53 protein-coding genes (1 of these 53 running past the window's edge) are annotated in these 57,671 nt (G+C 55.9%); 29 read left to right on the top strand and 24 right to left on the bottom strand.

Going from position 1 to position 57,671, the window contains the following annotated elements; genetic code table 11:
* On the bottom strand, nt 1–493 hold the 5' portion of the coding sequence (rhaS, locus tag IM271_RS15835; RefSeq protein WP_193052850.1) for an HTH-type transcriptional activator RhaS. Its footprint begins 344 nt before the window's first position; the window shows 493 of its 837 coding nt (coding positions 1–493); its start codon is at nt 491–493; its stop codon lies off the left edge, out of view.
* A gap of 301 nt (nt 494–794) precedes the next feature.
* Between rhaS and rhaB the strand changes: the two genes are divergently transcribed.
* The 5 genes from rhaB to rhaM all read left to right on the top strand — a co-directional run bounded on the left by rhaB (nt 795) and on the right by rhaM (nt 5,937).
* A complete protein-coding gene (gene rhaB / locus IM271_RS15830; RefSeq protein WP_193052849.1) occupies nt 795–2,264 on the top strand; it encodes a rhamnulokinase in 1,470 nt (489 codons plus the stop codon).
* The gene (rhaA, locus tag IM271_RS15825; protein WP_193052848.1) at nt 2,261–3,520 is read left to right on the top strand and encodes an L-rhamnose isomerase; all 1,260 of its coding nucleotides are present in this window, start codon (nt 2,261–2,263) and stop codon (nt 3,518–3,520) included. Before rhaB ends, rhaA begins: the two co-directional genes overlap by 4 nt.
* Nucleotides 3,521–3,616: 96 nt before the next feature.
* On the top strand, nt 3,617–4,447 hold the full coding sequence (gene rhaD, locus IM271_RS15820) for a rhamnulose-1-phosphate aldolase (protein ID WP_045260243.1): 831 nt from the start codon (nt 3,617–3,619) through the stop codon (nt 4,445–4,447).
* A gap of 30 nt (nt 4,448–4,477) precedes the next feature.
* Complete coding sequence (gene fucO, locus IM271_RS15815) at nt 4,478–5,626, top strand: lactaldehyde reductase (RefSeq protein ID WP_193052847.1); 1,149 nt, start codon at nt 4,478–4,480, stop codon at nt 5,624–5,626.
* Nucleotides 5,623–5,937 carry an L-rhamnose mutarotase gene (gene rhaM, locus IM271_RS15810; RefSeq protein WP_193052846.1) on the top strand — a complete coding sequence of 105 codons (315 nt, stop codon included), beginning with the start codon at nt 5,623–5,625 and terminating at the stop codon, nt 5,935–5,937. The genes fucO and rhaM overlap by 4 nt, the downstream gene beginning before the upstream one ends.
* Here the strand turns inward: rhaM and IM271_RS15805 are convergent.
* The 4 genes from IM271_RS15805 to IM271_RS15790 form a co-directional block, all read right to left on the bottom strand.
* Complete coding sequence (locus IM271_RS15805; RefSeq protein WP_126327350.1) at nt 5,925–7,202, bottom strand: MFS transporter; 1,278 nt, start codon at nt 7,200–7,202, stop codon at nt 5,925–5,927. The genes rhaM and IM271_RS15805 overlap by 13 nt on opposite strands.
* Before the next feature lie 44 nt (nt 7,203–7,246).
* On the bottom strand, nt 7,247–9,370 hold the full coding sequence (locus tag IM271_RS15800; RefSeq protein ID WP_193052845.1) for an alpha-galactosidase: 2,124 nt from the start codon (nt 9,368–9,370) through the stop codon (nt 7,247–7,249).
* Between the two features lie 104 nt (nt 9,371–9,474).
* Nucleotides 9,475–10,470 (bottom strand): LacI family DNA-binding transcriptional regulator, encoded by a 996-nt coding sequence (locus IM271_RS15795; protein WP_028014866.1) that lies wholly within the window; start codon nt 10,468–10,470, stop codon nt 9,475–9,477.
* 17 nt (nt 10,471–10,487) lie between these two features.
* Nucleotides 10,488–11,036, bottom strand: a complete 549-nt coding sequence (locus tag IM271_RS15790; RefSeq protein ID WP_063437458.1) for a helix-turn-helix domain-containing protein — start codon at nt 11,034–11,036, stop codon at nt 10,488–10,490.
* Nucleotides 11,037–11,139: 103 nt separating this feature from the next.
* Here IM271_RS15790 and IM271_RS15785 point away from each other — a divergent pair, with 103 nt between their 5' ends.
* Nucleotides 11,140–11,799 (top strand): AzlC family ABC transporter permease, encoded by a 660-nt coding sequence (locus IM271_RS15785; RefSeq protein ID WP_028014867.1) that lies wholly within the window; start codon nt 11,140–11,142, stop codon nt 11,797–11,799.
* Nucleotides 11,799–12,122 (top strand): AzlD domain-containing protein, encoded by a 324-nt coding sequence (locus IM271_RS15780; protein ID WP_028014868.1) that lies wholly within the window; start codon nt 11,799–11,801, stop codon nt 12,120–12,122. The genes IM271_RS15785 and IM271_RS15780 overlap by 1 nt, the downstream gene beginning before the upstream one ends.
* A gap of 40 nt (nt 12,123–12,162) precedes the next feature.
* Here IM271_RS15780 and IM271_RS15775 read toward each other — a convergent pair whose 3' ends face one another.
* Nucleotides 12,163–12,375: a DUF1471 domain-containing protein gene (locus tag IM271_RS15775; RefSeq protein ID WP_193052844.1), complete on the bottom strand. Its 213-nt coding sequence runs from the start codon at nt 12,373–12,375 to the stop codon at nt 12,163–12,165.
* 114 nt (nt 12,376–12,489) lie between these two features.
* Nucleotides 12,490–13,326: a formate dehydrogenase accessory sulfurtransferase FdhD gene (gene fdhD, locus IM271_RS15770; protein WP_193052843.1), complete on the bottom strand. Its 837-nt coding sequence runs from the start codon at nt 13,324–13,326 to the stop codon at nt 12,490–12,492.
* A gap of 371 nt (nt 13,327–13,697) precedes the next feature.
* Here fdhD and fdnG point away from each other — a divergent pair, with 371 nt between their 5' ends.
* From fdnG to fdhE, 4 genes are read left to right on the top strand one after another with little or no spacing between them, the layout of a single operon-like run.
* The gene (gene fdnG, locus IM271_RS15765; protein WP_120266897.1) at nt 13,698–16,748 is read left to right on the top strand and encodes a formate dehydrogenase-N subunit alpha; all 3,051 of its coding nucleotides are present in this window, start codon (nt 13,698–13,700) and stop codon (nt 16,746–16,748) included.
* Nucleotides 16,749–16,760: 12 nt separating this feature from the next.
* Nucleotides 16,761–17,663, top strand: coding sequence for a formate dehydrogenase subunit beta (gene fdxH / locus IM271_RS15760; RefSeq protein WP_003861960.1), 903 nt, complete (start codon nt 16,761–16,763; stop codon nt 17,661–17,663).
* On the top strand, nt 17,660–18,295 hold the full coding sequence (fdoI, locus tag IM271_RS15755; protein ID WP_015569914.1) for a formate dehydrogenase cytochrome b556 subunit: 636 nt from the start codon (nt 17,660–17,662) through the stop codon (nt 18,293–18,295). The genes fdxH and fdoI overlap by 4 nt, the downstream gene beginning before the upstream one ends.
* Nucleotides 18,292–19,221 carry a formate dehydrogenase accessory protein FdhE gene (gene fdhE, locus IM271_RS15750; RefSeq protein ID WP_028014872.1) on the top strand — a complete coding sequence of 310 codons (930 nt, stop codon included), beginning with the start codon at nt 18,292–18,294 and terminating at the stop codon, nt 19,219–19,221. The genes fdoI and fdhE overlap by 4 nt, the downstream gene beginning before the upstream one ends.
* Nucleotides 19,222–19,260: 39 nt before the next feature.
* On the opposite strand, the gene IM271_RS15745 is transcribed toward fdhE, so the two are convergent.
* Together IM271_RS15745 and IM271_RS15740 are read right to left on the bottom strand one after the other, a co-directional pair.
* Nucleotides 19,261–19,632, bottom strand: coding sequence for a type II toxin-antitoxin system VapC family toxin (locus IM271_RS15745; RefSeq protein ID WP_082697289.1), 372 nt, complete (start codon nt 19,630–19,632; stop codon nt 19,261–19,263).
* 2 nt (nt 19,633–19,634) lie between these two features.
* Nucleotides 19,635–19,877: a ribbon-helix-helix domain-containing protein gene (locus IM271_RS15740; protein WP_015569912.1), complete on the bottom strand. Its 243-nt coding sequence runs from the start codon at nt 19,875–19,877 to the stop codon at nt 19,635–19,637.
* Between the two features lie 198 nt (nt 19,878–20,075).
* Here IM271_RS15740 and IM271_RS15735 point away from each other — a divergent pair, with 198 nt between their 5' ends.
* Entirely contained in the window at nt 20,076–20,996 is a 921-nt protein-coding gene (locus IM271_RS15735) for an alpha/beta hydrolase (RefSeq protein WP_028014874.1), read from the top strand.
* 8 nt (nt 20,997–21,004) lie between these two features.
* On the opposite strand, the gene fabY is transcribed toward IM271_RS15735, so the two are convergent.
* The 6 genes from fabY to IM271_RS15705 all read right to left on the bottom strand — a co-directional run bounded on the left by fabY (nt 21,005) and on the right by IM271_RS15705 (nt 25,197).
* Complete coding sequence (gene fabY / locus IM271_RS15730; RefSeq protein WP_028014875.1) at nt 21,005–21,946, bottom strand: fatty acid biosynthesis protein FabY; 942 nt, start codon at nt 21,944–21,946, stop codon at nt 21,005–21,007.
* Between the two features lie 44 nt (nt 21,947–21,990).
* The gene (dtd, locus tag IM271_RS15725) at nt 21,991–22,428 is read right to left on the bottom strand and encodes a D-aminoacyl-tRNA deacylase (protein WP_008501836.1); all 438 of its coding nucleotides are present in this window, start codon (nt 22,426–22,428) and stop codon (nt 21,991–21,993) included.
* Nucleotides 22,425–23,306: a virulence factor BrkB family protein gene (locus tag IM271_RS15720; RefSeq protein WP_045260235.1), complete on the bottom strand. Its 882-nt coding sequence runs from the start codon at nt 23,304–23,306 to the stop codon at nt 22,425–22,427. The genes dtd and IM271_RS15720 overlap by 4 nt, the downstream gene beginning before the upstream one ends.
* Nucleotides 23,300–23,899, bottom strand: coding sequence for a glucose-1-phosphatase (gene yihX, locus IM271_RS15715; protein ID WP_045260234.1), 600 nt, complete (start codon nt 23,897–23,899; stop codon nt 23,300–23,302). The genes IM271_RS15720 and yihX overlap by 7 nt, the downstream gene beginning before the upstream one ends.
* 87 nt (nt 23,900–23,986) lie before the next feature.
* Nucleotides 23,987–24,457, bottom strand: a complete 471-nt coding sequence (locus IM271_RS15710) for a hypothetical protein (RefSeq protein WP_028014878.1) — start codon at nt 24,455–24,457, stop codon at nt 23,987–23,989.
* Nucleotides 24,454–25,197, bottom strand: coding sequence for a winged helix-turn-helix domain-containing protein (locus IM271_RS15705; RefSeq protein WP_049001390.1), 744 nt, complete (start codon nt 25,195–25,197; stop codon nt 24,454–24,456). Before IM271_RS15705 ends, IM271_RS15710 begins: the two co-directional genes overlap by 4 nt.
* A 547-nt stretch (nt 25,198–25,744) precedes the next feature.
* Between IM271_RS15705 and IM271_RS15700 the strand changes: the two genes are divergently transcribed.
* On the top strand, nt 25,745–26,362 hold the full coding sequence (locus IM271_RS15700; RefSeq protein ID WP_193052842.1) for a helix-turn-helix transcriptional regulator: 618 nt from the start codon (nt 25,745–25,747) through the stop codon (nt 26,360–26,362).
* Between the two features lie 72 nt (nt 26,363–26,434).
* Entirely contained in the window at nt 26,435–29,365 is a 2,931-nt protein-coding gene (locus tag IM271_RS15695; protein WP_193052841.1) for an autotransporter outer membrane beta-barrel domain-containing protein, read from the top strand.
* 35 nt (nt 29,366–29,400) lie between these two features.
* On the opposite strand, the gene IM271_RS15690 is transcribed toward IM271_RS15695, so the two are convergent.
* Together IM271_RS15690 and IM271_RS15685 are read right to left on the bottom strand one after the other, a co-directional pair.
* Nucleotides 29,401–30,195: a DeoR/GlpR family DNA-binding transcription regulator gene (locus tag IM271_RS15690; RefSeq protein ID WP_032644939.1), complete on the bottom strand. Its 795-nt coding sequence runs from the start codon at nt 30,193–30,195 to the stop codon at nt 29,401–29,403.
* Nucleotides 30,196–30,229: 34 nt separating this feature from the next.
* Nucleotides 30,230–31,126: a sugar kinase gene (locus IM271_RS15685; RefSeq protein WP_193052840.1), complete on the bottom strand. Its 897-nt coding sequence runs from the start codon at nt 31,124–31,126 to the stop codon at nt 30,230–30,232.
* Between the two features lie 155 nt (nt 31,127–31,281).
* Here IM271_RS15685 and yihU point away from each other — a divergent pair, with 155 nt between their 5' ends.
* The 7 genes from yihU (at nt 31,282) to ompL (ending at nt 40,019) form a co-directional block, all read left to right on the top strand.
* Complete coding sequence (yihU, locus tag IM271_RS15680) at nt 31,282–32,172, top strand: sulfolactaldehyde 3-reductase (protein ID WP_193052839.1); 891 nt, start codon at nt 31,282–31,284, stop codon at nt 32,170–32,172.
* A gap of 17 nt (nt 32,173–32,189) precedes the next feature.
* Nucleotides 32,190–33,065, top strand: a complete 876-nt coding sequence (gene yihT / locus IM271_RS15675) for a sulfofructosephosphate aldolase (RefSeq protein WP_045260226.1) — start codon at nt 32,190–32,192, stop codon at nt 33,063–33,065.
* Nucleotides 33,066–33,079: 14 nt separating this feature from the next.
* On the top strand, nt 33,080–34,321 hold the full coding sequence (yihS, locus tag IM271_RS15670) for a sulfoquinovose isomerase (RefSeq protein WP_063437450.1): 1,242 nt from the start codon (nt 33,080–33,082) through the stop codon (nt 34,319–34,321).
* 16 nt (nt 34,322–34,337) lie between these two features.
* The gene (locus IM271_RS15665) at nt 34,338–36,362 is read left to right on the top strand and encodes an alpha-glucosidase (protein WP_193052838.1); all 2,025 of its coding nucleotides are present in this window, start codon (nt 34,338–34,340) and stop codon (nt 36,360–36,362) included.
* A gap of 45 nt (nt 36,363–36,407) precedes the next feature.
* Nucleotides 36,408–37,790, top strand: coding sequence for an MFS transporter (locus IM271_RS15660; protein ID WP_193052837.1), 1,383 nt, complete (start codon nt 36,408–36,410; stop codon nt 37,788–37,790).
* Between the two features lie 43 nt (nt 37,791–37,833).
* The gene (locus tag IM271_RS15655; RefSeq protein ID WP_193052836.1) at nt 37,834–39,258 is read left to right on the top strand and encodes an MFS transporter; all 1,425 of its coding nucleotides are present in this window, start codon (nt 37,834–37,836) and stop codon (nt 39,256–39,258) included.
* 74 nt (nt 39,259–39,332) lie between these two features.
* Entirely contained in the window at nt 39,333–40,019 is a 687-nt protein-coding gene (gene ompL / locus IM271_RS15650; protein ID WP_045260222.1) for a porin OmpL, read from the top strand.
* A gap of 51 nt (nt 40,020–40,070) precedes the next feature.
* Here the strand turns inward: ompL and typA are convergent, their stop codons facing one another.
* Nucleotides 40,071–41,894 carry a ribosome-dependent GTPase TypA gene (typA, locus tag IM271_RS15645; protein WP_049001363.1) on the bottom strand — a complete coding sequence of 608 codons (1,824 nt, stop codon included), beginning with the start codon at nt 41,892–41,894 and terminating at the stop codon, nt 40,071–40,073.
* 378 nt (nt 41,895–42,272) lie between these two features.
* Here typA and glnA point away from each other — a divergent pair, with 378 nt between their 5' ends.
* The 4 genes from glnA (at nt 42,273) to IM271_RS15625 (ending at nt 46,546) form a co-directional block, all read left to right on the top strand.
* On the top strand, nt 42,273–43,682 hold the full coding sequence (gene glnA, locus IM271_RS15640) for a glutamate--ammonia ligase (protein WP_008501856.1): 1,410 nt from the start codon (nt 42,273–42,275) through the stop codon (nt 43,680–43,682).
* Between the two features lie 169 nt (nt 43,683–43,851).
* Nucleotides 43,852–44,901, top strand: coding sequence for a nitrogen regulation protein NR(II) (gene glnL / locus IM271_RS15635; RefSeq protein ID WP_014172250.1), 1,050 nt, complete (start codon nt 43,852–43,854; stop codon nt 44,899–44,901).
* 11 nt (nt 44,902–44,912) lie between these two features.
* Complete coding sequence (glnG, locus tag IM271_RS15630) at nt 44,913–46,325, top strand: nitrogen regulation protein NR(I) (RefSeq protein ID WP_028014893.1); 1,413 nt, start codon at nt 44,913–44,915, stop codon at nt 46,323–46,325.
* A 110-nt stretch (nt 46,326–46,435) separates the two neighbouring features.
* Nucleotides 46,436–46,546, top strand: a complete 111-nt coding sequence (locus IM271_RS15625; RefSeq protein WP_017382667.1) for a YshB family small membrane protein — start codon at nt 46,436–46,438, stop codon at nt 46,544–46,546.
* A gap of 53 nt (nt 46,547–46,599) precedes the next feature.
* Here the strand turns inward: IM271_RS15625 and hemN are convergent, their stop codons facing one another.
* Complete coding sequence (gene hemN, locus IM271_RS15620) at nt 46,600–47,973, bottom strand: oxygen-independent coproporphyrinogen III oxidase (RefSeq protein ID WP_192972055.1); 1,374 nt, start codon at nt 47,971–47,973, stop codon at nt 46,600–46,602.
* A 188-nt stretch (nt 47,974–48,161) separates the two neighbouring features.
* Nucleotides 48,162–48,677, bottom strand: coding sequence for a Der GTPase-activating protein YihI (gene yihI / locus IM271_RS15615; protein ID WP_049001354.1), 516 nt, complete (start codon nt 48,675–48,677; stop codon nt 48,162–48,164).
* A 577-nt stretch (nt 48,678–49,254) separates the two neighbouring features.
* On the opposite strand from yihI, the gene yihA reads away from it, so the two are divergent.
* A complete protein-coding gene (gene yihA / locus IM271_RS15610) occupies nt 49,255–49,884 on the top strand; it encodes a ribosome biogenesis GTP-binding protein YihA/YsxC (RefSeq protein ID WP_045630625.1) in 630 nt (209 codons plus the stop codon).
* A gap of 312 nt (nt 49,885–50,196) precedes the next feature.
* Here the strand turns inward: yihA and polA are convergent, their stop codons facing one another.
* Nucleotides 50,197–52,989, bottom strand: coding sequence for a DNA polymerase I (gene polA / locus IM271_RS15605; RefSeq protein WP_163333554.1), 2,793 nt, complete (start codon nt 52,987–52,989; stop codon nt 50,197–50,199).
* A gap of 440 nt (nt 52,990–53,429) precedes the next feature.
* Between polA and IM271_RS15600 the strand changes: the two genes are divergently transcribed.
* On the top strand, nt 53,430–54,338 hold the full coding sequence (locus IM271_RS15600; RefSeq protein ID WP_192972054.1) for an acyltransferase: 909 nt from the start codon (nt 53,430–53,432) through the stop codon (nt 54,336–54,338).
* Nucleotides 54,339–54,361: 23 nt separating this feature from the next.
* On the opposite strand, the gene dsbA is transcribed toward IM271_RS15600, so the two are convergent.
* The 3 genes from dsbA to IM271_RS15585 form a co-directional block, all read right to left on the bottom strand.
* Nucleotides 54,362–54,985 carry a thiol:disulfide interchange protein DsbA gene (gene dsbA, locus IM271_RS15595; RefSeq protein ID WP_028014899.1) on the bottom strand — a complete coding sequence of 208 codons (624 nt, stop codon included), beginning with the start codon at nt 54,983–54,985 and terminating at the stop codon, nt 54,362–54,364.
* Nucleotides 54,986–55,012: 27 nt separating this feature from the next.
* On the bottom strand, nt 55,013–55,999 hold the full coding sequence (locus IM271_RS15590; protein WP_047366771.1) for a serine/threonine protein kinase: 987 nt from the start codon (nt 55,997–55,999) through the stop codon (nt 55,013–55,015).
* 74 nt (nt 56,000–56,073) lie between these two features.
* Complete coding sequence (locus IM271_RS15585; RefSeq protein ID WP_008501866.1) at nt 56,074–56,343, bottom strand: YihD family protein; 270 nt, start codon at nt 56,341–56,343, stop codon at nt 56,074–56,076.
* A 68-nt stretch (nt 56,344–56,411) separates the two neighbouring features.
* On the opposite strand from IM271_RS15585, the gene mobA reads away from it, so the two are divergent.
* Both mobA and mobB read left to right on the top strand, forming a co-directional pair.
* Complete coding sequence (gene mobA / locus IM271_RS15580) at nt 56,412–56,996, top strand: molybdenum cofactor guanylyltransferase MobA (RefSeq protein WP_192972053.1); 585 nt, start codon at nt 56,412–56,414, stop codon at nt 56,994–56,996.
* On the top strand, nt 56,993–57,496 hold the full coding sequence (mobB, locus tag IM271_RS15575; RefSeq protein WP_182034732.1) for a molybdopterin-guanine dinucleotide biosynthesis protein MobB: 504 nt from the start codon (nt 56,993–56,995) through the stop codon (nt 57,494–57,496). Before mobA ends, mobB begins: the two co-directional genes overlap by 4 nt.
* The last annotated feature ends 175 nt before the right edge of the window (nt 57,497–57,671 follow it).

Genomic DNA, 57,671 nt, shown 5'->3' with positions numbered 1-57,671 from the left:
CTTCCACCAGGTTGCTGCGGCGCAGCAGCACCAGCAGCTGCATAAACAGCAGCTCGCGGGTGGCAATCGCGTACGTCTCCTGCCCGTCCTCGCTCTGCTCCATCTGGCTCACCAGCTGACGCACCTGCTGTAACGTGGATTGATTCACCCGCCAGTGCGACGGGTAGTGGCCGTCCTTCTCCTGCGGCAACAGCTGATTCAACCCGGAGAGAAACTGGAACGCGTCCGGGGAACGATAGAGTACGTTGGTCAGACACAGGTTGTCGGTATGTTCATACAGGTGCCTGTCGTGGTCACGCACGAAGCACACCGTACCGCCGCTGATGGTATACGGCTGACCGTTGAATACGTGGATGCCCGTTCCGTGCTCAACAATCACAATCTCATGAAAATCATGATGATGCTCCGGGAACGCAGCCTGAGGAAGCCGTGGCTCAATCGCGACGGGAGAAGCCCCCGAAGGAAAAAAATCGACGCTGTGCAGTACGGTCATAACGGCCCCCACCAATGAGAAAAGTTCTCAAAATAGTAATTAAGGCCCTCCACGCTCACCTTAAATTTTTGACAGTAAACCGCGCAAAAGCTGCCGATTTTTCAAGAAACAGGCGGAAAGATCGGGAAATGCGGTCAGCGTCACACTGCCAGCAAACCCCGCCATTACTGGAAACTGTGAACTCCCTCACGTTCACCTTTGCTTTCTTGCCAGCGCGAGATTTGGGCTGTCAGTGGCGAGAAGGTGGCTATTTCTTCCCTTTCTTACACTCATCGCTAATGACTTAAGAAAGGACCCGACCATGACTTTTCGCCATTGTGTGGCTGTCGATTTAGGCGCATCCAGCGGCCGTGTAATGCTCGCCACCTGGGACTGTGACCAGCACACCCTTACGCTTCGCGAAATGCACCGTTTCGCCAATTGTCTGCAAAAACAGGACGGTTTTGTGACCTGGGATATCGATGCGCTGGAGGCGGAGATCCGCACCGGACTTCACAACGTCTGCGAAGACGGTATCCGCATCGACAGTATCGGCATTGATACCTGGGGCGTGGATTACGTGCTGCTGGACAGTCACGGCGAACGCGTTGGCCTGCCCGTCTCCTACCGCGACAGCCGCACCGATGGGCTGATGGCGCACGCCATCGCGCAGCTTGGCAAGGAGAACATCTATGGTCGCAGCGGCATTCAGTTTCTGCCGTTTAACACGCTGTACCAGCTGCGCGCGCTGGTGGAGCAACAGCCAGAGCTGGTTGAAAAGGTGGCGCATGCGCTGCTGATCCCGGATTACTTAAGCTATCGTCTGACCGGCAACATGAACTGGGAATACACCAACGCCACCACCACGCAGCTGGTCAATATCAACACCGATAACTGGGATGAACACCTGCTGGCATGGACGGGCGCCTCGCCGTCCTGGTTCGGCGCGCCAACCCATCCGGGCAATGTGATCGGCCAGTGGATTTGCCCGCAGGGGAATGAAATTCCCGTTGTCGCCGTCGCCAGTCACGACACCGCAAGCGCGGTCATTGCCTCGCCGCTCGCCAGCAAAGACGCGGCCTATCTCTCCTCCGGCACCTGGTCGCTGATGGGTTTTGAGAGCAAAACGCCTTACACCAGCGACGCCGCGCTGGCCGCCAATATCACCAACGAAGGCGGTGCCGAAGGACGCTACCGCGTGCTGAAGAACATCATGGGCCTGTGGCTGCTCCAGCGGGTGCTGAAAGAGCAGAACGTCACCGACCTGCCCGCACTTATTGCGGAAACCGAAAAGCTGAAGGCCTGCACCTTCCTGATTAACCCGAACGACGACCGCTTTATTAACCCGGTGCACATGAGCGCTGAGATCCAGGCCGCCTGTTTTGACGCGGGGCAGCCAGTACCTTCCCGCCCCGCCGAGCTGGCGCGCTGTATTTTTGACAGCCTCGCCCTGCTCTATGCCGACATCCTGAGCGAGCTGGCGAGCCTTCGCGGTAAACCGTTCACCCAGCTGCACATCGTGGGCGGCGGCTGCCAGAACCAGCTGCTGAACCAGCTCTGCGCCGATGCCTGCGGCATTACCGTGGTGGCAGGTCCCGTAGAGGCTTCCACGCTCGGCAACATTGGCATTCAGTTGATGACGCTGGACGAACTATCAAACGTCGACGATTTCCGTTCGGTGGTGACGGCGAATAACAGCCTGACCACCTTCACCCCCAATCCCTGCCATGACATTGCCCGCTACCGGGCGCAGTTTCAGCAAAAACGACTGACTAAGGAGCTTTGCGCATGACCACTCAACTTGAACAAGCCTGGGACCTGGCTAAACAGCGTTTCGCCGCCGTCGGCGTGGATGTCGAAGAGGCGCTGCGCCAGCTCGACCGTCTGCCCGTCTCCATGCACTGCTGGCAGGGTGATGACGTCGCCGGTTTCGAGAATCCGGGCGGTTCCCTGACGGGTGGCATTCAGGCAACGGGTAACTACCCGGGCAAAGCGCGCAACGCCACCGAACTGCGTGCGGATCTTGAAATGGCGTTGAGCCTGATCCCAGGGCCAAAACGGCTGAACCTGCACGCGATTTATCTCGAATCCGACGCGCCGGTCGCGCGTAACGAAATCAAACCAGAACACTTTAAGAACTGGGTGGAGTGGGCAAAGGCCAACCGGCTGGGACTGGATTTTAACCCGTCCTGCTTCTCGCACCCGCTGAGCGCGGACGGGTTTACCCTTGCACATGCAAACGACGAAGTCCGGCAGTTCTGGATCGACCACGTCAAAGCCAGCCGACGCGTCTCGGCGTATTTCGGCGAGCAGCTCGGCACGCCGTCGGTGATGAATATCTGGATCCCGGACGGCATGAAGGACATCACCGTTGACCGTCTGGCGCCACGCCAGCGCCTGCTGGCCGCTCTGGATGAAGCCATCAGCGAGAAGCTTGATCCGGCGCACCATATCGACGCGGTGGAGAGCAAGCTGTTCGGCATTGGCGCAGAAAGCTACACCGTCGGCTCTAACGAGTTCTACATGGGTTACGCCACCAGCCGCCAGACCGCGCTGTGCCTGGATGCTGGCCACTTCCACCCAACGGAAGTCATCTCCGACAAAATTTCCGCCGCCATGCTCTACGTGCCGCGCCTGCTGCTGCACGTCAGCCGTCCGGTGCGCTGGGACAGCGACCACGTGGTCCTGCTGGACGACGAAACCCAGGCGATTGCCAGCGAAATCATCCGCCACGATCTGTTTGACCGCGTGCACATCGGGCTCGACTTCTTTGACGCCTCCATCAACCGCATCGCGGCGTGGGTAATCGGCACCCGCAACATGAAGAAAGCGCTGCTGCGCGCCCTGCTGGAGCCAACCGCCGCGCTGAAACAGCTGGAAGAGAGCGGCGATTACACCGCGCGCCTGGCGCTGCTGGAGGAGCAGAAATCCCTGCCGTGGCAGGCGGTGTGGGAGATGTACTGCCAGCGTCACGACGCCCCGGCGGGCAGCCAGTGGCTGGACAACGTGCGGGCGTATGAGAAAGACGTGCTCGCCGCTCGTCAGTAAAAAATATCGCCCGGCAGCGCATTGCATGCCGGTCCTACAGGTAAAAGCAGGCCGGGTAAGCGTAACGCCACCCGGCATTTTCAAAGGAAACACTGTATGCAGACCATCACCACCTCCTGGTTCGTCCAGGGCATGATCAAAGCCACCTCCGACGCCTGGCTGAAGGGCTGGGACGAGCGCAACGGCGGCAACCTCACGCTGCGCCTGGACGATGCGGACATCGAGCCGTACGCCGCCGATTTTCACCAGAAGCCACGCTATATTGCCCTGAGTCAGCCGATGCCGCTGCTCGCCAACACGCCGTTTATCGTTACCGGTTCCGGCAAGTTCTTCCGTAACGTTCAGCTGGACCCGGAAGCCAATCTCGGCGTCGTGAGGGTAGACAGCGACGGCGCGGGATACCACATTCTGTGGGGGCTAACGGACGACGCGGTGCCGACCTCTGAACTGCCGGCGCACTTCCTCTCCCACTGCGAGCGCATCAAGGCGACTGACGGCAAAGACCGCGTCATCATGCACTGCCACGCCACTAACCTGATCGCCCTGACCTACGTGCTGGAAAATAATTCTGATTTCTTTACCCGCAAGCTGTGGGAAGGCAGTACCGAATGCCTGGTGGTCTTCCCGGACGGTGTCGGCATTCTGCCGTGGATGGTGCCGGGTACCGACGAAATCGGTCAGGCGACCGCGACGGATATGCAAAAGCACGCCCTGGTGCTGTGGCCGTTCCACGGCGTCTTCGGCAGCGGCCCGACGCTGGATGAAACCTTCGGCCTGATCGACACCGCCGAGAAATCCGCGGAGGTGCTGGTGAAGGTCTACTCCATGGGCGGCATGAAGCAGACCATCACCCGGGAAGAGCTGATCGCGCTGGGCAAACGTTTTGGCGTTACCCCGATGCAGTCGGCCCTGGATTTATACGCATAACGCCACAGGCGATAGTTAAGGAGAATTATCATGAGCTTTATGTTGGCACTTCCCAAAATTAGCCTGCATGGCGCGGGTGCAATCGGCGATATGGTCAACCTGGTAGCGACCAGGCAGTGGGGCAAAGCGCTGGTTGTCACCGACGGCCAACTGGTGAAACTGGGCCTGCTCGACAGCCTGTTTACCGCGCTGGACGCCCATCAAATGTCATATCACCTGTTCGATGAGGTGTTTCCGAACCCGACGGAAGCGCTGGTGCAAAAAGGATTTGCGGCTTACCGGGACGCGGAGTGTGATTACGTGATTGCCTTTGGCGGCGGCAGCCCGATTGATACCGCCAAGGCGATTAAAATCCTCACCGCTAATCCAGGCCCGTCTACCGATTACTCCGGCGTCGGCAAGGTGAAAAACGCAGGCGTGCCGCTGGTGGCGATCAACACTACCGCAGGCACCGCGGCAGAGATGACCAGCAACGCGGTGATCATCGACTCCGCGCGTCAGGTGAAAGAGGTGATTATCGACCCGAACATCATCCCGGATATTGCCGTGGACGATGCCAGCGTGATGCTTGATATTCCGGCCTCCGTGACCGCCGCAACCGGCATGGATGCGTTAACGCACGCCATTGAAGCCTACGTGTCCGTTGGCGCGCACCCGCTGACCGATGCCAATGCGCTGGAGGCGATTCGCCTGATCAACCTCTGGCTGCCGAAAGCGGTTGACGACGGTCATAACCTGGAAGCGCGCGAGCAGATGGCCTTCGGTCAGTACCTGGCGGGTATGGCGTTTAACAGCGCCGGGCTGGGGCTGGTACACGCTCTGGCGCACCAGCCGGGCGCAACGCACAACCTGCCTCATGGCGTATGTAATGCCATCCTGCTGCCGATCATCGAAAACTTTAACCGCCCGAACGCGGTCGCGCGTTTTGCCCGCGTGGCGCAGGCAATGGGCGTCGATATCCGCGGGATGAGCGATGAAGCCGCCAGCATGTCCGCCATTCAGGCGATTCGCGACCTGAGCGCCCGCGTCGGCATTCCGTCAGGCTTCAGCCAGCTCGGCGTCACCAAAGCCGATATCGAAGGCTGGCTGGATAAAGCCCTCGCCGATCCGTGCGCGCCGTGCAACCCACGCACCGCCAGCCGCGACGAGGTCCGCGAGCTGTACCTGGAGGCATTATGATCCGCAAAGCGTTTGTGATGCAGATAAACCCGGACGCGTACGAGGAGTACGCGCGTCGACACAATCCGATCTGGCCCGAACTGGAAGCGGTGCTGAAAGCCCACGGCGCGCACCACTACACCATTTATCTCGACAGAGAACGCAACCTGCTGTTTGCGACGGTGGAGATTGAGTCGGAGGAGCGCTGGAACGCGGTGGCGAATACCGACGTGTGCCAGCGCTGGTGGAAATATATGGCTGACGTCATGCCGTCGAACCCGGATAACAGCCCGGTGAGCGCCGGGCTGAAAGAGGTGTTTTACCTGGAGTGATGCGTTAACGCTGCCGCCCCTGTGGTGGCAGCAATCTCCCGCCTGCTGCTCAGCGTAAACGCCGACACCGCCGTAATCGCCAGCACGAAACAGCCCAGCATCAGGTACGTCTCCTGGAAGCCGATCCGGTCATACATATTCCCGGCAAAGGCGGAGAGGAAAATCGCTGCCGACTGTTTGGCAAACTGAAAACCAATCAGATAGATGGTGGCCGACAGGCGCGTATCAAACACTCCGGTAATGTATTTGAATGCCCCCACCAGCAGGAACGGGACCTCCAGCGCGTGCAGCATCTTCAGGGCGATCACCTCCACGGCGGTGGTGGCAAACGACGAGCCGATAATGCGCGTCGCCATAATCACCCCGGCGATCAGCAGCGTGTTCTTCGCGCCGATGCGGTTAATGATCCACGGCGAGCAGAACATGATGATGGCGTTACAAATCTCCCCCGCCGTGGTGGCAAAACCAAAGGCGCGGGTCCCTTCCTGCGGCGTGGCGAAGAAGGTTTTAAAGAAGGTGGCAAACTGCTGGTCGAAAACGTCATATACGCAGGCCACGCCAATTACGTACAGAATGAACATCCACATTCTGCGCTGGCGGAACAGGTTGAACACGGTTTTAGCGGTGATCTGCGGCTGGTTCGCGCCCAGGGCGTTCATCACCTGCGCCGTCTGGTTGGGCTTCGGTTTCGCGACCACCAGCAGCAGCATCAGCAAAAGCGCCGCCGCCGATCCCATCCAGAAAACATACGACGGATCGATGCCGAACAGGATGCCGCCCGTTGAGGCGCACAGCCCCCAGCCGAGGCAGCCAAACATGCGCGCCTTGCCGTACTCAAAGAAGCTGTTGCGGCTCACGCGTTCAATGTAGGCCTCAATGGCCCCGGATCCGGCTGAAAAAACAAAGCCGATATACAACCCGCCGCTCAGCGCGCCCAGCCAGATATTGGTTTTCAACAGTGGCGCGAAGACGTACAGGAAAAACGGCGCGAACAGAAACAGCAGCACCGAGATGATCCACAGCAGGTGTTTTTTCAGCCCCAGCTTGTCCGAAATGACGCCCAGCACCGGCTGGAAGGCAATGGCCGACAGCGAGATGCAGGAGAAGACAATCCCGGTATGGGTTTTGTTCAGACCGATGATGTCCGACAGCCAGATTGGCAGGAACGGAAAGCAGGTGGCCATGATGAAGAAGTAGAGAAAGAAGAACAGCCCGAAGATCCAGAAATTGGGGTTGTCTTTGTGGGTACAGGTTGTTGTGTTCATTATTTTTATCCTCAACGGAGGGCCGGTTGCCCGGCCCGTCACCTTTACACGCGTTCTACGCCAATCAGAATGGCGGTTTCCGGATCCAGAATCGGCAGCGCAATACCCGCCCGCATCAGCCATTCGCCGCTTGCCGTTTGAGGGGCTTCCATCCACGCCGGCAGCTTGCGCATGGTGTGTCCGCCCTCGCCCGTGATCTGAATGTTCGGGTGATCCTGCAGCGTGATGCGGTACTGTGCGCTGGCGTCTAGCCCCGGCATGCGCAGCGGCATCATCAGGGTGTAATCCGGCATCGCGAGCTGGCTGACCATAAACAGCCCCTGCGCTTTGTCTTCACTCACTATACCCTGCGCCAGCGTGGTGGCATCCGGCATGTCCACGCGCCACTGGGTACCGTGATGAATCACCTCGCGCCACCGCTTATACAGCGCGGCGTAATGGCGATAGCCCTCACGCTCCTGCGCATCGACGGTGAGCGGATCCAGCTCCAGCCCCATATGCCCAAACAGCGCCGTCAGCCCACGGAAAGCGATGCTGTGCTGGCGGAAGGTGGCGTGACATTTATGATGACCGATATGCGCCCCCATCACCTCCGGCGGGAAGAAGTAGCTCATGCCGCGCTGGATCGTGTTGCGCTCCAGCGCGTCGTTGTTATCGGACGCCCAGAAGCGGTGGCTGCGGGTCAGCACTTCATAATCGATTCGCCCGCCTCCGGAGGAACAGGATTCAAACTCAATGTGCGGGAAGCGCTCGCCCAGCACATCCAGCAGGTGGTAAAACTGGCGGGTCTGCGCGTCGGCGGCGGCTTTACCGTTGTGCCCGGGCTGCACCAGCTCGCGGTTCATGTCCCATTTCACATAGTCAACCGCATGCTCGCCCAGCAGCCAGCTCATGCGCTCCACGAGATAATCAAAGGCCTGCGGGATGTTGAGATTGAGCACCAGCTGGTGCCGCCCGGTCGCCTGCGTGTAGCCCGGCAGCGCCAGCACCCAGTCAGGATGCGCGCGATACAGATCGGAATCCGGGTTAATCATCTCCGGCTCGATCCAGATGCCAAACTCCATGCCGAGCCGTTTAACGTGACTGATTACCGGCGTCAGGCCGTTCGGGTATTTTTTCTCATCCAGGTACCAGTCGCCCAGCGCGGCATGGTCGTCGTTGCGGCCTTTGAACCAGCCGTCGTCAATGATAAAGCGCTCCACGCCCAGCGCGGCGGCCTCGTCGGCCATGCGCATGATGTACTCCGGATCGTGGCTGAAGTAGATCCCCTCCCAGGTATTGAGGTGTACCGGGCGCGGTTTGTTTTCCGGGAAGCGGATGATGCTGTCGCGCAGATAGCGGTGGAACTGCTGGCTCATGCCGTTCAGCCCGTGCGGGGAATAACTGGCATACAGGCGCGGCGTCCAGAGCGTTTCGCCCTCTTCAATCGCCATTTCACCCGGCAGGTAGAGCGCTTCGGCCTGTATATAACGGCGACCATCGGTTTTCGCTTCGGCGCGCAGGCGGTGGTTGCCGCTCCAGCCCAGATGCACGCCCCAGACGTCGCCCTGCATTTCGCTGAACGATGGCGTACCGGCGATCAGCGCCGGGAAATGTTCGTGGGACGTTTTACCCCGACGGTTTTCAATGATAAAGCTGTCGTGTTCAAGCGTGACGCGGTGCGGCTGAAATTCTCTGATCCAGCGTCCGTGAAAGGCCATTACCTCCTGCGCGCGCTCGGCCACCGGCAGCGTGACGGCGAATCGGTCCACCTGCCACGCCAGCGCTTTCAGGTTGGTTAACCCATGGCGCACCACCAGCACGCCGCTAGCCTCCAGCGTCAGCTCGCTGGTCAGACGCAGCCCCGCGCATTCATCTTCGGCGGTTATCGTCAGGGTGTTTACGTCCTGCTGCACCTGCGTGGTTTTAAACACCGGGGAACCGTCCAGCCCCTGGCGATGCCCCTCAATACCGGGCGAGCCAAACAGCCCGTGCCCCAGCTCGGCCATCAGCGTCACCGGGGAGTCCACATCCAGCCTGCCGTTTGCCACCGGCCGCGCCAGCGTAGCGACATTCTGCGGCGAAAAGTGCTGAAGGTGCGGCCCCCAGTAGAGAATTTCGGCGAACGGTTGGGTTTTTATCACCACGTCAACCGTGGTGCTTTCGAGTCGTAAAATGGCATCTTGCATCAGACATCTCCTGTCGTCGGGATGCCTTGAGTGTTGATCCGAAACGTTTCGGATACAAACCAAAACGTTTCGGATCTGTGATCGGGTTTGGAAATTTACGCGGTTTAGGCCGTCTGGCCCGGGAAGAATTCGGGCTGCCAGAGCACCTGGAGCCGTTCGACGTCGTCGCCGTTAATCAGCTGGCGCACCATATCGGCAATCTGTTTCCCGACGCCCTGACGAGTGGACTGGATCACTGCCGCCACGTCAGCATCAACGATGCTGTCCTGCGGAAGTCCGTCATAAACCACCAGCGCAACGGCGTTCTCGCCTGTCAGGCGGCCCAGTTCCGCCAGCGCCATCGCCGCGCCGTCGCCGTGGGTGTTGCAGTCGGTAATGATGGCCGTGGGGGGCTGCGGCAGGGAGAGAAGTTCTTTCGTGGTGGCATACCCCACGCGGCGCGAAGGGGGCATAGCGCGCAGCCATTCGCTGGAGAGCCCGGCTTCCCGCAGCGCGTCCAGGTAGCCCTGTCGCCGCTGGGTGATAAATGCCTGATTATTGCTTTCGCCCAGCAGGGCGATGCGCTGATGGCCTTTCTCAATCAGCCAGCGGGTGGCCTGGTACGTGCCAGCATAGTTGTCGAAGTCGAACCACGCGTACGGCTGCGGCAGCTGACTGCGGCCAAGCGCCAGAAAAGGGAATCCGACGGCCTGCAGCTGTTCAAGTCGCGGATCGTGATCCAGCGTGTGGGCCACAATCAGCGCATCCACGCGGCGGCTTTGCACCATGCGCATATAGCTGTGCTTATCCGCCAGATCATCGTCGGCGATGAGCAGCAGGTCGATCTCATGTCGCGCCAGTTCGTGGCTAATTTCGCCGACCATGTCCATAAAAACGCTGTTATTGAGCGGAACAGGATGCACGGGAAAAACGAGGCCGACGGCATCAATTTTGCCCATCTTCAGGCGGCGCGCAAACGTATTAGGTCGGTAACCACGGCGCTGGGCCTCCGCCTCCACGCGGGCGCGCGTCTCAGCAGAAACATCGTCATACCCGTTGAGGGCGCGGCTGACGGTAGTGACGGACAGCCCCAGTTCTTTAGCAATGGCTTTGAGCGACATGATTTTCCGTATCTTCGTTAATTTTGTTCCGCCACCAGAAGGGCGTGGGTGTCTGGCTCCAGCGCCTTAAAGATATGCGGCTGGTCGGCAGGGTAGCAAATGTAATCGCCCGGGCCGAGTTCTTCCGCCGCGTCGATCAGGCCGACCATCGCCCGCCCCTGGGTCACGATAATATGCTCAACCGACCCCGGCGGATGCGGCTGGGAAATACGGTCTGCGCCCGGCTGCGTCAGCAGCAGATAGATATCACGACGCGCCCCCGGCGGACACGCCGCCAGCAAAATCGCCTCGTAATTGGCCTGCCCGGCAACCACCTTGGTGCCCTCGCCGCGGCGGATCACCTGCGTGATGGGCTGCTGCGGCTCCAGTAACCGGGCAAACGGGATATCCAGCGCCACGCAAAGCGACCAGAGCGTTTCCAGGCTAGGATTGCCGTTGCCAGACTCCAGCTGAGAAAGCGTAGATTTGGCGATCCCGGCACGGCGGGCAATTTCCGCCAGTGACAGCCCGGTTCGCAGGCGTTCCCGCACCAGGCTTTTGGCGATCACGCTGATTGGCTGCGTCATAAAAACGGCCTCTTTCTCTCTATAACGAACGATTCGTTCATCTTGTAAAACGATTTTGATGCGTTCATTATAATGGAAATACGTTCGATATGGCTAAAATGATATGAAGAATCCCCTCTCTTGCCTGAAAGGCGACACGATAAAAGCGATAATTTTGGTCTGCCTCGCGGTAGGCGTGGTCGGCATGTCTTACGGCTCCCTGGCGATGGCCTACGGTTTTCCGCTGTGGGTGCCGTTTGTGCTTTCCCTCACGGTGCTGGCGGGCGCATCCGAGTTTATGTTTATCGGTATTGTGGCAAGCGGAGGTAACCCGCTGGCGGCAGCGGCCGCCGGTTTGCTGGTCAACGCGCGCCATGTGCCGTTTGGCGTGACGGTGCGTGAACTGGTGGGCAAACGGGGTTTGAGCTATCTCGGCTGTCACATCATGAACGATGAAAGCGTGGTGTTTGGCCTGTCGCAAAAAACGCCCGAGCAGCGTAAAGCGGCCTACTGGCTGTGCGGTTTAGGCGTGGCGATTATCTGGCCGGTGGGGGCGCTGCTGGGTGCCATGGTCGGTAAACTGCTGCCGGACCCGGAGACCATCGGGCTGGACGCGGTGTTTCCGGCGATCCTGCTGGCGTTAGTGGTGCCCGCGTTTAAGAACCGTACCACGCTGATCCGCGCCTGCAGCGGTGCCGCGCTATCACTGGCTGCCGTGCCGTTTGCCCCGGTGGGTTTACCGGTTCTGCTCTCGTTACTCGGTCTCGCTGCGAGGAAAAAATAATGGGAAACATGACATTTTTTATTCTCGGCATCGCCATTCTTTCTGCCGGAACCTACCTGATGCGTCTCGGCGGGGCAAAGCTGGGCAACCGGCTGGCTCTCTCTGAACGATCGCAGGCGCTGCTTTCCGATGCGGCTACCGTTTTGCTGTTCTCCGTCGCGCTGGCGACCACGTTTTACGAAGGGGAACATTTTGCGGGCATGGCGCGCGTGCTGGGCGTGGGGTTCGCGGTGTTTCTGGCATGGCGAAAAATGCCGTTAATTGTGGTGATCGTCGCGGCGGCGGTGGTGACGGCGCTGCTGCGTCTGGCGGGTATAAACTAAAAAAGCGCCCCAGGGGCGCTCTTTCGACGGTATAGCGAAATTATTTGTTCAGTTCAGCGGTCATGTGTACGCGGTTACCGGTGAACGCCTGGGTAATTTTGTAGGATGACGCGCCCGCTTCCTGAGCCTGAGCCGCGATTTTCGCTTCTGCGCTATCAATGGTGGAAGCAGAGGCAGTCACTATCTGTGCAGCGAAAGAACCGAAAGAAGCAGCCAGAGCGATTACAGCGACAAAAGTTTTGATGCTTTTCATGATATAAACCCTTTCATTAAGTTGTTTAGGTAAGGCACCGTGCCTTGATGAGATAAATACTAGCCCTCATCCTGAACAACTAAAAGCGGAAGGATTTGCTATTATCGTTCAAAATTACTGATCAACCATTAACCGCTGCGGATGGGTATAAATCGTCGCCCTGCCCGGCTTGCAGAACCCCACCAGCGTCAGATTGCAGCGCTCCGCCACCTCCACCGCCAGCGTAGTTGCCGCCGACACCGCAAACAGAATTTCCACGCCGCACATCGCGGACTTCTGCACCATCTCATAGCTGGCGCGGCTGGAAACAAGCGCCGCGCCCTGCTGCCAGAGATCGCTCTCCCCCGCACGACGGCCTAATAGCTTGTCGAGCGCGACGTGGCGGCCCACGTCCTCATGCCCTCCAGCAATATCTCCTGACGGCAATACCCACGCCGCCGCGTGCGTGCAGCCGCTCAGTTGGCCGATGGGCTGAACATAGTTGAGATTTTCCAGCGCACGGTCGAGATGCGCCAAATTGAAGGTCTGGGTAAACGGCAGTGGCGCAACGGGCTTGCCAATATCATTAAGCTGCTCAACACCACAGACACCGCACCCGGTACGCCCGGCCAGCGCGCGGCGGCGCTCTTTCAGCCCCATAAAGCGGCGGCTGGAGAGTTCGATTTGCACTTCAAGACCGTTACACGCCTGAACCACGTCCATGCCGTAGATCTCCTGCGGGTGCGCAATGATGCCTTCCGAAAGGGAAAAACCGATGGCGAACAGTTCGAGATCTTTGGGTGAGGCCATCATCACCACGTGCGAAATACCGTTGTAAACGAGGGCAACGGGCACTTCTTCAGCCAGAAAATCGGGTGTGGCATGGGTAATGCGGGGCGGTCTGCGTACCGACATTTCCACAATGCCCGCAGGCAGTGGCGATGAGCGGGTAGCACGGTTTTGTTTAGACACAGCGGTATTCCTGAACAACCACGGAAGTAGGCCTGCTATTGCAGCATAAACCGCAGGCCTTACGCATAGTATGGATCAACTTTTCGACACTCATTGTCCTACTCATTAAGAAGAGGTGCAACCCGGCCCCCGCTACACCCCTTTAACATGCAGAGCTTATAGTGTGATCAGTGTCACACTTTATAATCAACACAGTGATAATACGTTCACTTTGTATTAACGCCGTTGGAACAGGTATACCGACATTGTGGTATTCTGATGATATCCCTCGGAGAAATGAGGGATTAACGCAAATTTTTCTCCTTTGCGGTCAATTCTCAACCGCGAAGTTAAAACTACATATATAAGCAATGTCGAACAAGGAGTGACCCATGCAGGTCAGCAGAAGGCAGTTCTTTAAGATCTGCGCTGGCGGTATGGCAGGCACCACGGCGGCGGCACTGGGCTTTGCGCCCGGCGTAGCGCTGGCGGAAACGCGGCAGTACAAACTGCTGCGCACCCGCGAAACCCGTAACACCTGTACGTACTGCTCCGTCGGCTGTGGGCTGTTGATGTATAGCCTCGGCGACGGTGCGAAAAACGCCAAAGCGTCTATTTTCCATATCGAAGGCGACCCGGACCATCCGGTCAACCGCGGCGCGCTGTGCCCGAAAGGGGCCGGTCTGGTGGACTTTATCCACTCCGAAAGCCGTCTGAAATTCCCGGAATATCGCGCACCTGGCTCCGATAAATGGCAGCAAATCAGCTGGGAAGAGGCGTTTGACCGCATCGCAAAACATATTAAAGAAGACCGCGATGCCAACTTTATTGAGAAGAACGCCGACGGCGTTACGGTCAACCGCTGGCTCTCCACCGGGATGCTGTGTGCTTCTGCCTCCAGCAACGAAACCGGCTATTTAACCCAGAAATTCACGCGCGCACTCGGTATGCTCGCGGTCGACAACCAGGCGCGTGTCTGACACGGACCAACGGTAGCAAGTCTTGCTCCAACATTTGGTCGCGGTGCGATGACCAACCACTGGGTCGACATCAAGAACGCCAACCTCATTGTGGTGATGGGCGGTAACGCCGCTGAAGCGCACCCTGTCGGGTTCCGCTGGGCGATGGAAGCCAAAATCCACAACGGTGCGAAACTGATTGTGATCGATCCCCGCTTTACGCGTACAGCGTCAGTGGCGGATTTCTACACCCCTATTCGTTCAGGTACTGACATCACTTTCCTGTCAGGCGTACTGCTGTACCTGATGACCAACGAAAAATATAACCGCGAGTATACCGAAGCCTATACCAACGCCAGCCTGATCGTGCGTGAGGATTACCACTTCGAAGATGGCCTGTTCAGCGGTTATGACGCGGAAAAACGTAAGTACGACAAAACCAGCTGGAACTACGAGCTGGATGAGAAAGGCTTTGCGAAGCGCGACACCACTCTTCAACACCCGCGCTGCGTATGGAACCTGCTGAAAGAGCACGTTTCCCGCTACACGCCGGACGTTGTTGAGAACATCTGCGGCACGCCGAAGGCGGACTTCCTGAAGGTCTGCGAGCTGATCGCGGAGACCAGCGCGAAGGACAAAACCGCGTCGTTCCTGTATGCACTCGGCTGGACGCAGCACTCCATCGGCGCCCAGAACATCCGTACCATGGCAATGGTGCAGCTGCTGCTCGGCAACATGGGGATGGCAGGCGGCGGCGTGAACGCCCTGCGCGGTCACTCTAACATCCAGGGTTTGACCGACCTCGGCCTGCTGTCTCAGAGCCTGACGGGTTACATGAACCTGCCAAGCGAGAAACAGACTGATCTGCAGACCTACCTGACGGCCAGCACACCAAAACCGCTGCTCGAAGGCCAGGTGAACTACTGGGGCAACTATCCGAAGTTCTTCGTCTCGCTGATGAAAGCCTTCTACGGCGACAAAGCGACGGCGGAAAACAGCTGGGGCTTTGACTGGCTGCCGAAGTGGGACAAAGGTTACGACGTTCTACAGTACTTCGAAATGATGCATCAGGGCCAGGTCAACGGCTATATCTGCCAGGGCTTTAACCCGGTGGCGTCGTTCCCGAACAAGAACAAGGTTGTTGAATCCCTCTCGAAGCTGAAGTTCCTGGTGACGATTGACCCGCTCAACACCGAGACCTCGACCTTCTGGCAGAACCACGGCGAATCAAACGACGTCGATCCGTCGAAGATTCAGACCGAAGTGTTCCGCCTGCCGTCCACCTGCTTCGCGGAAGAGAACGGTTCTATCGTCAACTCCGGCCGCTGGCTGCAGTGGCACTGGAAAGGCGCGGACGCCCCGGGCATCGCCATGAACGACGGCGAGATCCTGGCCGGTATCTTCTTACGCCTGCGTAAGATGTATGCGGCAGAAGGCGGCGCGAACCCTGAGCCGGTGCTGAACATGACCTGGAACTACTCGACACCGGAAAATCCTGCGCCGGAAGAAGTGGCCATGGAGAGCAACGGTAAGGCGCTGGCGGACGTTATCGACCCGGTCACCGGCGCGGTTCTGGCGAAGAAAGGCGACCAGCTCAGCACCTTCGCCCACCTGCGCGATGACGGTACCACCTCCAGTGGCTGCTGGATCTTTGCCGGTAGCTGGACGCCGAAAGGCAACCAGATGGCCAACCGCGACAACGCCGACCCGTCGGGCCTCGGCAATACGCTGGGCTGGGCATGGGCATGGCCGCTGAACCGCCGCATCCTCTATAACCGCGCCTCCGCTGACCCGCAGGGCAACCCGTGGGATCCGAAGCGTCAGCTTCTGAAGTGGGACGGCGCGAAATGGGGCGGCGTGGATATTCCGGACTACAGCACTGCCGCACCAGGGAGCGACGTCGGGCCGTTTATCATGCAGCCTGAAGGGATGGGGCGCTTGTTTGCTATCGACAAGATGGCGGAAGGGCCGTTCCCGGAACACTACGAGCCGTTTGAGACGCCGCTGGGCACCAACCCGCTGCACCCGAACGTGGTCTCTAACCCGGCAGCGCGTATCTTCAAGGGCGACTTTGAAGCGCTGGGTAAAAAAGACAAGTTCCCGTACGTGGGCACCACTTACCGTCTGACCGAACACTTCCACTACTGGACCAAGCACGCGCTGCTTAACGCCATCGCGCAGCCGGAACAGTTTGTGGAGATCGGCGAGAAGCTGGCGAACAAGCTCGGCATTGCCCATGGCGATACCGTGAAGGTCTCCTCTAACCGCGGCTACATCAAGGCCAAGGCGGTGGTGACCAAGCGTATTCGCACGCTGAACGTTCACGGTCAGCAGGTGGATACCATCGGCATCCCAATTCACTGGGGTTATGAGGGCGTGGCGAAGAAAGGGTTCATTGCGAACACCCTGACGCCGTTCGTCGGTGATGCGAACACGCAGACGCCGGAGTTTAAGGCCTTCCTCGTGAACGTGGAAAAGGTGTAACGGAGACGACTTATGGCTTATCAATCTCAAGACATTATCCGTCGTTCCGCGACTAACGGTTTCACGCCCGCGCCTCAGGCGCGGGACCACCAGCAGGAAGTGGCGAAGCTGATCGACGTGACCACCTGTATCGGCTGTAAAGCCTGTCAGGTGGCCTGCTCTGAGTGGAACGACATCCGTGACGAAGTGGGTCACAACGTCGGGGTGTACGACAACCCGGCAGACCTGACCGCCAAGTCCTGGACGGTAATGCGTTTCTCGGAAGTGGAGCAGAACGACAAACTGGAATGGCTTATCCGCAAAGACGGCTGTATGCACTGCGCGGATCCGGGCTGCCTGAAGGCGTGTCCGTCAGAAGGGGCTATCATTCAGTATGCCAACGGCATCGTCGACTTCCAGTCCGAGCAGTGCATTGGCTGCGGCTACTGCATCGCGGGCTGTCCGTTCGACGTGCCGCGCATGAACCCGGAAGACAACCGCGTCTACAAATGTACCCTGTGCGTTGACCGCGTTAACGTGGGCCAAGAGCCTGCATGCGTGAAGACCTGCCCAACCGGCGCTATCCACTTTGGCTCCAAAGAGGATATGAAAACGCTGGCGGCAGAGCGCGTGGGCGAGTTGAAAACCCGTGGTTATGACAACGCGGGCCTGTACGATCCGGCCGGGGTTGGCGGTACGCACGTGATGTACGTGCTGCACCACGCCGACAAGCCGAACCTGTATCACGGCCTGCCGGAGAACCCGGAAATCAGCGCCACCGTGAAGTTCTGGAAAGGCATCTGGAAACCGCTGGCCGCGGTGGGCTTTGCTGCCACCTTCGCAGCGAGCATCTTCCACTACGTCGGCGTCGGTCCGAACCGTGCGGAAGAGGAAGACGACAACCTGCATGAAGAGAAAGACGAGGTGCGCAAATGAGAAAACGTGACACCATCGTGCGCTACACCGCGCCGGAACGCATCAACCACTGGGTCACCGCCTTCTGCTTCATGCTGGCGGCGATAAGCGGGCTGGGGTTCTTCTTCCCCTCCTTCAACTGGCTGATGCAGATCCTGGGCACGCCGCAGCTGGCGCGCATCCTTCACCCGTTCGTGGGTGTGGTGATGTTTGCCTCGTTTATCATCATGTTTTTCCGCTACTGGCACCATAACCTAATCAATCGGGATGATATCTTTTGGGCGAAGAATATTCGTAAGATCGTCGTCAACGAGGAAGTGGGTGATACCGGGCGTTATAACTTCGGCCAGAAATGCGTATTCTGGGCGGCGATTATCTTCCTGGTCCTGTTGCTGGTGAGCGGCGTGATCATCTGGCGTCCGTACTTTGCGCCTGCTTTCTCAATCCCGGTGATCCGATTTGCGCTAATGCTGCATTCATTTGCCGCAGTGGCGTTAATTGTGGTTATCATGGTGCATATTTACGCCGCCCTCTGGGTGAAAGGCACCATTACCGCGATGGTGGAAGGATGGGTAACCAAAACGTGGGCGAAGAAACATCACCCGCGCTGGTACCGTGAAGTCCGCCAGAAACAGGAAAAGTCATCTGAATGAGTATTCGCATAATCCCGCAAGATGAGCTGGGGTCGAGCGAGAAACGTACGGCGGAGTATATTCCGCCGTTGTTATTCCCCAGACTCAAGAACCTCTACAACCGCCGCGCAGAGCGTCTGCGCGAGCTGGCAGAGAACAACCCGCTGGGCGATTTTCTGCGTTTTGCCGCGCTGGTCGCCCATGCGCAGGAGGTGGTGCTGTACGACCACCCGCTGCAAATGGACCTGACCGCGCGCATCAAAGAAGCTAACGAGCAGGGCAAGCCGCCGCTGGATATTCACGTCCTGCCGCGCGACAAGCACTGGCATAAGCTGCTTCATTCGCTGATTGCCGAGCTGAAGCCGGAGATGAGCGGCACCGCGCTGGCGGTCATTGAGAACCTGGAAAAAGCCTCTGACCTGGAACTGGAAGAGATGGCGAGCGCGCTGTTTGCCTCCGACTTCTCGCTGGTCAGCAGCGATAAAGCGCCGTTTATCTGGGCCGCGCTGTCGCTCTACTGGGCGCAAATGGCGAGCCTGATCCCGGGCAAAGCCCGCGCCGAATACGGCGAAGCGCGCCAGTTCTGCCCGGTCTGCGGCTCAATGCCGGTCTCCAGCATGGTGCAGATTGGGACCACGCAGGGGCTGCGCTACCTGCACTGCAACCTGTGTGAAACCGAGTGGCACGTGGTGCGCGTGAAGTGCAGCAACTGCGAGCAGACTCGCGATCTCAACTACTGGTCGCTGGAAAATGAAGACGCGGCGGTGAAAGCCGAAAGCTGCGGCGACTGCGGAACCTACCTGAAGATCCTGTATCAGGAAAAAGACCCGAAAGTCGAAGCGGTGGCGGACGATCTCGCCTCGCTGATTCTTGATGCGAAGATGGAGCAGGAGGGCTTTGCCCGCAGCTCGATCAACCCGTTCCTGTTCCCGGGTGAAGGGGAGTAATCTCCTGTGAGAGTGCCGGGCGGCGCGAGCTTGCCCGGCCTACACCTGGTAAGGCGTAAGGACCTCGTCAATACCCGCAAAATCTCTCGTGTTGCGAGAAATCAACGGACATTTTCTGCTCTGCGCTGTAGCCAGGATGATAGCATCAGGCAGTTTCATTCCATGCTTCTCACGTAGTAAAACGCTTCTTTCCGCGATATCCCGAGACACATCAATAATTTCAAAAGCGCCCATCACGGCTGCCGTTTTCGCTTCATGACCATGCCTGCGAGCGCCCACCATCACTTCCATCCAGGTAATTAAGCTGATGGCACGATGCGACGCGGTATGCTCAATCGCATCCGCAGCTTCAACACGGTTGTTGAAGAGATCAATGAGAATATTGGTATCAAACACTGCCATGTGCTCCATGATTACCACTCCTCACGCAGCTTGCGTTCATACTCAAGCCCGTCCTCTTTTCTGTCTCCCCACAGACCAAGCGCATTTCGGATAACAGAAGAACTCTGCTGGTCGAGATACAGCTCAATCGCTTCGCGAAGCAGTTCAGCACGTGGTTGATTTCGCAATTGCTTGAGGTTATCCAAACGTTGAATCACGTCATCAGACAAATCGATAAGTATTCTGCCCATATCAAGTTCCGCCAAAACGCTCATATATCACCTTAGTATATCATCTTTGGTTAATTTTCAGGCAAAATACTCTTTATCAATTTAGGGTGAAAGGACGTTTTTTAGGGAATGATCGATTTTGCGAGCCGCTTTCCACAATATGCACCTCTCAACATTTCTCTGTTTTCATCTGCTGTAAACCAGGCTATAAACTGTATAAACACACAGTAAAAGGACGTAACCATGGCTCTGGAGAAGGGTATTGATAAGCTGGTACAGGAGTTTATTGCCGCAGGACGACCTTCCTCGCGAAAGCAGAGTATTGATGACCGGAGAAGCGGATATGTCGCCAGCACAGCGCTGGCCGGGGAAAAAGAAACTCGTGTCCAGGTTGAAACGCTTGTTCTTGAGGATTTGACCTTTCGGGTATTTTCGCCTGTCAATGCCCCTGAAACGTTACCTTGTGCCCTCTACTATCATGGCGGTTGTTTTGTCAGCGGTGGGTTTGAAACCCATGATAATCAGCTTCGCCAACTGGCGTTTTACGGTAACTGTCGGGTCATTGCGGTTCAGTACAGACTCGCACCCGAGCATACCTTCCCCGCTGCGCATGACGATGCAGAGAGAGCGGCAGATCTTGTCTGGCAAAATGCAGAACAATTAGGTGTGGATAAAAACCGGATTACACTTTGTGGAGACAGCGCGGGAGGCCATCTTGCGCTGGTAACATCATTGCGGCTTAAGGCCAAAGGTCTCTGGGATCCCGCACAGCTCATTCTTATCTACCCCATGCTCGACGCTACGGCCAGTTTTGAAAGCTATACCCTCAATGGCATGGATTACGTGATTACTCGCGATACCCTTTTGAGCGGCTATGAAATGTATCTGGCTGGAGCCGACCGTCAGCATCCTGAAGTCAGCCCGCTGTGGCGCAACGACTTTAGCGGTCTGCCAAAGGTCCACATTGTTACCGCTGAGTATGATCCGTTACGCGACGAAGGCGAGGCGCTTTGTCAGCGCCTCACGGAGCAAGGCGTGAAGTGTACCGCTCAACGATGGCGGGGTGTAATACACGGCTTCTTTCAGTTGAGTGGAATTAGCCAGTCAGCGCGAGACGTTATGCGAGATATTGCCTGGCGCATTAACCATGCCGGGCGAGAGTGAGAAGGAGACTACTCCTCCTCGTTCCCGCCCTCTTCATACGCCCCATACGGCTTCGCAGGAAGAACGATATAGGTGCCTTCAAACACCGCGCCCGGCGTTTCATCGCCGAACAGCTCAACCTGCATCTGCACGCGCGCTTTGCGGCCACGTGCCAGACGATCAAGATCGCCGCCCAGCGCGCCAAGGTCCGCCACCGCGCTCGGCTTGCCGCTGATCGGCGCACTATAGCGAATGTGGGCATCGGCCAGAATAATGGTGCCGCCAAGATGCCGCTCGCGCAGCATTAGCCAGATCAGCCCCCAGCCGGTGAGCGTCGCCAGGGAAAACAGGCTGCCGGCAAACAGGGTGTGGTGAGGGTTCTGATTGCCGGTTTCCGGCATGGTGGTAATGAATTTTTGCCCGGTGTACTGCTGAATGCGCACGCCCATCTTTTCACTCAGAGGGATGTGTTCATACCAGGCCTGCTGCAGCTGCCCGCACCAGTCCGCGCGATGAAGAATATCGTCTAGCGTGGCGATGGGTTTGATCATCAAAAAGTGGCGAATCGGCGTGGTTTGCGGGGCGGTGATTTCACCCTGGTTAACAAAACCGAGTTTGGCAAAAAACTCCACGGCATCTTCCCGGGCGCTACAGGTGACGCGCTTAACGCCTTCCTGACGGGCGACGGACTCCAGCGTCATCGCCATTAGCGTCCCCAGCCCTTTATCCTGCACGGAAGGGTGAACCGCCATAAAACGAATCGACGCTTCGTTATCAGCGTTGATATACAGTCGCCCGACGGCGACGAGGTTGCCCTCTTCGTCCATCACCATCTGATGATGGGCCATCGCATCCCAGGCGTCGCGTTCAGATCCTTTTGGCTGATGCAGTGGCTTGCGCAGCATTTCCCAGCGGAACTGGTAATACGCTTCTAACTCTTCTTCCGTTTGCGGTACTCGAAGGTGATACATAGCTGTACTCTCTCTTGTTACCCGCGGCCACGCCGCCAGTTGGCTCATACCTGGAGCCAGAATGTGACGGGGCCATCGTTCACCAGCGAGACCTGCATATCTGCAGCGAATCGTCCGGTTTGCGTATTCATTTCCTGTTGGCGACAACGCTCAACAAAGTATTCGTAAAGTGCTTCTGCACGATCCGGCGCGGCGCCTTTAGAGAAACTTGGGCGCATGCCGCGCTCGGTATCCGCTGCCAGCGTAAACTGGGAAACCACCAGCACGCTGCCGCCCGCCTGCTGGACGTTCAGATTCATCTTGCCTTCCGCATCGCTGAATATGCGGTAGCCCAGCACGCGCTCGCATAAGCGGTTCGCTTTTTGTTCGTCATCATCCTTTTCGACACCTAACAACACCAAAAGTCCTGGGCCAATTTCACCCGTCACCTCTCCCTCCACGGTGACGCTGGCACGGGTTACGCGCTGTATCAATGCAATCATGGTTGGTCTGCTTCTAATTGTTTTTCAGCTTCTGCTGCTTTTTTAAGTTCGCGGTATACGCCGAGAGTGACAGTTATTTCGGCACCAAGCAAGACGATACACCAGGTCCAGTAAACCCAGACAAATAAAATGGGGATCACCGCCAGCACGCCGTAAATCAGTTGATAAGACGGGAACATGGTGATGTAAAGGGCAAACCCTTTTTTACCCAGTTCAAAAAGCACTGCCGCCACCAGCGCCCCAACTACCGCATCGCGGTTAGGCACGCGCGTGGTCGGTACAACGCTATAGAGCAGCCAGAACGAGAGCCAGGACAGGATCAGCGGAAAAATACGCAGCACGTTATCAATCACGCTGTTTAAATCACTCGCCCAGCGCAAGGAGAGAAGATACGAACTGATTGCCAGACTCGCCCCAGCCAGCAACGGCCCCAGCGTTAAAATCATCCAGTAGACGGCAAAGGAATAGACCTTAGGACGGATTTTTTTGCTTCGCCAGATGGTGTTAAGCGCGCTGTCGATAGAGTACATCAGCAGCAGCGCGGTGACGATAAGGCCGCACGCCCCCACCGCCGTCATCTTGCTGGAGTTGGCAACAAACTGCTCGATGTAGTTCTGGATAACATCCCCGGTGGCCGGGATGAAGTTCGCGAAGACGAAATGGCGAAGCTGCAGGCTAACGTCCGCGAACATCGGGAAAGCGGAAAAGAGCGCAAAGATCACCGCCACCAGCGGCACTAATGAGAGCAACGACACGTAGGCGAGGTTACCCGCCAGCGTGGTCATGTTGTCCTCATCAATGCGGTGCCAGAGCAACTTCAGCCAGGCCCTCAGCGGGCGAGTATGATGCGTGGCTTTTTGATGAACGGTTTTTAGCATAACTGCTTCGCAAAGTAGTTCGGTATCGTCTCTTTTCCGGTCACCAGAATTGACGTGATACCCAACTGGTTAGCTCCCTCTATATTATCGGCGTTGTCATCGAAAAAGACCGCATCGGCCGCGGTGAATCCCTCTGCCTGCAAAACAGCCTGATAAATTCGCGCTTCAGGCTTACGCATACCCATCTCTTGCGAAAGATAGATCTTATCTGCCGCCGCCTTAACTTCGGGGTATTCCTCTGGCCAGAAGGTCGTGTGCAGACGGTTGGTGTTAGACAGCACGACCACCCGGTGCCCCTGCTCGCGCAGTTTGTGCATAATGTCGATCACTTCCGGACGGATCGCGACGAATACCGCCTGCCAGCCGTGAGAAAATTGTTCATAGCTTAACGAAAGCCCCATCTCCTGGCAGAAGCGTTCAGCAAACTCTTCATCGCTAATCTCGCCGCGCTCATGCTGATGGAAGGTCTCACCCATCGCGAAATCCTGCTTTAACGTCGCCAGCGGCACACGGCTAAAGTCGCTCCAGGCACCCAGCACCCGGTTAAAATCGATATCGACGATTACGTTTCCTAAGTCAAAGATATAAAGCATGTTTATCTCCTTTCGCCGTGGAGAGATAACTGTAGCGGGAATCACGAGATTTGACTATGCGTGCCGTCTAAGGTGTGCGATTGATTTTTACGGCGCGTTTTTACGGCAGTACAGCGAAGGGACGTTTGACGCGGCAAAAAGCCACGCTCCACGGTACTCATCAATCATCAGGCTCAGATCTCTTCCCGGCGTGCGATAAAAACCCGGTAGCGTTGCATTGATATCAGCCTCATCCGCACTATCGGCGAAGGTTTTAACAATACGATCGTTATTTAATACGCGCGCGTTCTGGTGATCGCTGTAGTGGAAATAGATGGTGCGGTTGACTTCAGAAACCACGTGACCAAACAGTTTACCGTTAATGACAGCGGTCCCTTCCCGATGCTGCATTCGCCATGAAACCGTTCCTACAAATCGGTTTTTACCAATCGTCCATTCCACATCACCTGTACAGCGTATCGGCGCACTCGAAAAATGCGAATACGCTAACCAGCCGCTGGTAATAGCAGCCCCCAGCAACGCCGCCAGCAAAATAATACGATTCCCGAGTGTCATCATTGCTCATGCGCCCAAAAATAATGCGTGGTACATAACGCTGCCGCGTCATGTCGCGCATCGTTATTACAGACAAACGCCGCGATTCGCTCCGTTTTACTATAGCCGATGAGAAAAACGTATCGGTTTCCGGCACACAAGCTGGGATAATTTTTTAACAAGCGAAGGTAATGGTCCTGCATATGTTCATTAGGTGCATAAAAGAGTTGGCAGGCGTTGGTCGTGCTGCCCATTGAAAGTGGAATGTAGTGACTAAACGGCATGTTCTGGTGATGTTTATATAATATGACCCCGTTAATAAGCGCGATCAGAAAAAGCGTAGCGGTGGCTATTATTAACCACGCCGGCTTCTTCATCGCGGTGCCTTCGGCTATTGCCACGTCTTCACTGGCAATTATCGGCTCGGCGGTTGGGGTAAATACTTCAACCTGGGTGGCTTCGGAAAGCGTCAGCCCGCGACGCGAAATCGTTTTTACCGTATCGCGCGGCAACCCCACTTCAGCCAGCGCATTGCGCAATGTCAAAATGGCCTGGTAAAAGGTATTCGGTGTGGTGACATCGTTACGCTCACCCCATCCCACCACCATTAACTGATTTTGCGAAATTATTTCGCCAGGATGGGTAACGAGATAAAGAAAGCAGAGATTGGCAGGAAGCTGCAAATGTATCGTGCGCCCGGTAATATGATTCGCCAGGGTTTTGTTTTCCGGGTCATACTCGACCAGCTTGTTAATAAGATACAATTTTACTTTCCTCTGCAATAACAATATTTAACCCCACAAACCCAAAAAACACACGTATATTTAACAACAGTATAGGTCAGAAGGATCAGAGCGCGACACACCCGTACCTAAGATTAGAAACATCGCATTATTTTTCAATTGATTACAAATCGGTTTTCTTAGGTGAGCCTCAGCTAAAAGGACATAATGAGATTTCATTACACTTCACCAGGTCAAATAATTATATTGAGCCACACGTTGAGAAAAGACTGACGTTCAGGAAGATCGAGGTGACGAATCTTTAGCTATTAGTGCTGTTTCGTCAATTTCCTTCCGGGGTTGTTTTTGCCGAATAATCTTAATGGGTTGATGAATATTCCTGGGTAAGGTCTGACAATCAATGTTCTGTCGCTATGTCTGCGGCCTGCAAGAATTGAGACAGCCAGGAATTTATTTTCTCTGGCATTATTTCTCATAAATACGACAGCAACGCTGGATATGTTTCAAGATTGACACATTTGAAAGGCAGTGAAATATTGATAATGAAAATAAGACAGGAGTGGACTGGATGATAACATCGTCGCAAAAGGTTGTCCGCTGTATAAGCTGCGAATTGTCCTGTCAGTTATTTCCGGATAACACGGTGCGCTCACAATACTGTGGCAGCGCCTCCTTCGCAGTTTGGCCGGTGGGAAATCATTTCCTGCAACTTGCAGTAGAAAATAAAATATTGTCTGGGAACAAGAATCATTTATTACGCGGATTTATTTTTGTAGATTTTTCGATGTATAACCTGCGCCTGCTTGTCGATCCGCAATGGATTGAACATCTGGCGATGACTAACATGCACATCGTGCTTATCGCGGACCGTAAACTGGAGGCGTTGGCTCACTATTTTTTCGCTCACCACAGTGAAATAAAGGGAATTATTTATTCAGATGACGATGACGCTATATTGCAGGAAAAAATTAACCATCTTTTTTCCGGCAGGCGAGTGAGCAGCAGGCGTGGTAATACCGTGAACACTGTTGAATTCACTTTACTTAACAGACTTATTTCAGGGGTGTGCCTCCGGGAGATAATAAAAACAACCAGCATTGATGTGAAAAAAATTTACGTTCATAAAATACGATTAGAGAGGAAGTTAGGTACCAGCATTCATAAAATACTCGTTTCTATTTTGTAATTTCAACTTCTTAACATGCCCACATTTAATGGTGTGGAGGATGTTTTACGCCTGAAAGAAAGGGGGGCAGTTATGCCATATTTATTGAAACACTCACCTGTCGCCGTTGCGATTTCGCTGGCACTATCGTCAGCGCTATTTACCGCGAATGCTGCAGTTATCGATTTTGCTAATTTACCAGCCACCGGAGCAGTAACGGATTTGCCTGCGGAAATACAGGCGCTGATTCCTGCAACGGCAAACGCGAACTTTAGCAAAAATACTAGCGATCCTAACTATGTCTACCAGTACAGCCCTGGCAATATTCCAGTCTACGGGGATGGGATCACTCTCGAAGGGCCGGGGGCGGAAGCCTTTGAGCACTCCGTGACCGTTATTCAGAACTCCACGTCCGGCAGCCCGGGGGTGATATTTGGTGACGACCTGACTATTCGTACCCAGTCAAAAGTGGCTGCCAATAACGGTAAAGATGTCGACGGTATTCGTACCCACGGTATGAACACGCCGAATAACCCGGTATTTATCATTACCGGCGACCGCACCCACATTTACGTTAATGGCCAAAGCGGCGATGGTATCAATGCCGGGTACAGCTCCTTCAGCCAGGGTTCTCTCGGCTCCGCCAATATTTATGTGGGTGACGATCTCTATATCGAAACCACCGGCAGTACCGGTCGCGGTATTAGCGCCTATGCACTGAATGATGCCTCGAAGGCCAAAAATAACATTGTCGTCGGCGATCGTGCGCATATTGTGACGCGGGGTACCTACGCCGAGGGGATTCGTACCAACCAGAGCGGCTCATCCGTCCGTCTGGGGGATGAGGCCACCATCGAAACGTTTGGCACCTCGGCCTACGGCCTGTATGCGGGTTCTGCCTCCAGAATCGAGCTGGGAAAAAAAGCGACCATTACCACCGACGCAGCCAGTGCCTCCGGCGTGTACTCTACCGGCTCGTCAACCATCACCCTTGATGAAGGCGCGACCATCACCACCAACGGTGCCAGCGCGCATGGCATCTACGCTTATACAGCAGCGGTAAATGTGGGAGATAACGTCACCATTGCGGTCAACAGCAGCGAGAAAACCAGCAGCTCCGCCCAGGCGCCGCACGGGATGTATGCCTGGTCACGCGGCGTGATAACGCTCGACGGTGGGGCAACCATTACCACCGCAGGCCAGCGCGACCAGGGTAGCTATGCCCTGAACGCCAGCAATGGCGGAATTATTGATGCCTCTGCAGGCGGAAAATTCCTCCTTAACGGCGATATCCTCGCCGCAGGTGGCGTCGCGGCCAACAGTACCCTTCCGGCACAAAACAGTACCATTATGCTGACAATGGGTAACAGCTCGCTGTGGAACGGAGCATCGTACATAGAAAGCAACGCTGCCGGGACCGGTACTCTTGCGCTTACGATGAATGATGCCGTCTGGAATATGCGCGACAGCTCAACGTTGACCAGCCTGACCCTGAACGCGGGCGGCACGATAAATTTCCAGCATGCTGAGGACGCGGCCTGGCAAACCCTGACCATCAACGAGGATTACACAGGCAACGGCGGCAAGCTGGTTTTCAATACCGTGCTGTCTGATGATACCTCTGAAACTGACAGGCTGATTGTTGAAGGAAACACATCCGGTCGTACCGCGGTTGACGTAAACAACATTGGTGGTGCAGGCGCACAAACCGTTGAAGGGATTGAAATAGTCAGCGTTGGCGGCAACTCGGAGGGAACGTTTGAGAAGGCCAGCCGTATCGTAGCGGGGGGTTATGACTATAACGTTGTGCAGAAAGGTAAGAACTGGTTTCTGACCAGCCTGGCTGAACCCGTTGACCCACCAATCGACCCGGTAGATCCTCCTGTTGACCCGGTAGACCCACCGGTCGACCCCGTCGACCCGCCTGTTGACCCGGTGGATCCACCTGTTGACCCTGTCGACCCGCCTGTCGTCCCGGTAGATCCGCCCGTCGACCCGGTGATTCCGCCGCAAGAACCGGTACCGCCACCTGCGCCGCCGAAAAGCAAGCATCAGTATCGCCCAGAATTTGGCAGCTATCAGGCAAACAGCTATGCGGCAAATACGCTGTTTATGACCCGCCTGCACGATCGTCTGGGTGAAACGCAGTACACCGACATGCTCACCGGCGAGCAAAAAGTGACGAGCCTTTGGATGCGTAACGTCGGCGGGCATGCGCGTTTCAACGACGGCAGCGGCCAGCTAAAAACGACAGCCAACCGTTACGTACTGCAGTTGGGTGGCGATATCGCCCAATGGAGCACAGATGGCCTGGACCGCTGGCATCTTGGCCTGATGGCGGGCTACGGTAACAGCCAGAGCCGGAGCGCTTCCAGCCTGACCGGATACCACTCACGTGGCGAAGTGAATGGCTATAGCGTAGGTCTGTACGGTACCTGGTACGCAAACGAAGCCGATAAAAGCGGCACCTACGTTGATAGCTGGGTGCTGTATAACTGGTTTGACAATAAGGTGATGGGGCAGGACCAGGCGACCGAGCGTTATCGCTCCAGCGGCATAACCGCCTCTGTCGAAGCGGGCTATAGCGTTAAGGTGGGTGAAAGCGGCCGCAACAGCTACTGGATCCAGCCGAAGGCGCAGGCCGTTTGGATGGACGTGCAGGCTGACGACCATCGCGAGCGTAACGGCACGCGGGTGAAAGACGAAACCCAGGGCAACCTGATGACGCGTCTCGGCGTGAAGGCCTATATCAGCGGACATAACGCGATGGATGACGCTAAATCACGCACCTTCCAGCCGTTTATTGAAGCGAACTGGATCCACAATACCCAGGCCACGCGCATCCGCATGGATGACGTCAGCAATGAGATGCGCGGTACGCGCAATATTGGTGAGTTAAAGACGGGCGTAGAGGGGCAGATTACCCCGCAGCTTAGCGTCTGGGGCAATGTGGCACAGCAGATTGGCGATAAAGGCTACAGCGATACGCAGGGAATGCTGGGGATAAAATACAGCTTCAAATAACAAAAAAGCCGCTGAGAAATCAGCGGCTTTTTGCTTCAGGCGATATCATCGCTGGTACAGGCCAGCACCGTTTCAACCTTGCTGGATTTCAGATGATTTTGCAGCGCCGAGCCGGGCATCTCATCGGTGAAAAGAGCCGTTGTCTGCGCCACGTTGCCAATTTCCACCGCGGCGGATGCGTTAAATTTCGTATGATCGGCCGCCAGCAAAATGTGACGAGAGTGGGCCATCATGGTTTTCACCACGCTGGCTTCATTCACGTCAAACTCCATCATCGCGCCGTCGTGCTCAATCGCCCCGACGCTGGTCACGAGATAGTCCGCCCGAAAACCAGACACAAACGCCGTCGCCGCAGGCCCGATAATGCCGCCGTTGTGCGGGCGCAGCGTGCCGCCCGGCACCATCACTTCAAAGCGCGGGTTCTTATACAGAATATGCGCCACCCGCAGGCTGTTGGTGATGATGCGCAGATGATTATGGTTAAGCAGCGCCCGGGCAACGTGCTCTACGGTCGTGCCGATGGTGATGAAAATAGTTGAGCCATCGGGAATATAGTCCGCAATGGCTTCGGCTATCGCCCGCTTCTCTTCGGTAAGCGACACTTCGCGCTGCTCGAACGCCGTGTTCACCACGCTGGATGCCCTGCCCGCGCCGCCGTGATGACGCGTGATCAGCCCCTGCTCGCTGAGCTTACGGATATCCCGGCGCACCGTTTGCGTCGACACGTCCAGCAGCTGCGCCAGTTCATCAATGTTCATATAGCCGCGATCGGCAATCAGCGTCAGCAGCTGATCGTGACGCGGGTTGCCGGTCAGTTCGGTAAGGCTCATGGGCTGTCCTCTGAAAACCATCACGCCCCGCATTTTATACAAAAAGTGACAAAAAAGAGCGGGTTTGATCACAGTCGGGTATACCCGCGCGCCCGCCGGGCTTTGTGCATTTCAGGGCTGCGACGGCGCTGGCAAAACGCACGGCGTCTGCGGCGGTGGATTGCTGCCCCAGGCTGAACGCCAGCGCGCCGTGGAAAACGTCGCCCGCGCCGGTGGTATCCACCACGTTCACCTCAAAGCCGGATTGATGACACAAGGCGCCGTTTTCCAGCCAGTAGCAGCCGTCTCGCCCCTGAGTGACATACACATGTCCATTTGTGAGCGTTTGTGCTTTTTTAAGGGCATCTTCTGCTTTATCCAACTGAGTTAGTCGCCGCAGGCCCGGCGCGGAGAAGGCCGCGTGGTCGCTTAAGGCTATCAGCTCCGCGATGTCCTGCGGGGTAACGTCGGCATCAAGCAAAGTAGGAACGCCCTGCTGACGGGCCAGGGTAAACGCCTGTTTTGCCCCGTCATGCCAGCGCACGTCTGCTAAGACAATATCCCACTGGGAAAAGTCGATTTCATGCAGCCAGTCTGCCCCGGCGGGCAGATCGGGGCTGGGGTAGTTGGCAATCACTCGTTCTCCGCCTGCGTCCACCAGCACCGCGGATTGTGACGATCGGGCACCTTTAAACACGCGTGTAGAGCGGGTGTTCACCCCCAGGGATTCCAGCTCCGCCAGCAGCCGTCTGCCGGTATCGTCGTCCCCCACCCGGCCAATAAAATCCACTTCCGCACCCAGTTTTGCCGCCGCCACAGCCGCAGTTGCCGCCGGGCCGCCCCCCACTTCCGTATAGTCCTTTGCGACATATTTCCCACCTTCCTTTGGTAAATCATCGAGATACCAGATGCGATCCAGCACGGTAATGCCGACACAAACGATGCGAGTCATGGTGATTCCTTCTGCGATTTCTGATGCCTTCATTTTAATTTCACCAAATGTTTAAAAAGTGACTCGTGTCAATTTTTTGACTATAAATTACAAATACGATCAAAAACAGACAACATAAACGCGCAAAAATTGACACGATGTGACAGGAGAGAGGCATGTCAGCAATCGCATTTATCGGTTTAGGGCAGATGGGCGCGCCAATGGCGAAGAATCTGTTAAAGCAAGGCCACCAGCTTAACGTGTTTGACGTGAACCCGCAGGCGGTTCAGGCGCTGGTAGAGAGCGGCGCACGGGCGGCGGCTACGCCCGCACAGGCAGCCACGGACGCCGAATTCGTCATCACCATGCTGCCAAACGGCGACCTGGTACGCAGCGTCCTGTTCGGCGAGCACGGTGTGTGCGAAGGGTTATCCCCCGACGCGCTGGTGATTGACATGTCCACCATTCACCCGCTGCAAACCGACGCGCTGATCCGCGACATGGCTGAGCGCGGCTTCAGCCTGATGGACGTGCCCGTGGGACGCACGTCTGACCATGCCATCGCCGGCACGCTGCTCCTGCTGGCGGGCGGCACCGCGCAGCAGGTGGAACGCGCCACCCCCGTCTTAATGGCGATGGGCAATGAGCTGATTAACGCCGGCGGGCCGGGCATGGGCATCCGCGTTAAGCTCATCAATAACTACATGAGCATCGCCCTGAACGCGCTTTCCGCCGAGGCGGCCGTGCTGTGTGAAGCGCTTGGCCTCTCCTTTGAGGTGGCGCTGAAGGTGATGAACGGCACGCCGGCGGGTAAAGGCCACTTCACCACCTCATGGCCGAACAAGGTGTTGAAAGGCGATCTTTCACCCGCCTTCATGATCGACCTTGCGCATAAGGATCTGGGGATCGCCCTGGACGTGGCTAACCAGCTCCACGTTCCGATGCCGCTGGGCGCGGCTTCCCGCGAAGTTTACAACCAGGCTCGCGCCGCCGGGCGCGGGCGCGAAGACTGGACAGCCATTCTAGAACAGGTTCGCGCATCTGCCGGGCTGAAAAAATCACACTGATACGAAAGGACTGAGGAATGACGATGTACACCCTGAAAGATATCACCCGACCTTCCGGCGGTTTTGCAATGCTGGCCGTGGATCAGCGCGAAGCGATGCGCCTGATGTTTGCCGCCGCAGGCGCACCGGTGCCGGTAACCGACCAGCACCTGACGGATTTTAAGGTCAACGCGGCGAAGATTCTGTCGCCGTACGCCTCTGCCATTCTCGTCGACCAGCAGTTCTGCTATCGCCAGATTGTGGAGCAGCAGGCCGTAGCCAACAGCTGCGCGATGATTGTGGCGGCCGACGAGTTTATTCCGGGGAACGGTATTCCGGTCGACAGCGTGGTGATCGACAAAAGCATCGACGCCCAGGCGGTCAAACGCGACGGCGGCAAGGCGCTCAAGCTGCTGGTGCTGTGGCGCAGCGATGAAGATCCGCAGCAGCGCCTGGAGATGGTGAAAGCGTTCAATACGCTGTGCCACGACAACGGGCTGCTGAGCATTATCGAGCCGGTGGTGCGTCCGCCGCGTCGCGGAGCCGAATTTAACCGCGAACAGGCGATTATCGATGCGGCTAAAGAGCTGGGCGACAGCGGGGCCGACCTCTACAAGGTGGAGATGCCGCTGTTTGGTAAGGGCACGCAGCAGGAACTGCTGGCGGCCTCGCAGAAGCTGAACGAGAACATCGCCATGCCGTGGGTGATCCTCTCCTCCGGCGTGGACGATAAGCTGTTCCCGCGCGCCGTGAGCGTGGCGATGCAGGCAGGGGCATCGGGCTTTTTAGCCGGTCGCGCCGTCTGGTCCTCGGTGATTGGCCTGCCGGATACCGAGCTGATGCTGCGTGATATTTCCGTACCAAAACTTCAGCGTCTGGGTGAGATCGTCGACGAAATGATGGCTCGCCGTTAAGAAAGGACCCGAACATGAAATGGTTTAACACCCTGAGCCACAACCGCTGGCTCGAACAAGAGACCGACCGCATTCTCGATTTCGGCAAAAACGCCGCCGTACCGACCGGCTTTGGCTGGCTGGGCAATAACGGGCAGGTTCGCAGCGATATGGGCACCCATCTTTGGATCACCGCCCGCATGCTGCACGTGTACGCGGTGGCGGCAAACATGGGCCGTCCCGGCGCGTATGCCCTGGTTGAGCACGGCATTAACGCCCTCAACGGCCCGCTGCGCGACAAACAGCACGGCGGCTGGTACGCCTGCGTAAACGATGAAGGCGTCATTGACGCCTCCAAGCAGGGCTATCAGCACTTTTTCGTCCTGCTGGGCGCGGCGAGCGCCGTGACCACCGGACACCCGCAGGCACGCAAGCTGCTGGACGATGCCATCGAGGTGATTGAGCGCTACTTCTGGAGCGAACAGGAGCAAATGTGCCTTGAGTCCTGGGATGAAGCCTTCAGCAAAACGGAAGATTACCGCGGCGGTAACGCCAACATGCACGCCGTGGAAGCCTTCCTGATTGTCTATGACGTAACTCACGATCGTAAGTGGCTCGACCGCGCCCTGCGCATCGCCTCGGTGATTATTCACGACGTGGCGCGCAAAGGTGAGTATCGCGTTAACGAGCATTTCGACACCGGCTGGAACCCGATCCGCGATTACAACATCGATAACCCTGCTCACCGCTTCCGCGCCTACGGCGGCACGCCGGGACACTGGATTGAGTGGGGCCGCCTGATGCTGCACCTGCGCGCCGCGCTGGAAGCGCGCTTTGAAACCCCGCCGGAGTGGCTGCTGGAAGATGCGAAAGGCCTGTTCCACGCCACCATCCGCGACGCCTGGGCACCCGACGGCGCCGACGGGTTTGTCTATTCCGTGGGCTGGGACGGCAAGCCTATCGTCCGCGAACGCGTGCGCTGGCCAATCGTCGAGGCGATGGGCACGGCCTATGCCCTCTATACCGTGACCGGCGAAGCGCAGTACGAAGCCTGGTATCAGAAGTGGTGGGATTACTGCATCAAGTACCTGATGGATTACGAAAACGGTTCCTGGTGGCAGGAGCTGGACACCAATAACGAAGTGACCACCAAAGTCTGGGACGGCAAGCAGGATATTTACCATCTGCTGCACTGCCTGGTGATCCCCCGCCTGCCGCTGGCGCCGGGCTTAGCGCCTGCCGTCGCCGCCGGATTGCTGGACAGCCAGGCCAAATAATAAAGACGGAGTTTTTATGCGTACCCTACACAATATTGACCTGAAAAATAACGAACGTGGCTTCACCCTGCGCTGGCAGGATCGTCTGATTTTGTCCCACTCCGAAGAAGCGCCTTGCCTGTGGATCGGCGCAGGCGAAGCCGATATCAAGATGTTTCGCGGCAATTTCAGCATTAAAGACAAGCTCAACGAAAAGATTGCCCTGACGGACGCGACCGTCTCGCAGCAAAGCGCGGGCTGGGCCATCCGCTTTACACGCGGCGATGCGGTGAGCGCGACGCTGCTGGTGGGCGTGGATGCGGAAGGCCGTCTGGAGCTGAAGCTGAAAAATGATGCCGCCAGCCATAACCGCATCTGGCTGCGGCTGGCGGCGCAGCCGGAAGATCATATCTACGGCTGCGGCGAGCAATTCTCGTATTTCGATCTGCGCGGCAAGCCGTTCCCGCTTTGGACCAGCGAGCAGGGCGTGGGGCGCAACAAGCAGACCTACGTCACCTGGCAGGCCGACTGCAAAGAGAACGCGGGTGGTGACTACTACTGGACCTTCTTCCCGCAGCCTACCTTCGTGAGCACCCAGAAGTACTACTGCCACGTGGATAACAGCTGCTACATGAACTTTGACTTCAGCGCGCCGGATTTCCACGAGCTGGCGTTCTGGGAAGATAACGCCACGCTGCGCTTCGAATGTGCGGAAACGTACGTCGATCTGCTGGAAAAACTGACCGGCCTGCTGGGACGTCAGCCGGAGCTGCCGGACTGGGTGTACGACGGCGTGACGCTGGGCATCCAGGGCGGCACCGAGGTGTGCCAGCAGAAGCTCGACGCCATGCGCGAGGGCGGCGTGAAGGTGAACGGCATCTGGGCGCAGGACTGGTCCGGCATCCGCATGACCTCCTTCGGCAAACGCGTGATGTGGAACTGGAAGTGGAACAGCGCGCTCTATCCGCAGCTTGACGAGCGGATCGGGCAGTGGAAGCAGGAGGGCGTACAATTCCTCTCCTATATCAACCCGTACGTCGCCAGCGATAAAGATCTCTGCGAAGAGGCGGCGAAACGCGGCTATCTGACCAAAAACGCCAACGGTGAGGACTACCACGTTGAATTCGGCGAGTTCTACGCGGGCGTTATCGACCTGACCAACCCGGAAGCCTACGGCTGGTACAAAGAGGTCATTAAAAAGAACCTGATCGAACTGGGCTGCGGCGGCTGGATGGCCGATTTCGGGGAATATCTGCCGACCGATACCTTCCTGCATAACGGCGTGAGCGCGGAGATCATGCATAACGCCTGGCCTGCCCTGTGGGCCAAATGTAACTACGAGGCGCTCCAGGAAACCGGCAAACTCGGGGAGATCCTGTTCTTCATGCGCGCGGGCTACACCGGCAGCCAGAAGCACTCGGTGATGATGTGGGCGGGGGATCAGAACGTTGACTGGAGCCTGGATGACGGTCTGGCGTCCGTCGTCCCTGCGGCGCTTTCGCTGGCGATGACCGGGCACGGCCTGCACCACAGCGACATCGGCGGCTATACCACCCTGTTCGAGATGAAGCGCAGCAAGGAACTGCTGCTGCGCTGGTGCGACTTCAGCGCCTTTACGCCGATGATGCGTACCCACGAGGGCAACCGCCCTGGCGACAACTGGCAGTTCGACGGCGATGCGGAAACCATCGCGCACTTCGCGCGCATGACCACCGTCTTTACCACCCTGAAGCCGTACATCAAAGCTGCGGTTGCGCAGAACGCGAAAAGCGGCCTGCCGGTGATGCGTCCGCTGTTCCTGCACTACGAGGACGACGCGCGCGCCTACACGCTGAAATACCAGTACCTGTTTGGCCGCGACCTGCTGGTGGCACCGGTTCATGAAGAGGGCCGCCGGGACTGGTCGCTCTATCTGCCGCAGGACAGCTGGGTCAATGCGTGGACCGGGGAAACCTGCCAGGGCGGTGACGTGACCGTTGATGCCCCGATCGGCAAGCCGCCGGTCTTCTATCGCCAGCACAGCGAATGGGCAGATCTGTTTAGCACCTTACGTGATATCTGATAAGGCTCGCTCGCAGGGAAACCTGCGGGCAGACGGAGAACAATAATGAGTCAACATACTTCCGATCCGGCAACCCTACGCCTGCCGTTTAAAGAAAAACTCGCCTACGGGATGGGCGATCTCGGCTCTAACATCCTGCTGGATATCGGCACGCTCTATTTGCTGAAGTTTTACACCGACGTGCTGGGGCTGCCCGGCACCTACGGCGGGATCATCTTCCTGATTGCCAAATTCTTTACCGCCTTCACCGATATGGGCACCGGGATCATGCTCGACTCCCGGCGCAAGATTGGCCCGAAAGGGAAATTCCGCCCGTTCGTGCTGTATGCCGCCTTCCCGGTGACCTTACTGGCGATTGCCAACTTCGTCGGTACGCCATTTGAGATGACCGGCAAAACGGTGATGGCAACGGTGCTGTTCATGCTGTACGGCCTGTTCTTCAGCATGATGAACTGCTCCTACGGCGCGATGGTGCCCGCCATCACCAAAAACCCGGACGAGCGCGCCTCGCTGGCGGCCTGGCGTCAGGGCGGCGCCACGCTCGGCCTGCTGCTCTGTACGGTGGGCTTTGTCCCGGTGATGAACCTGATTGAGGGTAACGACCAGCTTGGCTACATCTTTGCCGCCACCCTCTTCTCGCTGTTCGGGCTGTTCTTTATGTGGTGGTGCTATAAGGGCGTCACCGAGCGTTACGTCGAGACGCAGCCCGCTAACCCGGCTCAAAAGCCGGGGCTGCTGCAGTCGTTTCGCGCCATTACCGGGAACCGCCCGCTGTTTATCCTGTGTATCGCGAACCTGTGCACGCTGGGCGCGTTTAACGTTAAGCTCGCCATTCAGGTCTACTACACGCAGTACGTGCTGAACGACCCGATCCTGCTGTCGTACATGGGCTTCTTCAGCATGGGCTGTATTTTTATCGGCGTCTTTATGATGCCCGGCGCGGTGCGGCGCTTCGGCAAGAAAAAGGTCTACATCAGCGGGCTGGCAATTTGGGTGGCGGGCGATCTGCTTAACTACTTCTTCGGCGGCGGCTCGGTGAGCTTTGTGGCGTTCTCCTGCCTGGCGTTCTTCGGCTCCGCGTTCGTGAACAGTCTGAACTGGGCGCTGGTGTCCGATACCGTGGAATACGGCGAGTGGCGCACCGGCGTGCGCTCCGAAGGGACGGTCTACACCGGCTTTACCTTCTTCAGGAAGGTATCCCAGGCGCTGGCCGGCTTCTTCCCGGGGATCATGCTCACCCAGATCGGCTACGTGCCGAACGTGGTGCAGTCCGCCGGGACGGTTGAAGGGCTGCGGCAGCTGATATTTATCTACCCGAGCCTGCTGGCGGTCATCACCATCGTGGCGATGGGCTGCTTCTACAACCTCAACGAGAAGATGTATGTGCGCATCGTGGAAGAGATCGAACTGCGCAAACGTACGGCCTAAATGACGTGATAGAGCGCCCTGCGGGGCGCTCTGAGGATCGACCATGACACACAATACTGATCCGTTAACCCTGAAATTGAGCCTGCGAGAGAAGTGCGCCTACGGGATGGGCGATTTTGGCTCGAACCTGATGCTGTGTATTGGCACGCTGTACCTGCTGAAGTTTTACACCGATGAACTGGGGATGCCCGCGTTCTACGGAGGCATTATTTTCCTGGTGGCGAAGTTTTTTACCGCGTTCACCGACATGCTGACCGGCGTGCTGCTGGATTCCCGGCGTAACATTGGCCCGAGGGGGAAGTTCCGGCCATTCATACTTTACGCCTCCGTCCCGGTGGCGCTGGTCGCGACGGCGCAGTTTATGGCCAACGACTTTAGCCTGACGGTCAAAACGGCGCTCGCCACCGTGCTCTTCATGATGTTTGGGCTCTGCTACAGCCTGATGAACTGTGCCTACGGTGCGATGGTCCCTGCCATCACCAAAAACCCGAACGAGCGCGCGCAGCTGGCGGCGTGGCGACAGGGCGGCGCCACGGTGGGGCTGTTGCTCTGCACCGTCGGCTTTATGCCCATTCAGGCGCTGTTCGTCCACCAGCCCTCCCTCGGCTATCTGGTGGCTGCGCTGGTGTTCGTCACCGGCGGCCTGTTCTGCATGTGGTGGTGCTACAGCGGGGTGAAAGAGCGCTATGTCGAGATAACGCCCGATCACCATAAGCCCGGCATTCTGAAATCGTTCTGCGCGATTTTTCGCAATCCGCCGCTGCTGGTGCTGTGCATTGCCAACCTGTGTACTCTCGCCGCGTTCAACATCAAGCTGGCGATTCAGGTCTATTACACCCAGTACGTGCTGAACGATCTGCATCTGCTGTCGTGGATGGGCTTTTTCAGCATGGGCTGCATTCTGATTGGTGTGTTTCTGGTGCCCGGCGCGGTGAAGCGCTTTGGCAAGAAGCCCGTCTATCTGGGCGGGCTGGCGCTGTGGGCGGTGGGCGACGTGCTGAACTTCTTCTGGGGAACCAGCTCCCTGCTGTTCGTGCTCTTTTCCTGCATGGCCTTTTTCGGCACCGCGTTTGTGAACAGCCTGAACTGGGCGCTGGTGCCGGATACCGTTGATTACGGCGAGTGGAAAACCGGCATTCGCGCCGAGGGATCGGTTTACACCGGCTACACCTTCTCGCGCAAAATCTCCGCCGCTCTCGCCGGCTTCCTGCCCGGCATCATGCTGACCCAGATCGGTTACGTTCCTCATGCCGTGCAGAGCGCGGGCACGCTGCTGGGTTTGCGTCAGCTTATTTTCCTCTGGCCGTGCGCCCTGGCAATCGTCGCCGCCGTGACCATGGGGCTGTTTTATAAACTCAACGAAGCGCGCTTCGCCTTTATTATCGAGGAGATTGGAAAACGGAAAAAACAGTCAGCGAATACCCCTGAGATAACACCCAACAATAAAGCGTCAGCAGTCACTTTATAACAATAAATTCGGCCAGTATTTCCTTCCTGTTCATCAGGAGGGAGGCCTTTCTGTACCTGATACATGGACAAATTATGAAAAGAATCATCACTGTACTGATCGTGTCGTCTGTGTCCTGCCCGGTATTCGCCGGGGCCTATGTTGAAACCCGTGAAGCCTACAATACGGCCTCTGAGCTGCACGAAGTGATCCTGCGTGCCGGCTATAACTTCGATATGGGCGCGGGGTTGATGTTCACCAACGCCTACAACGTGGGGAGGTGGGATGAGCTCAAGCACAGCTATAACGAAATAGAGGGGTGGTATCCGCTCTTTAAACCGACGGACAAACTCACCTTCCAGCCGGGCGGGTTGATCAACGACAGCAGCGCCGGTTCGGGTGGCGCGGTTTATTTAGATACCAACTATAAATTCACGGACGGGTTTAATCTGACGTTCCGCTATCGCTATAACCATAACAATTACGATACGCCGGACTATAACGGGCAGATGGATAAGAACGACACGCACGAATTCGCCAACTACTGGAATTTCAAGGTGACCGATGCGTTTTTCTATACCTTTGAGCCGCACTTTTTCCAGCGGATAAATGATTACCACAGCAAAAATGGTAAAGACCATCACTGGGAAATTACCAACAAGTTCAGCTATAAGATCGACAGGAACTGGCTGCCGTACCTCGAACTCCAGTGGCTGGACAGATGGAATGATTACAACCGCGAGCAGTACAGGATCCGCCTGGGGTTACGTTATTCGTTCTAATAAAAAAGCCGCTGATTTCTCAGCGGCTTTTTTTACTTCGGATTGACCGTATTAGTCTTCTTTCGCACCGCGCATAGCACGTTTACGATCGTTCTCGGTCAGGTGACGTTTACGGATACGAATTGACTGTGGAGTCACTTCTACCAGTTCGTCATCATCAATGAACTCCAGAGCCTGCTCCAGGGTCATCTTGATCGGTGGAACCAGAACCGTTGCTTCGTCAGTACCGGACGCACGCATGTTGGTCAGCTTTTTACCGGTCAGGCAGTTTACCGTCAGGTCGTTAGAACGGCTGTGAATACCGATGATCTGGCCTTCGTAAACTTCAGCACCGTGACCCAGGAACAGCTTACCGCGATCCTGCAGACCGAACAGCGCAAACGCAACCGCTTTACCCTGACCGTTGGAGATCAGTACGCCGTTGTTACGCTGGCCCACTTCGCCCGGACGAACGTCGTCGTAGTGGCTGAAGGTGGAGTACAGCAGGCCGGTACCGGAGGTCATGGTCATGAACTCAGAACGGAAGCCGATCAGGCCACGGCTTGGGATCACGTAGTCGAGACGTACGCGGCCTTTGCCATCTGGATTCATGTTTTTCAGGTCGCCTTTACGCTCGCCCAGTGCCTGCATCACAGAACCCTGGTGCTGCTCTTCTACGTCCAGCGTTACGTTTTCGAACGGCTCTTGTTTACGGCCATCGATTTCACGGAAGATTACTTTCGGACGGGAAACCGCCATCTCGAAACCTTCACGACGCATGTTTTCGATCAGAACAGACAGGTGCAGCTCACCACGACCGGAAACGCGGAATGCATCAGCGTCTTCGGTTTCTTCAACGCGCAGCGCAACGTTGTGCACCAGCTCTTTGTTCAGACGGTCAAGGATCTGACGAGAGGTAACGAACTTACCTTCTTTACCACAGAACGGAGAGGTGTTGACGTTGAAGAACATGGATACGGTTGGTTCATCAACGGACAGGGCTGGCAGCGCTTCGACTTTCTGCGGATCGCAGATGGTGTCGGAGATGTTCAGTTCACCCAGACCGGTGATCGCGATGATGTCGCCCGCTTCAGCGATGTCGCTCTCGATACGCTCAAGACCCAAGTGAGTCAGGACTTTACCGACTTTACCGTTACGGGTTTTGCCTTCGCTATCGATGATAGTGACCTGCTGGTTAGGCTTCACTTTACCGCGCTTGATACGGCCAATGCCGATTACGCCAACGTAGTTGTTGTAGTCGAGCTGGGAGATCTGCATCTGCAGGGTGCCTTCCAGGTCAACGTTTGGCGCAGGAACACGGTCAACAATCGCCTGATACAGCGGGGTCATGTCTTCAGCCATGTCTTCGTGGTCCAGACCTGCGATACCGTTCAGCGCAGAGGCGTAAACGATAGGGAAGTCCAGCTGCTCGTCGGTCGCGTCGAGGTTAACGAACAGGTCGAAGACCTGGTCAACAACCCAGTCAGGACGCGCGCCAGGGCGGTCAACTTTGTTGATAACAACGATTGGCTTCAGACCATGGGCAAAAGCTTTTTTGGTCACGAAGCGCGTCTGTGGCATTGGGCCATCCATTGCGTCAACGACCAGCAGAACGGAGTCTACCATGGACATTACACGTTCAACTTCACCACCGAAGTCGGCGTGCCCTGGGGTATCAACGATGTTGATACGGTAGTCATTCCATTTAATCGCGGTGTTTTTCGCGAGGATGGTAATCCCACGCTCTTTCTCCAAATCGTTGGAGTCCATCACGCGTTCTTGGGTTTCGGCACGCGCATCAAACGTACCGGATTGCTGCAGCAGCTTATCAACCAGGGTAGTTTTACCATGGTCAACGTGCGCGATGATGGCGATGTTACGCAAATTTTCGATCACAACTTTGCCTCAGGCATTTAGAAATAGCGCGTTATTGTACACGGATTAATCGCACTACAAAACAGGATCACAAACATCCCCCGCAAACAAGTATTGCAGAGATGCTTTGTGATCGCTTTCACGGAGCGGTAAAAGGGCACTTTAACGTAAATTGCACCAATATGGTGCTTAATGTTCACATTGAAGCACTATACTGGTGCAACAAATCCATCATGGTGCAGCCCTTTTGCACTATGGTGCGCATGATAACGCCTTTTTGGGGTGTTTTAAAAGTTGGCACAGATTTCGCTTTATAAAAAATACATGGCAACAGCCAGTACCAACAGAAATTGAAGACCTCGTTACCACGACGACAATGACCAATCTGGAGAGTTAAGTATGTCCGCTGAACACGTTTTGACGATGCTGAACGAACATGAAGTGAAGTTTGTTGATCTGCGCTTCACCGATACCAAAGGTAAAGAACAGCACGTCACAATCCCTGCTCATCAGGTGAACGCCGAATTCTTTGAAGAAGGCAAAATGTTTGACGGCTCCTCCATTGGTGGCTGGAAAGGCATTAACGAATCCGACATGGTTCTGATGCCAGACGCAACCACTGCGGTCATTGATCCGTTCTTCGAAGAACCAACCCTGATCATCCGCTGCGACATCCTCGAGCCAGGCACGCTGCAGGGCTACGACCGCGACCCACGTTCTATCGCTAAACGCGCTGAAGAGTACCTGCGTTCCACCGGCATCGCGGACACCGTTCTGTTCGGGCCAGAGCCAGAGTTCTTCCTGTTCGACGACATCCGCTTCGGTGCCTCTATTTCTGGCTCCCACGTGGCTATTGACGACATCGAAGGCGCATGGAACTCTTCCACCAAATACGAAGGTGGTAACAAAGGTCACCGTCCTGGCGTGAAAGGCGGTTACTTCCCGGTTCCTCCGGTCGACTCTGCACAGGACATCCGTTCCACCATGTGTCTGGTAATGGAAGAGATGGGCCTGGTTGTTGAAGCGCACCACCACGAAGTGGCGACTGCGGGTCAGAACGAAGTGGCAACCCGCTTCAACACCATGACCAAAAAAGCGGACGAAATTCAGATCTACAAATACGTTGTGCACAACGTTGCGCACCGTTTCGGTAAAACCGCGACCTTCATGCCAAAACCAATGTTTGGCGACAACGGTTCCGGTATGCACTGCCACATGTCTCTGTCCAAGAACGGTACCAACCTGTTCTCTGGCGACAAATATGCCGGTCTGTCCGAGCAGGCGCTGTATTACATCGGTGGTGTTATCAAACACGCTAAAGCGATCAACGCCCTGGCGAACCCAACCACTAACTCCTACAAGCGTCTGGTCCCGGGCTACGAAGCGCCAGTTATGCTGGCCTACTCTGCGCGTAACCGTTCTGCTTCCATCCGTATCCCGGTGGTGGCGTCTCCAAAAGCGCGTCGTATCGAAGTGCGCTTCCCGGACCCAGCGGCTAACCCATACCTGTGCTTCGCAGCGCTGCTGATGGCCGGTCTGGACGGTATCAAGAACAAGATCCACCCAGGCGAAGCGATGGACAAAAACCTGTACGACCTGCCGCCAGAAGAAGCGAAAGAGATCCCACAGGTTGCTGGCTCTCTGGAAGAAGCCCTGCAGGCGCTGGATGCAGACCGCGAGTTCCTGACTGCGGGTGGCGTATTCACTGACGACGCTATCGATGCTTACATCGCCCTGCGTACTGAAGAGAACGACCGCGTGCGTATGACTCCGCATCCGGTTGAGTTCGAACTGTACTACAGCGTTTAATTTAGTTGTTTTACCCGGCGTCAAAAGCGCCGGGGGTAGTTGCCGTGGAAACTTTTAGCCCATCTCCGGATGGGCTTTTTTCTCCACCAACAACCTGATCTCACGCGCTTTTTACGCCGAAACCGCTATACTGCACTAAAACAGTGCAACGACTCCAGGAGACTGCTGAATGGCAACTGGCACGCTGCCCGATGCTGGGCAGATCCTCAATTCTTTGATTAACAGCATCCTGCTGGTCGACGACGAGCTGGCCGTCCATTACGCCAACCCGGCGGCGCAACAACTGCTCGCCCAGAGTTCACGCAAACTGTTTGGCACCCCGCTTCCTGAGTTGTTGAGCTATTTCTCGCTGAATATTGGCCTGATGCAGGAAAGTTTGCAGGCCGGTCAGGGGTTCACCGATAACGAAGTCACGCTGGTGATCGACGGGCGCTCACATATTCTTTCCCTTACCGCGCAACGTTTGCCGGAAGGACTGATCCTGCTGGAAATGGCGCCGATGGATAATCAGCGTCGCCTGAGCCAGGAGCAGCTTCAGCATGCGCAGCAAATTGCCGCCCGTGACCTGGTGCGCGGTCTGGCGCATGAAATCAAAAACCCGCTGGGTGGGTTACGCGGCGCGGCGCAGCTTCTGACCAAAGCCCTGCCCGACCCTGCGCTGGCGGAGTATACCAACGTCATCATTGAGCAGGCGGACCGCCTGCGTAACCTGGTCGATCGCCTGCTCGGGCCGCAGCAGCCGGGTATGCACGTTTCAGAAAGTATTCATAAAGTCGCTGAACGGGTGGTGAAGCTCGTCTCCATGGAGCTGCCGGAGAACGTCACGCTGGTGCGTGATTACGACCCAAGCCTGCCGGAACTGGCGCATGACCCGGACCAGATTGAGCAGGTTCTGCTGAATATTGTGCGCAATGCCCTGCAGGCGCTGGGGCCGGAAGGCGGTGAGATTATTTTACGCACCCGCACCGCCTTCCAGCTCACGCTGCACGGCGTGCGCTATCGTCTGGCGGCACGCATCGACGTTGAGGATAACGGGCCTGGCATTCCTTCTCATCTGCAGGACACCCTGTTCTACCCAATGGTAAGCGGGCGCGAAGGCGGTACGGGACTGGGCTTATCTATCGCCCGCAGCTTGATCGATCAGCACTCCGGAAAAATTGAATTTACCAGTTGGCCGGGACATACCGAGTTTTCGGTTTTCCTGCCAATTAAAAAATAAAGGTAACGTTTATGCAACGAGGGATAGTCTGGGTAGTCGATGACGATAGCTCCATCCGTTGGGTGCTTGAACGCGCGCTCACAGGGGCAGGTTTAAGCTGCACGACGTTTGAGAGCGGCAGCGAGGTGCTCGACGCACTCACCACCAAAACGCCGGACGTTCTGCTGTCGGATATTCGCATGCCGGGCATGGACGGACTGGCGCTGTTAAAGCAGATCAAACAGCGCCATCCTATGCTTCCGGTCATCATAATGACGGCTCATTCCGACCTGGATGCCGCGGTGAGCGCCTATCAGCAAGGGGCGTTCGATTACCTGCCCAAACCGTTTGATATCGACGAAGCGGTGGCGCTGGTTGAGCGCGCGATTAGCCACTACCAGGAGCAACAACAGCCGCGCCACGCACCCGATTTTGGGCCAACCACTGACATCATCGGCGAAGCGCCGGCGATGCAGGACGTGTTTCGCATTATTGGCCGTCTGTCCCGCTCGTCCATCAGCGTGTTGATTAACGGGGAATCGGGTACAGGTAAAGAGCTGGTGGCGCATGCGTTACATCGCCACAGCCCGCGGGCAAAAGCGCCGTTTATCGCCCTGAACATGGCGGCAATCCCGAAGGATTTGATTGAGTCCGAGCTGTTCGGCCACGAAAAAGGGGCGTTTACCGGCGCGAATACCATTCGCCAGGGGCGCTTTGAGCAGGCTGACGGCGGCACGCTGTTCCTGGACGAGATCGGCGATATGCCGCTGGACGTTCAAACTCGCCTGCTGCGCGTGCTGGCTGACGGGCAGTTTTACCGCGTGGGCGGCTATGCGCCGGTGAAGGTGGACGTGCGCATTATCGCCGCAACGCACCAGAACCTGGAGCTGCGCGTGCAGGAGGGCAAATTCCGTGAGGATTTATTCCATCGCCTGAACGTGATCCGCGTCCACCTGCCGCCGCTGCGCGAGCGTCGGGAAGATATCCCGCGCCTGGCGCGTCATTTCCTGCAGGTGGCAGCCCGCGAGCTGGGCGTGGAAGCCAAGCAGCTTCATCCGGAAACCGATGCCGCGCTCACCCGTCTGGCGTGGCCGGGCAACGTACGCCAGCTGGAAAACACCTGCCGCTGGCTGACCGTGATGGCCGCCGGCCAGGAAGTGTTGATTCAGGATCTCCCTGCCGAACTGTTTGAGGCCACCGCGCCCGAAAGCAGCACCGGGCACGCGCTGCCGGACAGCTGGGCAACGCTGCTGGCGCAGTGGGCCGACCGCGCGCTGCGTTCCGGTCATCAAAACCTGCTGTCTGAGGCTCAGCCAGAGATGGAGCGTACGCTGTTGACCACCGCGCTTCGTCATACGCAGGGCCATAAGCAGGAAGCCGCGCGCCTGCTGGGATGGGGACGTAATACCCTGACGCGCAAGCTGAAAGAGCTGGGAATGGAGTGATCGTACACCGCTGTGTAAAGGTTATTAATTGAGCGCAAATTGCCGTTATTTTGCGCTTTACTGTTCCGATGAGTTTTGTATGATCGTGCCCGGAAATTGGGGGAATCATCATGCTGGAATCATTAGTGACTTTACTGTCGAGCGGAGCAGCTGAAAGCCACACGCCGCAAACCGCTGTTGCTGCGGTATTATGTGCGGCGCTGGTTGGGCTGTTTAGCTAGCAGGTTGAAATGTAAAAGCCGGGTAGCGGCTTCGCCTTACCCGGCTTTGCGCCTTAAATCACCCGTGAAAACTGCTGCATACGCGCCTTCTGGCGCAGATACGCGTCAAAACACATGCAGATATTACGGATCAACAGACGCCCTTTCGGCGTGACCTCAATCGCGTTCTCCGACACATCCACCAGCCCGTCTTTCGCCAGCGGCGCAATCAGCTTCAGGTCTTCCGCAAAATATTCGCTGAATGTCAGATCCCACTGTGCTTCCACGTCGCTAAAGTCGAGACGGAAGTTGCAGATAAGCGCCTTAATCACATCACGACGAATGCAGTCGTCACGGGTCAGCGCGATGCCGCGCCATAGCGCGTTGCCGGTTGCATCAACCTGCTGGTAGTAGAGCTTCAGCTCTTTCTGGTTCTGCGCGTAGCTATCACCGATCATGCTGATGGCGGAGACACCCATGCCGAGCAGATCGGTATCGCCCTGAGTGGTGTAACCCTGGAAGTTGCGGTGCAGAACGCCGTCACGCTGGGCAATCGCCAGCTCGTCATCCGGACGGGCAAAGTGATCCATGCCGATAAATTGATAGCCGCTCTCCGTCAGAGAGGTGATAGTTTCCTGCAGGATATCCAGCTTCTGCTGGGCAGAAGGCAGATCGGCATCTTTGATTTTGCGCTGGGCGGCAAATAGCGTCGGCAGGTGCGCATAGTTAAAGACGCTCAGGCGGTCTGGGCTAAGTTCAGCCACGCGCTTCAGCGTGAAGGCGAAGCTCTCCGGCGTCTGCTTTGGCAGGCCGTAAATCAGGTCGATGTTGGTCGAGGTAAAGCCGATATCACGCGCGTGGTTGAGTAAGGCGAAGATAAATTCCTCGTCCTGCTCGCGGTTGACCAGACGCTGCACCTCTTTATTGAAATCCTGCACGCCCATGCTCAGACGATTAAAGCCTTCGGCGCGTAAGTGATCCAGTACATCCAGCTCAATTTCACGCGGATCGACTTCGATCGAGATTTCAGCGTCGTCGTTAAAATTGAAATTTCCGCGCAGCAGCGTCATCAGGCGGCTTATTTGCGCCTTATTGAGATACGTTGGCGTGCCGCCCCCCCAGTGAAGCTGGCTGACGTGACGACCTTTAAAAAGCGGCGCGCGGTGCACAATTTCCTGTTCGAGCGCATCGAGGTATTGGTCGGCTTTATGCTGCTGACGGGTCACGATTTTATTGCAGCCGCAGAAGTAGCAGAGCTTGTGGCAGAACGGAATATGGACGTAGAGCGACAGCGGACGCTCTGGATAGCGCGCGACGGCCTGCTGAAAATCCTCCTCGCCGAAGGCATCGGAGAACTCTAGCGCGGTGGGGTATGAGGTATAACGCGGCCCGGAATAGTTATACTTCTGGATTAGGGCCAAATCCCAGTCGATAGTTGGTGCTGACATGCTCACTCCTTCCGTTGGTGTCGCGTTCGTATACGGCGGCCCGTTCTGGCCCCATCGCGGGCCATCATTCGGGTGCGCAGCCACTTCTGTCGCCGCGACAACCGCCGTAGTTTAACGAATAACCACACCAGATAACATATAACCGGAAGGGTTATAAGCAGGACTATCGTGCCTGCCGGGTGCAAATGTTAGTTTCCACCTTTCAGAAGACGCATCATATCTTCCTGCTTTTCTTCTTCCTCTTCGTCGTCTTCGTCATCGTAAGACAGACCCAGCTTCTGCATTAGCTCATCAATGCGGTCCAGTTTGGCATCTACCCATGACTGCTCTTCGGCGGTCAGGGTTTCACCCTCTTCAAGACGTTCCAGCAGCGCGTCCAGGCGCTCATCGTTCTCCAGCATATCCAGCTCAGCCTGCGGTGAAAGCATAGGTTTCTCGCTCTTTGGTTTGTGCTGCTTAGTGACCGGGGTGTCTGTCACGCCCAGTGGAATGGGAGTTTTACTGCCGATACGAGGGTCTTTCTGCTGTTTGCCTTTTGCAGAGGCGCCCGCTGCACCAACGCCGTTGGCACGGCTACCCGCAGCATGACCGCGATGTTTTTTGTCGCGTTTGCGATCGCGCGCTTCCTGGTTCAGTTCTTCGCGCGTTTTGCGGCGTGCTTTTGCAGGGCGTTTCGCGCCCGCAGCGGAGGTTGGTTTTTTCATGATGTTTTATCTTAAAGTCGTTTTCTTCAGTATAGAATTGCGGCGAAATCTAGCAGAAAGCAAGCAAAGAAAAAAGGCGACAGAGCAATCTGTCGCCTTTTTTCCTGACTCACAACCCTTAACGGGTCAGACATTCCATGTTTACCAACAACACACCCTGTTTATCCTTTGGCTGATACCGTCCGTGTATGGTTCCATTTCCTGTTAAAACGCCTCCAGGCGCTGGTCGTCCTGACTATCCTGCGTCTTCGCCTCCTGGCGCTCCTGACCCTAATCCTTAAGTCGATTTCCTGTTGGCTTCCTCGCCTTGCCGCATACTTTACCTTGTTCCGTTAAACTAACAAGCAACGAAACGGTACAAATACGGATTTTCAGATAATTACCTGGAAATAAGATTATGATTTAAAACAGTTTGCATTTTTTGACGCCTGCGAATTCTCTGAAATCTCCCATAGCAACATTAGCCGATCTCTTACAGCCGTTTGGGCATTCGCCTGCAAGCCTCGTGCAATGAGAAAAGCCTTTTGCCCGCATTCGGGTATAATCCCTCCAGATTACGATTTTTGGAGACGACCACGTGACTACCTGGAACTACCAACAGACGCATTTTGTCACCAGTGCGCCCGATATTCGCCACCTGCCTTCTGATACCGGTATTGAAGTGGCATTTGCTGGCCGCTCCAATGCGGGGAAATCCAGCGCCCTGAATACGCTGACCAATCAGAAGAACCTGGCGCGTACCTCAAAAACACCTGGCCGTACCCAGCTGATTAACCTCTTTGAAGTGGCTGAAGGCAAACGCCTCGTAGACTTGCCGGGATACGGTTATGCGCAGGTGCCTGAAGAGATGAAGATCAAGTGGCAGCGTGCGCTGGGCGAATACCTGGAAAAACGCCTGTGCCTGAAAGGTCTGGTGGTGCTGATGGATATTCGCCATCCCCTGAAAGATCTGGATCAGCAGATGATCGACTGGGCGGTGGCAAGCGATATTGCCGTGCTGGTGCTGCTGACGAAAGCCGACAAGCTGGCAAGCGGCGCGCGTAAAGCGCAGGTGAATATGGTTCGCGAAGCGGTACTGGCCTTCAATGGCGATGTACAGGTTGAGCCTTTCTCTTCGCTGAAAAAACAGGGCGTGGACAAGCTGCGTCAGAAGCTCGACAGCTGGTTTAACGAGCTGGAACCCGCGACGGAAGCGGAAGAAGAGTAATACCGAGCGCGGCGATGTCCGCGCTTTTTTTTGCCCGAACTTTTCTTTGCCGCAATAAAAAACGCCCCAGTCATTACTGACTGGGGCGGCTAAAATATTCAGCCAAATCCGATTACGTGAAGTAAAAGGTCTGAAAGATAGAACATCTTACCTCTGTACCCTACGTCGATAACTCTACCCCTTTTTTTGCTGTAGAAAAAGCACTTTTTGTAATTTTTTTTCATTCTTTACATAGGGAATTCTAATGATCGTCACAAAACGCGCGTTGTTATGTTGCTAACTTACATAAAAAGCGCGTTATTCACAGAACCTTTAGTGAGCCTGATCCCAGTTTTCACCACTTCCTACTTCCACCAGCAACGGCACGTCCAGCGTCATGCTGCTTTCCATCAGTTCGTGGATCTTCTTCGACACGGCGTCGAGGTCGTCCTTGTGCACTTCAAATACCAGTTCATCGTGTACCTGCATGATCATTTTCACGCGCGGCTTCTCTTTCTCCAGCCAGGCATCAACAGCGATCATTGCGCGCTTGATGATGTCCGCTGCGGTACCCTGCATCGGGGCGTTGATCGCCGCACGCTCTGCGCCAGCGCGGCGCGCCGCGTTGCTGGATTTGATGTCCGGAAGATAGAGACGACGGCCATCCAGGGTTTCAACGTAACCTTTCTCTTTCGCCTGCGCGCGGGTGCGTTCCATATATTCCAGAACGCCCGGATAACGCTCGAAGTAAAGATCCATATACTTCTGCGACTCTTTGCGCGGAATGTTTAGCTGGCGTGAAAGGCCAAACGCGCTCATGCCGTAGATTAGACCGAAGTTGATCGCTTTTGCACTGCGGCGCTGTTCGTTGGTCACGTTGTCCAGCGGTAAACCAAAGACCTCCGCCGCGGTCGCCCGGTGGATGTCTTTTCCTTCCGCAAATGCCGTCAGCAGACCTTTATCGCGGGACAGGTGCGCCATAATGCGCAGTTCAATTTGCGAGTAGTCAGCCGAGACAATCAGGTAGTCATCAGGGGCTATAAAGGCCTGACGAATGCGGCGCCCTTCCTCATTACGCACCGGAATGTTCTGCAGGTTAGGATCGGTTGACGAGAGACGCCCGGTTGCCGCTACCGCCTGATGATACGACGTGTGCACACGGCCCGTTTTCGGGTTGATCATCAGCGGAAGTTTGTCCGTGTAGGTAGACTTCAGCTTCGCGAGACCACGGTACTGCAGAATCACTTTTGGCAGCGGGTAGTCCAGCGCCAGCTCTTCCAGCACCTCTTCAGAGGTTGACGGCGCGCCGCCAGGGGTTTTCTTCAGCGGCTTGATGCCCTGCTTTTCAAACAGAATGGTTTGCAGCTGCTTCGGTGAAGAGAGGTTAAACGGCTCGCCTGCAAGCTCATGCGCTTTCTGCTCGAGCTCGGTCAAACGCTGCGCGAGCTCGCCAGAGTGGTTATGCAGCACCGTTGGATCGATCTTAACGCCATTGCGTTCGATACGGGACAGCACGGGTACCAGCGGCATTTCAATATGCTGGAATACGTTCAGCGGACCTTCGTGCTTCTGCAGTTTCGGCCACATCTTCAGATGCAGTTGCAGCGTGACGTCGGCATCTTCCGCCGCGTAGCGCCCTGCTTCTTCAAGAGCAATCTGGTTAAAGGTGAGCTGATTTTTCCCTTTACCGGCAATCTCTTCAAAGGTAATGGTTTTGTGCTTGAGCCAGCGGTCAGATAAGGAATCCATATCATGGCGGCCCGCCACGCTGTCCAGAATGTAGGATTCGAGCATAGTGTCAAAGGCAATCCCGCGCAGCTCAATGCCGTAGTTCTGCAGAATGCCGCGGTCGTACTTGAGGTTTTGCCCGACCTTCAGCGCCTTTTCGTCTTCCAGAATCGGCTTCAGTAGCTCGAGCGCGCGCTCGCGGGAGATCTGCTCCGGCGCATCCAGGTAGTCGTGCGCCACGGGAACGTAGGCGGCAATACCCGGCTCTGTCGCAAAGGACAATCCCACCATATTGGCTGAGATGTTGTCGAGGCTGTCTGTTTCGGTGTCAAAGGCAAAGACCGGCGCTTTTTTCAGTTTCTCGATCCAGGCGATCAGCTGTGACTCTTCCAGAATGGTTTCGTAGTTGTCGAAGGAGAGCGCTGCGGCTTCTTCTTCCGCCTGATCTTCGGCATCAACGACAATCGTCTCTTTCGGCTTAGCAGCAGGTTTGGCCCCTTTTGCCTGCAGCCATTTACCGGCCTCCACGTCAGTGGTCCAGCGCTTGAATTCGTATTTCTTAAACAGGCTCAGCAGGTCGTCAGCGGAAGGCTGTTGCACTTCCAGCTGCTCACAGCCCAGCTCCAGTTCCACATCGGTTTTGATTGTTGCCAGCTTATAGGAGAGATAAGCCACCTCTTTGTTCTCTTCCAGCTTCCCGGCCATGGTTTTTGCGCCACGGAAGGAAAGTCCGGCGATTTTGTCTGGTTCAGCGTAGAGCGTGTCCAGACCACCCAGCCCCTGAAGCAGCGCCTGCGCGGTTTTTTCACCGACGCCAGGAACGCCAGGTATGTTATCCGAGGAGTCGCCCATCAACGCGAGGAAGTCGATAATCAGCTCTGGCGGCACGCCATACTTAGTGACTACTTCTTCTGGCCCCAGAATGGTGTTGGTCATGGTGTTGATCAGGGTAATACCTGGCGTCACCAGCTGCGCCATATCTTTATCACCGGTGCTGATCAGCACCGGACGGCCCATTTTTTCAGCTTCACGCGCCAGCGTACCGATGACGTCGTCAGCCTCCACGCCAGAGACGGCCAGCAGCGGCAGGCCCATTGCTTTCACCATGGCGTGCAGCGGCTCAATCTGCGCACGCAGATCGTCAGGCATTGGCGGACGATGGGATTTGTAATGTTCAAACAGTTCATCGCGGAAGGTTTTGCCTTTCGCATCAAAAACGACAGCCGCATGGGTGGGCTGATATTGAAGAATCAGGCTGCGCAGCATATTCAGCACGCCGTACATCGCGCCGGTAGGTTCCCCTGCGCTATTGGTCAGAGGAGGAAACGCATGGTACGCCCGATACAGGTAAGAAGAGCCGTCGACGAGAATAAGTGGGTTTTCTGGGATCTGAACCATAATGTCCGTGCCTTTAATCAATTTATGCGTAAAGGATGCCACAGAAGGATGAAAACATCAGTTATTCAGGTTCGATACAGGAAAAGATTTTGCGATCGTGAGGATCGCTCGCAAAATTCAAACTGTGGATAAGTTTGTGAATATTTTCACTTCAAATGAAAAACAGATACTAAAAGCAGACACGCGTTGAGAATAAATTATTACATATCATAATGTTAACAACTAACACTGCATGAAAATAGCCTGCTGATGGCAATTTAGTCTATGTGGATATAAGTCCTGATTAGCGCACAATAATAGAGAAATCTTCTGCTTCAGGGGAAAAGCCGTCTATTGACGATATGAAAGCGCCATAATTTTGTCACTTTTCTGATAAAATCAGCCCCCAGCGCCGTATCATCGGCCGGTCCATTAAAGTTAACCACCTGAAAAAGCTCATCATGTCGAGATTGCTCGCTGCAATAACATTACCGCTAAGCATCATTTTAACTATTCTGGTGACGATTGCGTGTTCTGTGCCAATCATTATCGCCGGGATCGTTAAACTGCTGCTGCCTGTGCCTGCGGTGTGGCGATCCGTCTCTGCGTTTTGTAATTTCATGATGTATTGCTGGTGTGAAGGGCTAGCGATCCTGCTGTGCCTGAATCCGCATCTGAAGTGGGATGTCGAAGGGCTGGAGAGCCTCAACAAAAAGAACTGGTACCTGCTGATTTGCAATCATCACAGCTGGGCGGACATTGTGGTGTTATGCGTGCTTTTTCGCAAACATATCCCGATGAACAAGTACTTCCTGAAGCAGCAGCTCGCCTGGGTGCCCTTTATCGGGCTGGCCTGCTGGGCGCTCGATATGCCGTTTATGAAACGCTATTCGCGCAGCTATCTGATTCGTCATCCGGAGCGTCGCGGTAAGGATGTGGAGACCACGCGCCTCTCCTGTGAAAAGTTTCGCGCACATCCAACGACCATCGTGAACTTTGTTGAAGGCTCACGGTTTACGGAAGATAAACGTCAACAAACACGCTCCCCTTATCAGAACCTGCTTCCGCCAAAGGCGGCGGGTATTGCGATGGCGCTTAACGTGCTGGGTGCACAGTTCGATAAACTTCTGAACGTTACGCTCTGCTATCCGGAAAATGACAGGACGCCATTCTTCGATATGCTAAGCGGCAAGCTGACGCGCATTGTTGTTCGGGTGAATTTAGTGCCGATCGATGCCGGTCTGCACGGTGACTACGTTAACGATAAGAATTTCAAACGTGGTTTCCAGCAGTGGCTTAATACGCTCTGGAAAGAGAAAGACGAACAGATAGACAGCATTAAATCTTCATACAAAAACGCCGGTCAGTGACCGGCGTTTTCATATCAACGAAATTACTTCTTCTCTACCAGGTATTTCACGGTATCAGCATACTGCTGTACGAAAATATCCATGCTGCTGGTGTCCATGCCCTGCATGTTCAGCTGATATTTGCCGTTAACAAACATCGCCGGAACGCCCTGAAGCTGCAGATCAGCGGCCGCTTTTTCCTGCTGAGCAACCAGAGATTTCACTACAAAGCTGTTCCACGCGGCGTCGTACTCTTCACCTTTCACACCGGCATCAACGAACACTTTGCGGATATCCGCAGTGGTCTGAACGGTCTGGGTTTTCTGTACGGCTTCGAACATTGGAGCAGTGATTTTATCTTCCACGCCCAGCGCCATCGCAACCGCCCACGCCTGAGTCAGGTCTTTACCCAACGGGCCCAGGAACTCAACGTGGTACTTGGTCATTTTGGTGCCTTCCGGCAGCTTCTTCTTCACGTTGTCAGAAACATGCAGCACCTCTTCGAATTGATAGCAGTGCGGGCAATAGAATGAGAAGAACTCCAGAACCTGTGGCTCGCCAGCAACCGGCTTTTCCAGCGTGATAAACTGTTTACCGTCGGTAAACTGCGCAGCAGAAGCGCTAAATGCCAGAATCATACCTGCCAGCGCCAGCCAAATTTTTTTCATGATTAACTCTCTCCTGGGTGTGTCCAATTAATACATCGGCGTTAATTGCAGAGGGGGTTCCTGAAGAACCTTAACCTGCTGAGTGAATGTAGATATCTGGCTGCGCCAGTAATCTTCTCCGGTAAGCCACGGGAAATTACGAGGAAATGCGGGGTCGTCCCAACGCCTGATTAACCATGCGAGATAATAAACAAAACGCATCGCACGTAAAGGCTCAATCAGGGCAATTTCGTCTGAATTAAACGGGCTAAATTCTTCATAGGCTTCAATAATCGTTTCAAGCTGCATGCGCTGCTCGGCTTTGTCGCCATTGAGTAGCATCCACAGATCCTGAACCGCTGGTCCCATGCGCGCATCGTCGAGATCGACAAACAGCGGTCCATCGCGCCAGAGAATATTTCCGGCATGACAATCGCCATGCAGGCGCAGAACGGAAATATCATCACGCCAGCAGGTTTTCACCGCAGCAATAAGCTTATCGGTGGCGTTGAGGAAATCATCCTTTAACGCAGCGGGGATCAGCGCAGACGTTTCGAATATCTGACGTGGTTCGGTGAGATATTCATGAATCCCAATCGTTGGTCGGGCAGTGAACGCTGTTTTACGTCCCGTCTGATGAATGCGTCCCAGATAGCGAGCAACCCACTCCATCTGATCGATATTATCCGCTTCAAACTGGCGGCCACCCAGACTGGGGAATACGGCGTAGTAAAACCCTTCATGCGTGAGCAGCGTTTGGTTATTGAACTTTATCGGCGCGGCAACGGGGACGTCATCAACCAGCAGATCGTGAGCAAACTGGTGCTCCTCCTGAATTTGCTGTGCAGACCAACGTTCAGGGCGATAGAACTTTACGACGAAGCGCTGACGATCCTCGTCCTGAAATTGATAGACGCGGTTTTCGTAGCTGTTTAACGGAGTTAGCCCGGAATCCACACGAATACCCTGTTCAAACAGGGCATCCATAATGGTATCCGGGTGTAGTGTCTGGAAAGTAAAAGCCTGGTCGTTCATCCGATCATCCGAAATTATACGAATGATTCAGGATATCATCTTGTAGCGATTTCGGTGGCTCCGCTTACAAGCTTTTACTCTTTAATTACGCCTCGGGCGCGCAGCAATGCAGTTTTAAAATCTTCCTCATAATCCTTCTGAATACCAGGAATAACAGCATCTTTGGCTGAGTCGCGCATTTTGAGGTGGTAGATCAGGATGTCGTCAGAAAGGTCTGCCAGATCGCCGTCAAAACCTGACTCTTTTGCCAGTTTCTGTAAGAATTGCATCAGATTCAGCTCTGGCTCTTTTTGCCAGGCTGGCTGGAGGAGTTCAATGACTTCATTCAGACGTTTACATTTCATGGTGGTGCTCCTTTCATTTAGAGTGACACGTTAGCAGGGTCAATCCCACAATAAAAGAGGCGATATTCGTGAATCTTAGCCTGGAAATCACTGGGGTCGTTCTGGCAGGCGGTAGAGCTACGCGGATGGGCGGGGAAGATAAAGGACTACAGCTCCTGAAAGGCAAGCCCTTATGGCAGCATGTCGCTGATACGCTTGTCGATCAGGTATCGGCAATGGCGCTGAGCGCAAATCGCCATATCGATATTTACCAGCGCAGCGGGTTTCCCGTTTATCAGGATAATCTCGCAGATTTTCCGGGGCCGCTGGCAGGTATACTTTCGGTGATGCAGCAGTCTCAGGGAGAGTGGTTTATCTTTTGTTCGTGTGATACGCCATTTATACCCACCTGCCTGGTGGAACGGATGGTGCAACAGCGAGGTGATTCACCCGTGGTCTGGGTGCATGACGGCGAGCGCGACCACCCAACTATCGCGCTCATTAACCGATCCTTGATTCCTGCTATGAGCGACTATCTGGCTTCCGGAGAGCGAAGAGTGATGGTGTTTATGCGTAAGGTCGGCGGACATGCTGTTGATTTTAGCGACATGAAAACATCGTTCGTGAATGTGAACACAATAGAAGATTTACAGGCCATGCAGGAGAAGAGATGAACGCTGTTTTAGCCATTTCAGCCTGGAGTGGGACAGGAAAAACCACGTTGCTGAAAAAACTGATACCCGCTCTGTGCGCCCGCGGTATTCGTCCTGGCTTGATTAAGCATACTCACCATAATATGGATGTCGATAAGCCGGGCAAAGATAGCTATGAACTGCGCAAAGCGGGTGCCGCGCAGACAATGGTAGCAAGCAACCAGCGTTGGGCATTGATGACAGAAACGCCGGATGAGGCACCGCTGGATCTCGCGTATCTGGTGAGCCGGATGGATCACTCCACGCTGGATCTGGTGCTGGTTGAGGGATTTAAGCATGAGGCCGTGCCTAAGATCCTGCTGTTCAGAAGTGATGCCGGGCATGACATCAGCGAGTTAACGCTGGATGAGCATGTCATTGCGGTGGCCAGCGATGTTGCTCTCGATATAGAAGTTCCGGTGCTGGATTTAAATGATGAGGATGGGATTGCTGAGTTTATTGTGAAGTGGTGTGCGGTCTGACTTGCCGGGTGGCGGCTTCGCCTTACCCGGCCTACGATTTGTGCAGCGCAGAAACGCAAAAAGGCCATCCTTCCGGATGGCCTCTTCACTTATTTGATGCCTGGCAGTTCCCTACTCTCACATGGGGAGACCCCACACTACCATCGGCGCTACGGCGTTTCACTTCTGAGTTCGG

The sequence above is a fragment of the Enterobacter cloacae complex sp. I3 genome (assembly GCF_014896175.1).
GTDB lineage: Bacteria > Pseudomonadota > Gammaproteobacteria > Enterobacterales > Enterobacteriaceae > Enterobacter > Enterobacter bugandensis.
Note: the sequence above shows the minus strand (reverse complement) of the source record. Positions and strands in the feature narration are given on the sequence as shown.

What these genes read in the sequence shown, in the direction of transcription:
- ompL (WP_045260222.1), top strand. Translation starts at nt 39,333, where the DNA reads ATGAAAAGAATCATCACTGTACTGATCGTGTCGTCTGTGTCCTGCCCG.
- IM271_RS15780 (WP_028014868.1), top strand. Translation starts at nt 11,799, where the DNA reads ATGGGAAACATGACATTTTTTATTCTCGGCATCGCCATTCTTTCTGCC.
- glnG (WP_028014893.1), top strand. Translation starts at nt 44,913, where the DNA reads ATGCAACGAGGGATAGTCTGGGTAGTCGATGACGATAGCTCCATCCGT.
- IM271_RS15775 (WP_193052844.1), bottom strand. Translation starts at nt 12,375, where the DNA reads ATGAAAAGCATCAAAACTTTTGTCGCTGTAATCGCTCTGGCTGCTTCT.
- fdoI (WP_015569914.1), top strand. Translation starts at nt 17,660, where the DNA reads ATGAGAAAACGTGACACCATCGTGCGCTACACCGCGCCGGAACGCATC.
- IM271_RS15735 (WP_028014874.1), top strand. Translation starts at nt 20,076, where the DNA reads ATGGCTCTGGAGAAGGGTATTGATAAGCTGGTACAGGAGTTTATTGCC.
- fdhE (WP_028014872.1), top strand. Translation starts at nt 18,292, where the DNA reads ATGAGTATTCGCATAATCCCGCAAGATGAGCTGGGGTCGAGCGAGAAA.
- yihI (WP_049001354.1), bottom strand. Translation starts at nt 48,677, where the DNA reads ATGAAAAAACCAACCTCCGCTGCGGGCGCGAAACGCCCTGCAAAAGCA.
- IM271_RS15740 (WP_015569912.1), bottom strand. Translation starts at nt 19,877, where the DNA reads ATGAGCGTTTTGGCGGAACTTGATATGGGCAGAATACTTATCGATTTG.
- IM271_RS15665 (WP_193052838.1), top strand. Translation starts at nt 34,338, where the DNA reads ATGCGTACCCTACACAATATTGACCTGAAAAATAACGAACGTGGCTTC.
- IM271_RS15585 (WP_008501866.1), bottom strand. Translation starts at nt 56,343, where the DNA reads ATGAAATGTAAACGTCTGAATGAAGTCATTGAACTCCTCCAGCCAGCC.
- IM271_RS15660 (WP_193052837.1), top strand. Translation starts at nt 36,408, where the DNA reads ATGAGTCAACATACTTCCGATCCGGCAACCCTACGCCTGCCGTTTAAA.
- yihT (WP_045260226.1), top strand. Translation starts at nt 32,190, where the DNA reads ATGACGATGTACACCCTGAAAGATATCACCCGACCTTCCGGCGGTTTT.
- rhaB (WP_193052849.1), top strand. Translation starts at nt 795, where the DNA reads ATGACTTTTCGCCATTGTGTGGCTGTCGATTTAGGCGCATCCAGCGGC.
- IM271_RS15655 (WP_193052836.1), top strand. Translation starts at nt 37,834, where the DNA reads ATGACACACAATACTGATCCGTTAACCCTGAAATTGAGCCTGCGAGAG.
- IM271_RS15745 (WP_082697289.1), bottom strand. Translation starts at nt 19,632, where the DNA reads ATGGAGCACATGGCAGTGTTTGATACCAATATTCTCATTGATCTCTTC.
- IM271_RS15690 (WP_032644939.1), bottom strand. Translation starts at nt 30,195, where the DNA reads ATGAGCCTTACCGAACTGACCGGCAACCCGCGTCACGATCAGCTGCTG.
- rhaA (WP_193052848.1), top strand. Translation starts at nt 2,261, where the DNA reads ATGACCACTCAACTTGAACAAGCCTGGGACCTGGCTAAACAGCGTTTC.
- yihU (WP_193052839.1), top strand. Translation starts at nt 31,282, where the DNA reads ATGTCAGCAATCGCATTTATCGGTTTAGGGCAGATGGGCGCGCCAATG.
- IM271_RS15790 (WP_063437458.1), bottom strand. Translation starts at nt 11,036, where the DNA reads ATGACGCAGCCAATCAGCGTGATCGCCAAAAGCCTGGTGCGGGAACGC.
- IM271_RS15600 (WP_192972054.1), top strand. Translation starts at nt 53,430, where the DNA reads ATGTCGAGATTGCTCGCTGCAATAACATTACCGCTAAGCATCATTTTA.
- IM271_RS15800 (WP_193052845.1), bottom strand. Translation starts at nt 9,370, where the DNA reads ATGCAAGATGCCATTTTACGACTCGAAAGCACCACGGTTGACGTGGTG.
- rhaM (WP_193052846.1), top strand. Translation starts at nt 5,623, where the DNA reads ATGATCCGCAAAGCGTTTGTGATGCAGATAAACCCGGACGCGTACGAG.
- IM271_RS15795 (WP_028014866.1), bottom strand. Translation starts at nt 10,470, where the DNA reads ATGTCGCTCAAAGCCATTGCTAAAGAACTGGGGCTGTCCGTCACTACC.
- fdxH (WP_003861960.1), top strand. Translation starts at nt 16,761, where the DNA reads ATGGCTTATCAATCTCAAGACATTATCCGTCGTTCCGCGACTAACGGT.
- fucO (WP_193052847.1), top strand. Translation starts at nt 4,478, where the DNA reads ATGAGCTTTATGTTGGCACTTCCCAAAATTAGCCTGCATGGCGCGGGT.
- IM271_RS15720 (WP_045260235.1), bottom strand. Translation starts at nt 23,306, where the DNA reads ATGCTAAAAACCGTTCATCAAAAAGCCACGCATCATACTCGCCCGCTG.
- glnL (WP_014172250.1), top strand. Translation starts at nt 43,852, where the DNA reads ATGGCAACTGGCACGCTGCCCGATGCTGGGCAGATCCTCAATTCTTTG.
- yihS (WP_063437450.1), top strand. Translation starts at nt 33,080, where the DNA reads ATGAAATGGTTTAACACCCTGAGCCACAACCGCTGGCTCGAACAAGAG.
- glnA (WP_008501856.1), top strand. Translation starts at nt 42,273, where the DNA reads ATGTCCGCTGAACACGTTTTGACGATGCTGAACGAACATGAAGTGAAG.
- IM271_RS15625 (WP_017382667.1), top strand. Translation starts at nt 46,436, where the DNA reads ATGCTGGAATCATTAGTGACTTTACTGTCGAGCGGAGCAGCTGAAAGC.
- IM271_RS15700 (WP_193052842.1), top strand. Translation starts at nt 25,745, where the DNA reads ATGATAACATCGTCGCAAAAGGTTGTCCGCTGTATAAGCTGCGAATTG.
- mobB (WP_182034732.1), top strand. Translation starts at nt 56,993, where the DNA reads ATGAACGCTGTTTTAGCCATTTCAGCCTGGAGTGGGACAGGAAAAACC.
- dtd (WP_008501836.1), bottom strand. Translation starts at nt 22,428, where the DNA reads ATGATTGCATTGATACAGCGCGTAACCCGTGCCAGCGTCACCGTGGAG.
- IM271_RS15710 (WP_028014878.1), bottom strand. Translation starts at nt 24,457, where the DNA reads ATGATGACACTCGGGAATCGTATTATTTTGCTGGCGGCGTTGCTGGGG.
- yihX (WP_045260234.1), bottom strand. Translation starts at nt 23,899, where the DNA reads ATGCTTTATATCTTTGACTTAGGAAACGTAATCGTCGATATCGATTTT.
- hemN (WP_192972055.1), bottom strand. Translation starts at nt 47,973, where the DNA reads ATGTCAGCACCAACTATCGACTGGGATTTGGCCCTAATCCAGAAGTAT.
- rhaD (WP_045260243.1), top strand. Translation starts at nt 3,617, where the DNA reads ATGCAGACCATCACCACCTCCTGGTTCGTCCAGGGCATGATCAAAGCC.
- IM271_RS15685 (WP_193052840.1), bottom strand. Translation starts at nt 31,126, where the DNA reads ATGACTCGCATCGTTTGTGTCGGCATTACCGTGCTGGATCGCATCTGG.
- fabY (WP_028014875.1), bottom strand. Translation starts at nt 21,946, where the DNA reads ATGTATCACCTTCGAGTACCGCAAACGGAAGAAGAGTTAGAAGCGTAT.
- dsbA (WP_028014899.1), bottom strand. Translation starts at nt 54,985, where the DNA reads ATGAAAAAAATTTGGCTGGCGCTGGCAGGTATGATTCTGGCATTTAGC.
- IM271_RS15785 (WP_028014867.1), top strand. Translation starts at nt 11,140, where the DNA reads ATGAAGAATCCCCTCTCTTGCCTGAAAGGCGACACGATAAAAGCGATA.
- polA (WP_163333554.1), bottom strand. Translation starts at nt 52,989, where the DNA reads ATGGTTCAGATCCCAGAAAACCCACTTATTCTCGTCGACGGCTCTTCT.
- IM271_RS15695 (WP_193052841.1), top strand. Translation starts at nt 26,435, where the DNA reads ATGCCATATTTATTGAAACACTCACCTGTCGCCGTTGCGATTTCGCTG.
- IM271_RS15805 (WP_126327350.1), bottom strand. Translation starts at nt 7,202, where the DNA reads ATGAACACAACAACCTGTACCCACAAAGACAACCCCAATTTCTGGATC.
- IM271_RS15590 (WP_047366771.1), bottom strand. Translation starts at nt 55,999, where the DNA reads ATGAACGACCAGGCTTTTACTTTCCAGACACTACACCCGGATACCATT.